Raw genomic sequence first — 57,671 nt, forward strand, 5'->3', positions numbered from 1 at the left:
ACAACACAGATGCTGAAACGAGTTCAGCATGACGGTTGAAACTCAGCCTGGCGGTAGTTTCATGTCACCCCGAACTCGTTTCGGGGTCTATGGTGTGTATAACGCAGATGCTGAAACGAGTTCAGCATGACAGTTGAAGTTCAGCATGACACGTTTTTGGTCATACTGTCATTCTGATTTTTTACATTGTCATTCCAAGCTTTTAACTGTCACCCCGAACTTTTATACTGTCATTCCGAACTTGTTTCGGAATCTATGCTGTGCACAACACAGATGCTGAAACGAGTTCAGCATGACAGTTGAAGTTCAGCATGACACGTTTTTGGTCATACTGTCATTCTGATTTTTTACATTGTCATTCCAAGCTTTTAACTGTCACCCCGAACTTTTATACTGTCATTCCGAACTTGTTTCGGAATCCATACTCTGTCCAACACAGATGCTGAAACGAGTTCAGCATGACAGTGCTTGTTAATCAGCAGCATAACAGTAATTATCAGACATCCCCGATTGAGTTTTTACGTTGTTCCGCAATGCAATGAACTTGCAGCGCAAGCTTCCAGCGGGAACAGCAGTTGATAAAAAAGTTTGCAACGCAAACGTTATGTAAGATAAAACCGCGCTATTTCAGCGGTTTTGTCTTACACTCCTGCATTATTTTAACATTATAGCAGATTTTTTGAAACATAGGAAAAATATCACGGTCTATGAAAAATTTTTTTATAATGAAATCCCTGCTTATCCACACACTGTGGATAGTCCATTCCACACCCTCTTTCCTCGCCGTTCCACAGACTGCGGAAAGGCGATTCCATTGAGGATAATTCCTAAATTAATCAAGGGAACGGGGCTGTCTAAAAAAATATTGTCATTCCGGGCTTCAACTGTCATGCTGAATTTATTTCAGCATCTTCGCTGTATACAGTGCATAGACCACGAAACGAGTTCGGGGTGACGGATGCAGCCGGGATGACACTGGAAGAATAAGTTTTTGGACAGTCTGGGACGGGGATTTTTTATTCGAACATTGTTATCTAAAACTGCAATGTTGTAACTTTTTCTATTTTAAACTATCATAAAGCCATGAAAGTTATTGTTGTAGGAAACGGCGGCAGAGAGCATGCAATCGCATGGAAGTTATCACAGAGCAGCCTTGTGGAAGAAGTAATTTGTGTGCCCGGAAACGGCGGCACGGCATTTGAAGATAAATGCAGAAACATCGACCCTGAAAAATGCGAATATCTTGACGGCATCAAAGGCAACGATATATATGTAAAAATCGCACAGGAAAACAGCTGCGGGCTTGCTGTCATAGGCCCGGAAAATCCGCTCGCAGAAGGGCTTGCGGATTCATTCTGGAATGCAGGAATTCCCACTGTGGGCCCAAAAAAAATGGCGGCACAGCTTGAGGCAAGCAAAGACCTGGCAAAATCCTTTATGCACAAATACAATGTAGCCTGCGCAAAAAGCCGTACCTTTACAGAAAAAGAGGAGGCTCTTTCATACATACATGAACAGGGCGCGCCGATTGTAATAAAGGCGGACGGACTTGCAGCAGGAAAAGGCGTTGTGGTTGCAAAGACTGTGGAAGAGGCAGAAAAGGCAGTCAACCAGCTGATGGACGGCGAATTTGTTGGCGATGCCGGAAAAAAGCTTGTAATCGAAGAATATCTGCGCGGAACTGAAATTTCAATTCTTTCAGCTGTCTGCGTTACAAAGGAATTAAGCGGACAGAAAAAATCATGCATAGTTCCATTCCTGAGCGCAAGAGACCACAAGAGGCTCTGCGACGGCGCAAAAGGCCCGAACACAGGCGGAATGGGAGCAATAGCTCCTGTGGATGATGCATCTCCTGAAATTCTTGCGCAGTTTGAAAAGTCCATTCTTGCCCCCACGCTGAAAGGGCTTGAGGAAGAAGGCTATGACTACAGGGGATTTATTTTCTTTGGGCTTATGCTCACAGAAGACGGCCCAAAATGTCTTGAATACAATGTCCGCCTCGGCGACCCGGAAACCCAGGCTGTTCTTCCGCTGATGGACTTTGACTTTGCAGCCCTATGCGCATCCATAGCGGACGGCTCTTTGGCTGACTTCAATTTAACATGGAAAAGCGGCTATCAGGTTGCTCCTGTTGCGGTGAGCGGCGGATATCCAAGATCCTACAAGAAAGGATTCAACATTGTTATTGACGAAGAGAAAGCAAAGGAATCCAGCGCAAAAATATTTATCGCAGGAGCAATGGAAAACAGGAGGCGCAGAAGCCCTTCAGACACAAAGCTTGTAACCAACGGCGGGCGTGTCCTTGCCTGCTCCGCGTACGGTTCAACTTTTGACGAAGCCTGGAAAAACGCCTACAGTGCAATGTCCTGTATAAAATTCACTGATATGTTCTACAGAAAGGACATAGGACTTCCCGGCGCGGCTGAATCAAACTAGGAAGTAAGAAATATAAAAACGCAGGAAAGGGGCTGTCTAAAAAGTTTTAGGCATAATGTCATTCCGAATTTATGCTGTCATTCCGAACTCGTTTCGGAATCCATGCACACTGTATACAGCACAGATGCTGAATCAAGTTCAGCATGACGGTGCTTTTTAGGCATAATGTCATTCTGAAGTTATACTGTAATTCCGAACTTATGCTGTCATTCCGAACTCGTTTCGGAATCCGTGAGCTGCACACGGCACAGATGCTGAATCAAGTTCAGCATGACGGTGCTTTTTAGGCATAATGTCATTCTGAAGTTATACTGTAATTCCTAACTTATGCTGTCATTCCGAATTTATAGTGTCATTCCGAACTCGTTTCGGAATCCATGCACACTGTATACGGCACAGATGCTGAATCAAGTTCAGCATGACGATAGTTTGCTGAAGTAAATTCAGCATGACAATATTTTTTTTAGGCAGACCCTTTTCTATTGAATGTTCATGCACCAGCCTGAATTTCAAGTTCCAGATAAATCTGCAAAAAGGATGCAATTCCTTGAAATTTTGCCGCCGCTTGCAAAAAAAAGGAGAACAGTCCGCAACCGGATTATTCTCCTTTTTTATATGTCTTTATGCGCGGATTCACGCTTTTAGTGAAGGAATATCATTCCAAGAATTCCTGCCGGAATAAGATAAACGGCAAACCATTCGAGGCGGCCTTTTTTTATAAGCTTCATAAGCCACGAAAGAGCAGCATATCCGCTTACAAAGGCAGCTATGCATCCGGCAACCACGGGGGCGGCTCCGATTGAGGCGGAAACTTCGCCCAAATCCTTCAGCTCAAGAATAAACGCGCCCAGAATCGACGGAATGGAAACTATAAACGAAAATTCCCCTGCAACATTTCTTTTTACGCCGCAGAAAAGAGCGCCTGAAATTGTGGAGCCGCTCCGTGAAATTCCCGGAAGAGTTCCGATTCCCTGGGCAAATCCTATCACAAGCCCCTGTTTCCATGATGGAGCTGAATCCTGCGCCTGCGCTGTTTTGGCAGAAAGTTTTTTTTCCGCCACAGACGAAAGCACAAGAAGCAATGCAGTAACAACAAAACCAAGGCAGATAAATTTCACTGAAATATTCGGAATCATCTTTGAAGAAAAAACACCGATTGCGCCGGTGACAACAGTTGCAAGCAAAACAGCGGCAATATATTTTGCGTCATCTGATTTTCTGGCAAGCTGCTCAGGCGAAGCGTTTTTTGCAGGAACAAATATATTCACAAAGGAGCAGAACAGCTCCCCGATTTTCTTCCTGAAAAACAAAACGACCGCAAGCAGAGTTGCAACGTGGAGAAAAACATCAAACAAAAGCGGAATTTCTTCAAGTCCGAACAGATTCTGCGCTACAATCAGATGGCCGGACGACGAAATAGGCAGAAACTCTGCAATTCCCTGCAAAACACCCAAAATAATTCCATGAAAAACAGACAATTAAAAACTCCAGAAATTTATTTTCAGTCCAAATACAAGACTTGCGGTGTATTTTAAACTATCTTTATTTTCATGTCCATAAAAAACCCGGAATCAGGCTGGATTTATATGCAGAAATCAAAATTTCATATATAATTTCAGCAAATGAATATACTGATTATCGGAGCAGGATTTACAGGGATTCAGCTTGCAAACCGGCTCATAGACGAAGGCAACATAGTAAAAATAATAGAGCGCAACGAGGATATTGTAGAGCGCATAAGCAACCGGCTTGACTGCCAGATTGTAAATGCCGACGGAAACAATCTTCAGGTTCTGGAAGAGCTTGGCATAGGAAAAATGGATGCCATGGTAGCTCTGACCGACAACGATGAAATAAACATGATTACCTGTTCTCTTGCCGATGCTGTCTATCCTGATGTTCTGAAAATTGCAAGGGTCAGAAACTACGCCTATTATGCAAACACAAACATGACGGCGCACCAGCACGCAGAAACATTCAAGGGAAACCACCGTCCGCCATACGGAATTGACTACATGATTCACCCGGATGTCGAGGCGGCCCAGGCGATAGTAAAAGCCGTGGAGCACGGAGCTATAAGCGACATAGTTGATTTTGGCGAAAACGGCGACTTTGAGATTATCGCTCTTGAAATCGAAAAGGGAAGCAAGCTTGACGGAGCCACTCTGAAAAACATCAGGACTTTTACAGACAAGAAATTTCTTATTGTCTATCAGGAAACCAAGGACAAAAATTCCGACAACATGGTTTCAAGCCTTCCGTCCGGCGAAACAGTTTTAAATGCCCATGACAGAATCGGAATTATAATTGAAAAGGAAAATATCCCCGACATTCTAGACCTGTGCGGAATAAAAACCGATACGATAAAAAAAATCGCGCTTGTAGGCATCGGCAGAATCGGAAGTATCGTGGCGGACAAAATAATTGAAAAGGACAAGGCTTCGTTTCTGCGTAAAATTTTCAGCGGCACAAAAAAGATGTCCCAGACATTCACAATAATAGACAGCGACAAAACATTGTGCCAGGAGGCTGAAAAGAAATTTCCGCAGGCTCAGGTTTTCAACGCGGACATAACCGACAATTCTTTTATAGAGGAAGAGGGAATCCACAAGTACAATCTGGTTATCTGCGCCACGCACAACCACGAGCTGAACATGGTGGTTTCCGCATATCTTGAATCGCTGGGCGTGGAAAAAACTATTGCGCTTGTTGCACAGTCTCAGTTTGGAAACATCGCCAGAAAGCTTGGCATTGATGTCGCAATTCCAATGCGGGATACGCTGGTTGACTCAATCATCAGCCATTTGTACGGAAAGTCTGTCACAGGGATACACACAGTTTCAAACGGCGCTTTTGAAATCGTAGAGTGCGACCTGCCGTCTTCAAGCCAGTTTATCGGAAAGCAGATAAAAGATGTGGCAAGCCATGGAGAATATCTGATTCTTCTTGTAAAAAAAGCCGGAAGCGAAAAATTTGAGCTGCCCCAGGGAAACACAACATTTTCCGTGGGAGACCATCTTGTCATAATAGAAAAAACCGGCGACAAAAAAATACTGGAGAAATTCAGCAAATAGGAATTCAGAATGACGCTTACAGTTTTCAGGATTATTCTTTTTATTATTTCCGCAGTGGGAATTTCATTTGTAATTCCAATAACGGCCGCGCTCTTCTACCACGAATATTCTGCGCTTCCGGCATTTTTAATTCCGATGGCGGCGAGCCTTGTGATGGGACTGCTGTCTTTGGTTTTCTTCCGCAAAAAAAAATCCCAGCTGAGCATACGTTCAAGCTTTGCAGCGGTTGCGCTTGCCTGGGTTTCCGCAAGCATTTTCGGAGCACTGCCGCTTTATTTCAGCGGAGCGATTCCAAGCTTTACAGACGCGCTTTTTGAAAGCGTGAGCGGATTCACCACAACAGGGGCAACCATTCTTCCTGAAATTGAATCTCTTCCGCGCAGCATAAATCTGTGGCGGTGTCTTTCGCACTGGATCGGCGGAATGGGAATTGTCGCGCTTACAGTTGCGCTCATGCCGGTTCTTGGCGTGGGCGGATTTCAGCTGATAAAGGCGGAAACAACCGGGCCTGAAAAAGGAAAATTCACGCCGAAAGTAACGACAACTGCAAAAATTCTCTGGTTCATCTATCTTGGAATGACGGCGGTTCAGACACTTCTTTTAAAAATGGCGGGCATGGATTTTATCGATGCGCTCTGCCATGCGTTTTCCACACTCAGCACCGGCGGTTTTTCTCCAAGGAACGCAAGCATCGGCTCGTACAACTCAGCGGCTGTGGACTGGATCTGCTTTCTGTTTATGTTTCTGGCCGGAATAAATTTCACTCTTTATTTTTATCTTTTTACAGGAAACTTCAACGAAATAAAATGCAACTCCGAGCTAAAAGCCTATATAGGAATAAATGCAATCTGCATAGCCGTCATAACATTCACCCAGAGCGGATACTACGGCGGATTTTTCAAGGCGCTCAGATTTTCTGCATTTCAGACTGCGAGCATAATGACATCAACGGGATTTTCAACTGCGGACTATACAACCTGGAGCAGCGCGGGGCAGATAGTAATCCTGATGCTGCTGTTTATCGGCGGAATGTCCGGCTCCACATCGGGCGGAATAAAAGTCATACGCTGGGTAATTCTTTACAAGCAGATGAAGAATGAAATGCTGAAGATGATTCATCCGCACGGAATTTTTTCAGTCAGGCTGAATCAGCGCGCGGGAAGAAAGGATGTTGTTTTTTCTGTGGCGGCGTTTTTTTTCATGTACTTTTCGCTTGTTATTATAACGACATTTTTTGGAGCTTTGTCCGGAATGGATGTTCTGACTTCATTTTCCGGCGCTCTTACAATGGTCGGAAACACAGGACCTGCCTTCGGAAGCCTCGGGCCGAGCAACAATTACAGCTGGCTTGCGGCTCCTATAAAATGGTGGTACAGCATAGCAATGATTGCAGGAAGACTTGAACTTTTTACTATCTTTATTTTCTTTACGCCTGCATATTGGAAAAAATAGAATTGCAGAAAGACTGGAACTCAAGCCAACTCCCGGACTTGAACCGAGTACCTGCTCGTTACGAGGGAGCTGCTCTACCAGGTGAGCTAAGTTGGCAAGTACAAGAATCCTAGCAAAAATGAACAAATCAGTCAAGGGAAGCAGAAATCCCCAAACCGCCAGGCGCAATGCCGAAAGAAAACCCAAGTAAAAAAAGAGAGGCTGGAACGACAGCCCCTGAAGTGTAAATTACTTATAGTCTACAGCCAAACCTGACATTTCATAAGTATTCATTTTAAAAATGAAAAGAAGTGTTGTCTGCTTTCTGTCAACCATGATATTCACAACGTCATCTGCAGCTGGATACTGCTTCTTTGCTTCTGCCAGTAATTTTGAATATCCAGAGTTAGTGATGCCAGTAGAAACAGAAACTCTTCCAAGAATTTCATATTTTCCATCAGAAGGGAATGAAGAATTAGCTGTTACAGGTGTCATGCTTGTACAGGCGCTTATCATAAGCACAGCAAACAATCCGAATAATGTTCCCAAAATTTTTCCTTTCATAGTTATCTCCCTTATTAAAATAAGTTAAAAATCTGAGACAGGACTTCCACTTAAAAATATGAAAGTCCTTGGCAATTTTTTGCATAAAAGCTTATAAACTATACCCCGTTCATGGCGCAATGCCGAGCATGTCAAAAGCATTTCACTCAGTAATTTCTGAGTATATCACAAATACTCAGTTTTTCCACACTTTTTAGCGAAAAACTCAGAAAATTCTTAGATATTTGTTTTATGAGTGAATTTTGGCAACGAGTAGACGAAGAACTGGATTATCTTGGGCTGACAAGAACATATCTGGCAAACAAGTGCAATTTTAGCCTCACAAACATCGGACAGGGCATAAAACAAGGAAGCACTCCGTCTGCAGAAACTGCCGTAAAAATCGCACAAACGCTTAATGTTTCTGTGGAATATCTTGTAACGGGGAATTTTTCCCACGAAAAAAATGCTCTGGATATTTCAGAACAGACAAGGCTTTTTAAAAAGCATCAAAAGCTGATTTCAGGACTTGAATCAACCACAGAGGAAAAACGAAAGCTTATAAAAGATTTTTCGGAAAGAATTATAAATTTAAATTAGAAGCCTGAAATTTTTTTTCTGCAACATAAAAAAAACAGCACCCAAACAGAGTGCTGCTTTCAGCAAAAACATTGCCTGTCAAACTGTCCGCCCAAGCGGACAATCTGCCTTTATATCAAAGAGGAATATTTCCGTGCTTTTTGGCAGGAGCGGAATTCTGCTTTTTCTCACAAAGGAATTCAAGGCTTCTTGCAACACGCTCTCTTGTTTCCTCAGGGGAAATTATCTCGCTGATGTAGTTGCGCTGGGCAGCGATTGCCGGAGTCATGATTGTGTCCTTGTATTCCTGTGACTTCTGGGCAACAAGAGCGGCTTGCGCCGGGTCTTTCATTTCCTTTGCATACAGAATTCCAAGCGCGCCTTCCGCACCCATTACGGCAATTTCAGCCTTTGGCCATGCATACACAAAATCAGCTCCAAGATGCTTGGAACACATGGCAATGTAAGCTCCGCCGTAAGCCTTGCGTGTAATAACTGTAACTTTTGGAACAGTTGCCTCGCTGTAAGCATAAATAACTTTTGCGCCGTGGCGGATAATTCCCTTCTGCTCTTCATCAGGGCCAGGCAAAAATCCCGGAACATCAACAAAAGTAACAAGCGGAACATCATAGGCATCGCAGTAGCGCACAAAGCGTGCAATCTTGTCAGAAGAATCGCAGTTAAGAAGTCCGCCCCACACAGAAGGATTGTTGGCAACAATTCCAACAGATTTTCCTTCAATTTTTGCAAAGCCGACAACTGCCATTTGGGCAAATTCCTTCATCACTTCAAAAAAGCTGCCGTCATCCACAACACATTCAATCACATTGCGGATATCGTAGCCTTTCTTGCTTTCCTCAGGAAGAACTTCCGCAATCTTCCTTGCATTTTTCTTTTCATCGAATTTGAATTTAGGCTCTGAAGACAGCGGCTCGCCATAATAATGCGGAATATAATCCAAAAGCTTTCTTACAGCTTCATAACATTCCTGCTCGGAAGAAGACCTGAAATGCGCAACTCCGCTCTTCTGGGAATGAATGGAAGCTCCACCCAGTTCCTCCGCGGAAATATCAAGAGAAAGCACGCTCTTTACAACCTTAGGGCCGGTAATAAACATCTGGCTGATTGTGTCCACAGAAAAAATAAAGTCTGTAATTCCAGGTGAATAAACAGCTCCGCCGGCGCACGGACCTACTATAATAGAAATCTGCGGAACAGAACCTGATGCCCTGACATTCTGGTAGAACAAATCGCCGTAGCCGCACAGAGCATCAACGCCTTCCTGAATACGCGCTCCGCCTGAATCATTAAGCCCGATAACAGGACATCTTGCCATAATAGCCTTGTCGATAAGCTCAGCGATTTTCTGTCCATGGACTTTTCCAAGTGAACCGCCCTGAACTGTAAAATCCTGTGCATATATAGCAACTTTCTTTCCGTTGATTTTTCCAAATCCTGTGATTACACCGTCATAAGGAATTTCCTTTTTGTCCATTCCAAAGCTGGTGCATGTATGGCGAGCAGCAGAATAGATTTCATAAAAAGAATCTTTGTCGCAAAGGCTGTTGATGCGCTCGATGGCATGCAATTTTCCTTTTTCATGCTGTTTTTCAAGATTATAATTGCAAGCAGACATATTTCCTCCATAAAAAACAATATTTTAAAATTGACTTTTTAAGCACATTCACAATGAAATGCACACTGGGCGCAAAATTCCAGCGGAATATGCAGTTTATACGTTTAGCAAAGGCACGCTTTTTTTTATGCCCTTTAAGATTTCCTCTATAATAGTGCTAAAAGAACATAAAGTCAACATGACAAAAAACGTAAAACTGTCATCTTTGTTTGCGGCAGCTAAAAAAACGCTAGTCTTCCCTTGGAGCAGACCCCTTTAAAAACAGCAGATACTGCCTTTCAATGTAGCCTTCCGCATCTTCAAGCTCCTGTCTGGAGGGAATAAAGGAATATTTTTCCCGGAGCATATCAGCGCACTTAAAAACATCCTGGCCGCACTCTTTCATATAAGCTGAATAATCTTCCTTGAATTCCGAAAAATTCACAGACTGGCTTTCAATTTCCGTCTGAAAATCGCAAATAAGCCAGCGGTCTTTTTTGAATTCAAGCGTGACCAATTCCTTCTGAAGTGAAACTGAAATAAAATCATCGCCGAGAGAATCCAAAATATAAAGCTCAACATAATAAGACTTTTTTTCACCGGGGGAAATTTTCGCACCGTTTTCCTCGGACACGGCAGGCGGATTTTCTCTTCTCTTGTAGCCTTCCGCAAAAGTTTTGCAGGGAATTCCATCGACAGTAAACCGGGAAATTCCGTATATGCTGTGCAGTGTCTGATTTTTCAAAAGCCAGACAGAAAGCGGAACAAGATCATTTTCCGTGTTGTACATTGAACTCGTTTTTCCGGTAACAAAAATATTTGCAAGGCGGTCTACCCTGGAGCCGACATTGTTTTCAGAACAGGCGCGCGCAGAATCCACATCAAGCGTGTTCACCGCGCTGTAATACATTTCCAATGTCTTGAGCGAAGTCAGACCTTTTGTTGTGGGCTTTGCCATATATGTCTTGCGTACCGAAAGCGAAGCAAACACGGCAATCAGGACAGCAACAGCGGCAATTTTTATTATCGTAGAATTCGAGCGGAAAAATCTTTTTACCCGAACAATTCTATGTCTTTGCAAAAGAAATTTTCGGGAAGCAGCATGAAAAATTTCAGCTTCCTCCGCGGACGGTGATTTAAGGTGCAGGGACAAAAATGCCTGCTCAGGAAATTCGCACTTTGCGCCTGAAAATGCTTTTTCCGTAAATTCAGAGATTTCCGGGTCTGCGCCAAAAACAGCATAGCGGAGCGGACAGTAATTCAAGTCGCGTATGTCCGCGCCCCGCAACGAATCATTTTCAGATGCAAACGGAAACAGTCCGCTGACTGCCTTGTACACAATAACCGCCTGTAAAAAGCTCAGTGCGGTTTTACCAAAAAACTCAGGATTCACATAGCAGCCATGCTGTGAAGCAAAAAATTTTTCACCGGCGCAGGACAAGGCCGAAAGAAACAGACCGCGCGGCAAAAAAAGAATTTCAGAAAAATCACGCGAAACAACAATTCCCCCTGCACCAACAAGGCAAAGCGGAATTTGCGATTCATCCAAAAAAGAAAAAGCAGCAAACACTGCGGCACATGCCTTTGTTTTTTCTGGAGTCTGAAAAAGCTCATCCAAAGTAAAGCCGTCAAAGCACGCGCCTTCAAGAAAAATCCGCTCTTCGCCGGAAGCAAATTCATTCAGGTCAGCAGACGAAACAGTGTCATCAAAGTTCCAGGCGGAAAATGTCCACTCGCTTCCCTTCAGTTTTGCAAGAAGACCGCTTTCCCTGATTTTTCCTGCAAGCCCCGTCCTTACAAAATTTTCACCGGACATCCGGCTGTCTAAAAAAATTTTACCGCGCTGAAAAAAAATTATTCTGGAATCCATCAGCGTTTTCCGTCGGAGCTGTAAAGATATTTAAAGTAGTCCATTTTTGTGCTGTATGTAACATCAAAATTTCCCATGGTGCTTTTGTAGGATTCAAGGCTTTTCCAGAATTCGTAGAACTGCGGATCACGGGTGTAGGATTTTGTATAAATGGCGGCTGCCTCGGCGTCTGCCCTGCCCTTTGTTTCCTCGCTTTTTCTGTACGCCTCGGATTCTATTGTGCGCTTTTCGTTTTCAAGCTTTCCAAGCCACTCGGATTTTTTTCCTTCGCCAAGAGAGCGGTAAGCCTGCGCAACTTGATTTCTTTCCTTTATCATTCTGTTGTACACGCTTTCTGTAAGCTCGTCCGAATATTTTATCTGGCGGGGAACAATGTCAATCAGCTCGATTCCATACTCGCCCACCATTTTTCTTGCATCGTCTGCCATTTCCTGGCAAAGAGCGCTTCTTCCCTTGGCGACACTTTCGTTGTTGGAATTCACATTCACAAGGGCTTCAATTTCCGCGCTGTCCTCGCCTTCAATTCCTGCAAGCTGGCTTGAGTCCGCGTTTTTTTCTTCGTTAATCAGGTTGCTGCTTCTTACAATCTCGCTGAGCCTGTTGCGAGTGATAATAGTGCGTGTGGAAGAATCAATTACATCGCTCAGCTTGTTATATGCGGCGTCCAAAGTTTTAAATGACTGATAAAACAACGCAGGATCAGAAATTTTCCAGCGGCTTGTTGTGTCAACAATTATAAACTGATTTTCCTTGGTTGGAATACGAGCCTGGTCGCCTTCAAGCGAAAGAATCAGGGAAGGATAAAACGTAACAACATCAAGAAAAGGAACTTTAAAATAAAGACCTGTGGAAGTGCAGGATTTTACAATCTGACCGAAACGCGTAACAACAGCCTGCTCGCCTTCATTTACAATATAAAACGGGCCGGTAGACAAAAAAAGCAAAATCACCAGCACAATGCCGGCCAGCCTAAGATACAATTTATTCAGTTTTGCCATTTTTTCCTCCAAGATTTTTCAGCGGAAGCACGTTGTCAAGTCCGCTGTCTATTAAAGCAGGATTTTTTTCTGCGCCGGAAGCAAAAACTTCTTCCATTGTTTCAAGGTACAATCTCTGGCGTGTAACAGCAGGAGCCTTTCTGTATTCCTCGTAAACTGAATCAAAGCGGGCGACATCACCCTTTGCCTTATTCACGCGCTCAGCCGCATAGCCTTCCGCAATCTGAATCTGGCGGTCGGCTTCGCCTTTTGCCTTTGGAATTTCTGAGTTGTAGCTTTCCTTGCCTTCATTTATAAAGCGGTTCATATCCTGAATCGCCTTGTTCACATCCTCGAACGCATCCTGAACTCCGGCAGGCGGAACAATATTCTGAAGCTTCACCGCAAAAACATTTATTCCGAGTCCGAGCTGGGCAAACTGCTCATTCATCATCGAAACTGCAAGATTTTCGATATTGCTTCTTTCGCTGCTCATTACATCAAGAATGGCGCGGTCCCCAACAAGCGTATTTATAACAGAGCGGCTTATGTCGCGGATTGTCTGCTTTTTTTCCTGAACCGTAAAAAGCCAGGCGCGCGGATCAACAATCCTATACTGGATTATCCATTCCACATCGACAATATTCAAATCGCCCGTAAGCATTGTGGATTCACGTGTGATATTATTCTGATACTGATTTACAGCGCCGCTTTTTGTGGTCTTGAAGCCAAACTGCTCCGTCTGAACAACCTTGTTTCCGGGAACAATAAATTTCCTGTCGATAAATGGAATTTTATACTGAAGCCCCGGCCCGAGCGTGGCATAGTATTTTCCAAATCTTGTAACCACAGCCTGCTCCGCCTGATCAACCACAAAAAAACTGGAAGCAGCAACAGCAAGCACAACAATGCCGACTACCAGGCCGGCAACTTTCAGCGGATGAAGAAAAAAATCCCGCACATTCTTTTCAAAATTTGACATACGAATAAAGTAATCCAAAAAAAAGCAAATGACAATATTACCCCTGAATTTTTCATAAAAAAACCTTTGCCGGAATTTTCCACAATGATTTTGCCACCGCCGAATACAATTACTTTATCCAATGGAATTCGGATGCATTAAAGCTTCTATAATCAAAATTGTCAAAGCCGCCATTTCTTCTAATTGCAGTATGAAGCCCTTCTGCGTATGAACCATCATTATCTTCCTTAAATCTTGCCAGCTGATAAGTTTCCTCAAAAAACCTTTCCAAATTGTTCATGCATATTCAGCTAATTTTAAGCCGGGCTATGTATGATAAGCAACACTTTTACGGACATAGCTAAAGAAAAAAATTGTGAAATTCAGCAATGTGATTTATAATGAAGAAAATGGTTTAATTTAACAACAGCAATCTCAGTGCTGTTTTTGCTAAATACGAATATCAAAAATTGCATTAAAAAAATGTCAGGAGGTTTTCATGGCAGTTACAGCATATTCACTTGGAGCGGCGCAGGAAGTAACAGGAAGCCGCCATATACTTGAAATCGACGGCCGCAGCTTTATGATTGACTGCGGAGCTTTTCAGGGACGACGCGCAGAATCAGACAAGAAAAACAGGGAATTCAGTTTTCCTGCTGATAAAATCGAAGGCGTAATTCTGACCCATGCGCACTATGACCACTGCGGACTTCTTCCTGTGCTGATGAAAAACGGATACGACGGAACAATCTATGCAACTCCGGCAACCAGGGATTTGGCGAACATTGTCATGATGGACAGCGCACGTATTCAGGCCCGCGATGCCGAATTCCTTGCAAAGCAGGCAAAGAAAAAGGGAGAAGCATTCACATGGAAGCCTCTGTACAGCGAAGCGGACTGCGTAAAAGCCGCCAACCAGATTATAACGCTGGGCTACAACCGCAAAATGTACATTGCCCCGGATGTCCAGCTTGAATTTTTTGATGCCGGGCATATTCTGGGAAGCTCGCTTGCATATCTCACAGTCGCCGGCCAGAAAAGCAGAGCAGGCGCAAAGTCTTCGGAAGAAATTTCAGCAGGAAAAAAACTGTGGCGCAAAATTTTCGGCGCAAAGAATTCAGACAAAAAAAATCAGGCGGAAGAATCAGACGAGCTTCGGATTCTTTATACAGGCGACCTTGGAAGGCGGAACAAACCGATCATAAGAAATCCTGCTGTAAACATGCCGGCTCCAGACTATATTTTTATGGAAAGCACTTACGGAAACAGGCTTCATGCGGAAACTTCCAGCACAATGTACGAGCTTGAAAAAGTTGTGCGCCAGGCAATAGATTCCAAGGGAAAAATAATCATTCCGACTTTTGCAATCGAGCGCGCGCAGGAACTTGTCTATTATCTGCACCTGCTCGTTGACCAGAAAAAAATTCCGCAGATTCCGATTTATCTGGACAGTCCGATGGCGGTGAACGCAACGGGAATTTACCAGCTTCACCAGGAGTGCTACGATGTCGCTACACAGGAAGCATTCCTGGCCCACCATAAAAATCCGTTCGGATTTAACTCGCTTCAGTTTGTAACGAGCGTGGACGAATCCAAGGAGCTGAACAAGAAAAACGGCCCTATGATTATTCTGAGCGCAGACGGAATGTGCGAAGCCGGGCGAATTCTTTATCACCTGGCAAACAACATTTCAAATCCGAATAATATAATTCTGATAGTCGGATATATGTCCGAACACACTCTGGGCCGCAGAATTCTTGAAGGCGAAAAGGAAGTTAAGATTCTAGGCGACTGGTACAAGGTGAATGCGCAGGTCAAGCAGATTGACTCCTTCAGCGCGCATGCCGACTACAAGGAAAGCACAGAATGGCTCAATCTCATAGACACAAGCAGGCTCAAAAAGATTTTCCTTGTGCATGGCGAAAAGGAAGCGCAGACATATTTCAAAGCCCACCTCGAAGAAAACGGATTCAAGAATGTGGAAATTGTAAAGTACGGGGAATCCTATAACTTGGACTAGCGGCAATGGAAAAAGAAACAGAAGAAAAAATAATCACGCTTGAAACAAAGCTGGCTTATATGGAAGACTTCATAAACCAGCTTCAGGCGGTTTCCGTTGAGCACACACAGGAAATCGAGCGGCTCAAAGCGGAAAACAAGCTTATTTCCCAGAAACTGCGCGAAGTGTCGGATCTTTTAGAGGGCGACATTCCCAACAGAAAGCCGCCCCACTATTGATTCTGCGGATTACACAAGGCTGTAGATTCCAAAGAACACAAGAACCGCGGCTCCTATTGCAAACAGATGGAAAATGCTGTGAGTCCATTTGAAATTCCGCATCACAAAGAACCCCAGGCTCATTGCATACAGAATGGCGGCTGAAAAAAAGAAAACCTTTCCTGAAAAACCAACGGAAACAACGCCTGCTCCAATCATGCCCACAAGAACCGCCGCGAGCACAATGTATGTAAACACAGAAAAAGAATGAAGCCGCGCGCCAAATACCGCATAAAGAGCCAGAAGCACGGCAAGAATTCCCCACATCACAACGCATGAAGCCGTGCCGCCGGTGCCTCTTGCAAGCAAAAGCGGTGTGAAAATTCCGCCTATATAAAAATAAATCGCGCAATGGTTGAAAACAGAAAAAAGCTTCTTTACAGCTGAAGGGGAAATAGCATGATAAAGAGTAGCCGTCAGGTGAAGAATAAAAAGGCTCGCGCCGAAAACCGCAAATGTTGAAATAAACAGACCGCGCTGGGCAGCCGGAGCATAAAAATACGCGCGTACAACCAAAAGCACAATCGCAGAAACACTAAGACCAGCGGCAATTCCATTTGCAATGGAACTAAGCAAATCTTCCCCAAGGGTGAACGGACGGGGCTGCCTTGCGCTATAGGACAAGCGCGCATTCGCTTTCTGCGCCCTAAGCTCGCGCTTATGCTCACGCTCCGCCGCCTTCTGCTTTTTCTTTTCAGCGTCCATGGAATAGTCAACCTTTATCTGATGTATTTTTTCCCGTGCCTGCGCCTTTATTGTTTTTATGGCAGACTTTCTTTTTGCTTTAAGTGACTTCCGTGTGATTCTGCGGGTAATATCGCCCATGACAAACCTCATTGTTTTTTTCATTATTCTGTAGAAAAACTACAGGGTACGTTTGAATATCCATGAACTGCAATCCCAGAAAGAAGAAACTTCCTGCGGCTGCAATTTCAAAAAGTGTTTAAAAACTCATCTTAGATGACTCTTTAAAGGCTTCTGGACAAGCAGTTCTATTATACAATATTCACTGTCTTTTTTAAATAGAAAAACACCCGGCACTTTTCATACAAAAAATGCCGGGCAGGAATAAAAAGGAGGAAAACAATAAAGAAAATCTAAAAAAGCTTATTTTGAACTGCTTCTTTTCTTTGAAACAACATCAAATATTACAGCAAGCAGAAGGACAAGACCCTTTACAGCGCGCTGCCAGTTTGCATCAACACCAAGAATGGACATTCCGTTATTCAGAATTCCCATAAACACAGCTCCGATTACAGCGCCGCCGACAGTTCCCGTTCCGCCGTAAGCAGATGCGCCGCCTATAAAGCACGAAGCGATAGCATCCATCTCATAGCTTGTTCCGACTGTAGGAGCCGCTGAATTCAATCTTGCGGCGCACACAAGGCCTGCAACAGCCGCAATAAAGCCCATGTTTGTATATGCAAAGAACATCACATTGTCAGTGTTCACACCTGAAAGACGGGCAGCCTTTTCGTTTCCGCCGATTGCATAAAGATAGCGGCCCGGAACAGTGTTCTGCGTGTAATATGAATAAATTCCCACAATCACAGCAAGTATCACAAGAATAAGGGGAAGTCCCTTGTCCTGCGCCAAAAGCCAGCCTACAAGCATGATGACAATGCACAAAACCACCTGCTTTCCGATAAACGAACCTGCGGAAGAAACAGAATATCCCTTGCGCTTTTTTGCGGCTCGGCTGGAAACTGCTGAAACAACAGTGAACACACAGCACAGCAGCGCAATAATCAATGTTACAATCAGTGTGATTCTGGCATTCTTATCAATGAGCGCGTAATAAGCATCCTCGGAAGCTTCAAAAAGCTCATCTGTGGCCTGCTCAAGAGCAAGATCAGGAAGATAGCTGTTGAAGATATTCATAAATGCCGGAGGAAACGGAGAAATCGTAAGTCCCCCAAGCAGAATCAGGGCAACACCGCGCCACAAAAGCATTCCCGACAAAGTGCAGATAAACGGCGGAATGTGGACATAGGCAATAAAAAATCCATGCCATGCGCCTATCGCAGTTCCAACAATAAGACAGATTATAATTGAAGGAACAACCGGCCACCCAAGATTTACTATTAAAATTCCGGCGACCGCGCCCACAAGACAGATAACAGAGCCTACAGAAAGGTCGATGTTTCCGCCGGTAAGAATACACAGAAGCATTCCTGTTGCAAGAATCACAACCCAGGCATTCTGGTTTATAAGGTTTGTAATGTTCTCAGGGGCAAAAAGAGAGCCTTTTCCAAATCCAACAATCAGCGCCTGAAAGAACAGCATGACTGCCAGAAGAATGAAAATCATCGTATTGCCTTTTACCACTTTTTTCAGACTGTTTATATTTGCCATAATACACTCCAATAAAAATCAAAACTAAAGGCTGCTCCGGAAAATTTTACGTTCCGGGCTTCCTTGAAATACTGCGGAACACAGCTTTTAACCTGCCAGCTCCTTGTTTTCCGAGTTGATAATACATGCCATGATTTTTTCCTGGCTTGCATCCTTAGCGTCCATTTCAGCAATCATGCGCCCCTCGTTCATGACATAGATGCGGTCGCTCATTCCCAGAATTTCAGGCATCTCCGAAGAAATCAGGATTACAGATTTTCCGCTTGCAACCATGCGGTTTATAATGCAGTAAATCTCGTATTTTGCGCCCACATCAATGCCTCTGGTCGGCTCGTCAAGAATCAGAATATCAGGGTCGGCAAAAAGCCATTTTCCAAGCAGAACCTTCTGCATATTTCCGCCCGAAAGATTTCCTACCGCCTCATCCACACTCGCGCATTTTGTCCGCATTTCCATTGCAGAATTCTGCGCAACCCTGCGGCACTCATCAAAGTTATAGATTCCATGCCTGGAAACTTTCTCCGGCTTTGCAGAAACCGTGTTCTGTGTAATCGACTCTGAAAGAATCAGGCCGTTTCCCTTGCGGTCTTCTGTCACATACGCAATCTTGTGGGCGATTGCCGTCTTGACATTCGGAAGCTCCACCTCCTCTCCGTTAAGGAAAATTTGTCCTGAAATTCTTGCTCCATAGGAACGGCCGAAAATGCTCATGGCAAGCTCAGTGCGGCCCGCGCCCATAAGTCCTGAAATTCCCAGAACCTCTCCCCGGCGCAGATTGAAATTCACTTTATCGCACACCTTTATTCCGTCAAAAACCGGATGGTCTACGCACCAGTTCCTGACCTCAAGGCATACATCTCCGATTTTAGAATCACGCTTGGGAAATCTATCTGTAATATCGCGTCCAACCATGGCTGCGATAATTGTGTCCTCTGAAAAATTATCCATGCTCTTGTCAAGCGTCTTTATCACAGAACCGTCCCTGATAACAGTTATCTTGTCTGCGACATAAGAAATTTCATTCAGCTTGTGGGAAATGATAATCGAAGTCATTCCCTGTTTCTTGAATTCAAGAAGAAGATCCAAAAGATGCCGGGACTCATTTTCGTTCAGCGAAGCGGTAGGCTCGTCAAGAATCAAAAGCCTTACTTTTTTACCAAGAGCCTTGGCAATCTCTACAAGCTGCTGCTTGCCCACTCCGATGTCCTTTACAAGTGTATGCGAAGATTCCCTGAGCCCGACCTCATTAAGAAGAGAATCCGCCTTGTTGAATGTTTCCGCCCAGTCAATCTTAACCGCAGAGCCACATTCGTTTCCCAGGAACATATTTTCAGCGATTGTCAGCAGAGGAACAAGCGCAAGCTCCTGATGAATAATAACAATGCCCAGAGCCTCGCTGTCTTTTATTGACTGGAATTTGCACAGCTGGCCGTCATAGACAATATCACCTGAATAAGAACCATATCCGTAAATGCCGCTCAGAACATTCATCAAAGTAGATTTTCCAGCGCCGTTTTCTCCGCACAGGGCATGAATTTCGCCTTCCTCCACAGAAAGCGTAACATTGTCCAAAGCCTTTACGCCAGGAAACTCTTTTGTGATATTCCGCATTTCCAACAATGCCTTTGCCATAGGAATCTCCCATAAAAACTCAAAAAAAAGGCTGCCCAATAAGCCTGATCATAGTTCCGCGCCGAATTTAGTCCAGCACGGCATACTTATTGGACAGCTGTACGTCCTGATGCGATGTTCCAACCGCGTCCTAAGGAAGCTCCGGCCAGCGCATGAACAGCCTGACTTTCGCTTCCCGGTGAAACTGGATAATTCATCCAGCGTCTTTCAACTATCTAAGCTGAGCCTCTGTGTAGTAGCCAGAGTCAATGAGCAGCTGCTTGTAGTTTGAAACATCAGCATATACAGGATCACAAAGATAAGAAGGAACAATTCCCTTTCCGTTGTTATAAGTCTTTGTGTCGTTGATTTCAGGATTTGTTCCCTGGAGCAGGGCGTTTACCATTCCGACTACTTTTTCAGCCAAAGTGCGTGTGTCCTTGAACACAGACATTGCCTGAGTTCCCTTGAGCATGTTCTTTACAGAACCAATGTCGCAGTCCTGTCCAGTAACAACCGGGAAGTTTGCCTTTGTGTAGCCAGCAGCAACAAGAGCGTTTGTGATTCCCATTGCGCATGAGTCATTTGAAGAGTAAACAGCATCAAGCTTTGTTCCGCGCGGACCATATCCGTTTGAAGTGATAAGGTTTTCCATGCGCTTCTGAGCCTCTTCTGTAGACCAGTTCAATGTGGCGCACTGAGCTTTTGAAGTCTGTCCTGAACGGCAGACAAGAACGCCGCTGTCAAGATAAGGCTTGAGTATGTCCATAGCTCCGCCAAAGAAGAAATTGATGTTGTTGTCATCCGGAGAACCAGTGAAGAATTCAATGTAAGCAGGATCATCCTTTGAACGGTTCTTGAGATTGAGCTTGTCAACAAGGTAATTTCCCTGGATTGTTCCAACCTTGTAGTTGTCGAATGTCGCATAGTATGAAACCGAATTTGTGTTCATGATAAGACGGTCATAAGCGATAACAGGGATTCTCTTCTTCTTTGCTCCGTCAAGCGCATTCTTGAGCGCAGAGCCGTCAATAGAAGCCACAACAAGAACATCACATTTTCCAGTGATCATGTTTTCAATCTGCGAAACCTGTGTTGCAATATCATTGTTGGCATACTGCAAGTCAACCACATAGCCGGCCTTTTCGAGCTGGGCCTTCATGTTTGCTCCGTCCTGGTTCCATCTCTGCAAGTCTTTTGTAGGCATAGAAACACCTACTTTTGTTCCTTTTTTAACCGCGAAACACGGGAGCACAAGGGCACAAGCAAAAAGGACAGCGATAATTTTTTTCATAAGATAAACCTCCTTAAAATGTGTATCTTATTCTTAGCTTTGCTAGCCATATAGGGCTTCTAAAAATCATCCGAACCTTAGAAGCTGCCTATACCGTTTCTCTATTAACTGAAATTATACCACAGGAAACGTTTCACGATTTTTTATTTTCTTGATTATTTTGCTTCTTTATGTGTTTTTCTGAATTTTACACGGAAAATTCGCCGCAAAAAGCAGGATTTTTTTGCTGTAAAAAAAGTGAAGAAGCTTTTTTCCGCGCCTTCAAAAATTCCGCCCTATGCAAAATTATTGAAACAAACATTCAAAAAAGATATAATCAAAAATCATGATAAACCCATTAGCACAAGAACTAAACGACGCGCTCAAGGGAACAACGCCCGGAGAGCTGCTTTCTGATGTAGGCATACGGCTTTACTTTCCAAAGGGAATAATTGCACAGAGCGGAGAGGCAAAGAAACTCGGAAAGACTGCAAACGGAACAATCGGAACCACAGTCGTTGAAGGCAAGCCGATAATGCTTCCTTCTGTAAAAAAATATGTGCCGGAGCTGACTGCCGCGGAACTCGTAGGCTACGCGCCCACAGCAGGAGATCCGGCTCTGCGTGCAATGTGGAAAGACTCCATTATCCGCAAAAATCCGCTTTTAAAGGACAAGGCGTTTTCTATGCCTGTTGTTGTCCCTGGCCTTACAGCGGGAATTTCATATCTTGCAGACCTTTTTCTTGACGAAACAAAGCCTCTTATCGCGGCCGACCCTTCATGGGACAACTACATACTCATAGCGGAAGCCCGTCGCAATTCAAGGCTTGTGCAGTTCAAGATGTTCCAGGACGGAAAATTCAACATCGCCGGACTGAAGGAAACAATGCAAAAGCAGGCCGAAAGCGGCTCTGTGCGCATCCTGCTGAATTTTCCGCAGAACCCTTCAGGCTACAGCCCAACAGCGGACGAAGCAAAACAGCTTGTTTCAATCGTACGGGAGCTTGCCGAAAAAGGCACAAAAGTCATGGTCTGGTGCGACGACGCATATTTCGGGCTTAACTATGAAGAAAACATCGAAAAACAATCTCTGTTCGCATACCTGTGCGACCTGCACGAAAATGTCCTGGCGGCAAAAATAGACGGTCCTACAAAGGAAGATTTTGCCTGGGGATTCAGAACCGGCTTTGTTACATTCGGCTGCAAGGGACTTTCAGAAGCGCAGTACGAAGCTCTTGTAAAAAAGCTCATGGCGGCAATACGCTCATCGGTTTCATGCGCCGCAACTCCTTCCCAGTCGCTCATTGTAAAGGCCGCCGCCTCAGGTACGATGGAAGCTGAAAAGGCGGAATTCCGCAAAATTCTTGAACGCCGCTACAAGCTGGTGCGAACCTTTGTTGACACGCACACAAGCAAATTCATAGAGCCTCTTCCATTCAACTCAGGCTATTTTATGTCATTTGACACAAAGACCCTGAACGCAGAAGTGCTCCGGCAGAAGCTTTTGAACGAGCGCGGAATAGGAACAATTTCCATAGACAGCAAAACGCTCAGAGTTGCATTTTCAAGCCTTGACGAGGACAAAATCAACATAGTCTACCAGGCAATCTATGATGCTGCGGATGAACTTGGGAAATAGGCGGATTTTTCCGCTTGCAGCCGCGCTTTTACTTTTTACGCTCACCTCATGCAGGAAACAACAGAGCAAGCCGCTTGTAATATGGAGCGACAATGCAGAAATTGTTTCCTACGTGGAGCTTTTCAACGCCACACACAAGAACATAAGCGCATTTGTTGTCTACAAGGACGGTGTTGCGCGCTCCCTTCCGCCTGCAAAGGATGAGCTTACCCCGGATTTGCTTATAGGCCCCTGGCTAAAGAATTCAGCGACCCGCAAATATTTTCAGCCGGTGGACTATCTTTTCAGGGAAAAATCCTTAGACCGAAGCCTTTTTTACAAGCAGCTCCTTGAATACGGCCAGATTAACGAAAAGCAGTACCTTGTGCCTCTCAGCTTCAATCTGCCGGCGATGATTTTCAACAAGAAAAACGAAGACCTCATTACCACAGAGCATTTTCTGAATCTGGAGCAAATACGGGATTTTTCCGCGGAATTCAACGAAAAAAACAAGAGCGGAGCCTTTACTGCAATGGGGTACGCGCCTTCCTGGGACAGCGAATTCATGTATCTTGCGACCAGGCTCTACGGAACTTCCTACCACGAAAAAGGCTCAAGCTTTATATGGAATGAAGAGGCTATGCAGAATTCCATACAGCAGATGCGCCAGTGGACATTGGAAAACAACTCAAGCACTTCGGCGGAGCAGAATTTTCAGTTCCGCTATCTGTATATGCCGGGCTACAAGCAGGTTGCCTCAGGAAGATGCCTTTTTTCATACACCACGAGCGACAAGCTTTTTACGCTCACCGATTCCCAGATTACAGACCTTTCGTTCAGGTGGCTTGAACAGGACGGAAAAATCCCCGTGGAGGACTGGATTCTGACCATAGGACTTTACAAAAAAGCTGAACATCCGGCGCAGGCGGAAAAATTCATTGCCTGGCTCATGAAGATTGAAACCCAGCAGCTTTTGATTGAGCGCACAGAAAACATGAAGCTTGACACCGTGAATTTTGGAATCGCAGGAGGATTTTCTTCTCTCAAGGAAGTGAACGAAAAGCTCTACCCTGCCTATTACCGCCATCTCCTCGGAAATATGCCGCCCGAGCAGTTTATAACGCTCCCGAACATTCTTCCCTACCGCTGGCACAGCCTAAAGTCGCATGTAATCATTCCATATCTCAAGGAAAGCATAAGAACCGAAAATTCCGACACCGTGCAGCCCCTTGAAGAAAGAATCGCCGAGTGGACAAAGCAGTTCTATTAAAAAACAGGCCATGGCTCCAGCTTCTCCCTCGAAAAGCCAGGGATTCTGCCGCACATCTGGAACACATAAATCAAAGCCCGTTCTGCGCACATACACGTCAAACCGCCCCCCTAAAAGCACTTTGAACTGCCCCCCCTCCTCGCAAATCTGAGGACAGCAGACCTCCGAAGAACTGAAAAATTCTCGGCGTGAATTCACTAAAAACACGCCGTGTTTTAAAAAATTCACGCCGTGTTTTTAAAAAAGTACGCCGTGTTTTTTTTGCCCCGTCTAATAACTTTTAACCATAGTATCATTCTGTATTTTTACCATCAGTCCTATTTTTACTGTCATTTCAATTTCTACTGTCATTCCGAACTTGTTTCGGAATCTATGCACTGTTACAACACAGATGCTGAAACAAGTTCAGCATGACGAGGGGAAAAATGCCGCATGACGGGCACTGTCATACACTGTCATTCCGAACTTGTTTCGGAATCTATGCACTGTTACAACACAGATGCTGAAACAAGTTCAGCATGACGAGGGGGAAAATGCCGCATGACGGGCATTGTCATACACTGTCATTCCGAACTTGTTTCGGAATCTATGTACTGTATACAGCACAGATGCTGAAACGAGTTCAGCATGACAATAGTTTTATGAATAATTCAGTACGACAATGTTTTTATGAATAATTCAGCATGGCAGACTTTTAAAAACAAAAAAGCCTCCCGGAAGGGAGGCTTTGCTGTTGCCAGCATTTGGGGCAGTTCTGCAAAGCAAAACTGCCGTGTCAGGTCAAGTGGGTTTTCAAAGAAAACTCGCCAGCATTCCCGACAGTTTTGCTTTGCAAAACTGTCAGAGCAAAAAAGAAGCGTTGCTTCTTTTTTGCGACTAGAACCAAACGCTGATAGATACAGGGATTGCCCAAACGAATTCGTCGCCGTCGCCTGTAACAGCATTTGCAACTGGGTTATATCCAGCAACAAGACCGCTCTTGTCTCCGCCAGCTACAACAAGACCACAGCCATTTGTTGCGCCCTGGAAACCGATTCCGAGAGAGCCGTTGCTTGATACAGACTTGTTAACTCCAATGAGGAAGCTTACAGCGCCATCATCGCCATCCTTTCCGTATCCGATGCTTGCATAGCGGACATCAGCAACTGCGTTAAGTCCGTCCATAACAGCAAAGTCAACACCAGCGCCTACAAAGAACATATTGTCCTTTTCATCGCCTGCTTTTCCAATGCAGTCATCCTGGAACTGCTTGTATCCGCCGTCAACAGAAATCTTGAACTGCTCTGTAACCTGATAAGAAGCGCCTGCTGTGAAAGCCATCTTGATGTACTTTGCTCCATCTTCATAATCCTTGTCTGCAATTCCGAATCTTGCGCCTACTGTTACATAGAGGTTCTCAACAGCTGTGAGGTCGAATGCAATGCCAACCTGTCCTGTTGTCATGTCCTCGTCAACTTCATCGTATCCGTCGCTGTCAGCTTTTGTTGTATAGTTCCAGTCACCAATCCACTGTGCCTTGAACTTACCAACACCTTCAATAGCATAGCCGAATCCAACCTGTGCGTTGCGGTATGTCCATTCTGCTGTATGATAGTAATTTTTATAATCGTCATCACCATTTTTATCCATTGGAATAACAGCAAAAATATGGAGTCCGTCGATAGGATCAGCCTCAACCATCAAGCCTTTTCTCCAGATTCCGTCGAATGTAAGACCTTCGCCGTCATATCCCCAGTTGAAAGGGCGGATCCAGTTCCATGAACCGTAGCAGAAGTCACCGCGGAGTCCGTTTTCTGCGCCGTCTAATTTACCAAAGGAAACTTTAACCTGGTCAACTGGTTTTACCCAGAGGTATGCATTATCACCCTGGTCAAGGCCGTTTTCAAAGTCATTGTAGACACCCATTACAAAACCGGCTTTTCCGTCCTCAGAAACGCCGTTCACATTGATACGGGCTGTGCGTGCGCCCCATCCCCATGAGTTCTCCATTCCAGCTACAGTTTCCTCACCTGTAGAAGCGATTGGTGAACCAAGAACACGAAGCCATGCACCAAATGTGATTTCTGCGAATGCAGATGTTGCTGTAAGAGCGGCAGCAGCTGCAACCGCAATAAGAGTTTTTTTCATCTCTTAGCCTCCTTATATAAAAATGCTAGGCATTGGGGCAAAGAGAGATTGGAGTTATTTTGATTTTCATGTATTATAGAAGTGTTTGAACTGGATTATTCTAAAAGATATCCTAATCGCCTCCTTGGGACTTTGAGCCCGCACCTAAGAATAGGACTTTTTTTTCCGGCTTGTCCGGGTAGAATAGTCCCGTTTCAAACTCTAAAAAAAGTTTTCCCTAATTACAGGAGGCTATGAATGTACATAGTTGGAATTGATATTGCAAAAAAATCCCACCAGGCAGTAATAATGAATCCCGATGGAACTTTGACAGGAAGAACATTCAGGTTCACAAACACACAGGCGGGCTTTGATTTTCTGATGAAAAAAATTTCTGAAGTGGATTCCAGTCTGGAGAATTTTGAATTCGGCATGGAAGCGACAGGGCATTACTGGCTCAACCTCTACACCTGGCTCACTGAAAAAAAAGCCGTTGTGCACGTGATAAATCCCCTTCAGTCTGACGCGCTCAGAAACCTCTATCTGCGCAAAACAAAGACAGACGCCGTGGACTCCAAGATAATCGCCCAGGTTATAAGAATCGGGCAGTATTCGGAAACAAAGCTCTCGGACGAAAAAATGCTTATCATGCGCGACCTTTGCCGCCAGAGATTTTTTCTTGTGGACATTGTGGCTGACCTTAAGCGCAAGATAATTGTGATGATGGACAGAATTTTCCCCGAGTACCAGGGATTTTTTTCTGACACATTCGGAAAGTCTTCGCTCGCGGTTTTAAAGAACTGTCCTTCGCCAAGTGAAATTGTTTCGCTCGGAACTGAACGGCTCGCCTGTCTTCTGCGCACTGCCTCCAACGGAAAATTCAGCATAAAAAAAGCGGAAGCCTTGATGGAGATTGCAAGGAATTCATTTGCCGCGCGGATTTCCTCCCAGACATTTTCGCTCATGATAAAGCAGATGATAGAGCAGATTGAGCTTGTGGAAAGACAGATTCAGGAGCTTGAGCAGCTGATTGCCGAATATTTCAATTCATTCAACACAAAGATTACGCAGATTCCTGGAATAGGGCCGGTTTTGGGCGCGTCAATTCTAAGCGAAATAGGCGACATAAACAGATTTTCCTCATCAAAGAAACTTGCAGCCTACGCTGGAATAGACCCCTCTGTAAAACAGTCAGGACAGTTTGTCGGCACGGAAAACCACATGTCCAAGCGCGGCTCAATGTACCTCAGAAGAAGCCTTTGGGTTGCGGCGTTTGTTTCCGTTCACCACTGCCGGGAAATTGTGCGCCTGTACAGCATCCAGACTTCGCGCGGCAAAACGCATTTTCAGGCGATGGGCTTTATTTGCCACAAGCTCTTGAACATGGTCTATGCCGTGCTAAAAAACAACGTGGACTACTGTCCGCATATCTGCACAGAAATCCGACCGCCTTCATGGACGAATGAGCTTGCCCAGGCCGCTCTTGAAGAAAGCGACCCCGAGGTTCCAATATGCTGAAAGGTCTTTAAAAAATCACTGAAAAATAAGTTTTTAGAGGTTCACTTAAACTTCAACTCATGGTAAAATCGTGAAAAGTGCGGCGAATTGTTTTTGGTGTAATCAGCACTTTTTTAGGAACTGGAGCTATCCAAAAATAAACTGCGGTGCTGTGCGCACTGAACTTTTGGACAGCCCCTAAAAAAAACACAGGGTAGGTTTTTGTATACAAGAGATTTGCAAGATATGCCCAATGCTTTTGTGCAGGACGGAAAGCCGGTTTTCGGCACTTTCAAAGGGCATCCAAAGCGTTTTGATATCCGCGGAATTTTCAGACCGTACGGTGTTGTTCCGCTTCCCACATTTATAACCAATCTGCGCATAAAAAGCCGTCTGGTATTTTCTTTTGACATCGGCGAATTCATAGGCCGCATAAGCTTTATAGATGCAAAGATTGCAGGATTCTGCGAGGTTCTTTTCTGGAATAAAAACACTTCACAGAAATTTGCCTACCGCTCTCTGCTCGGGCCAAGAAAACGGCTCATACCGCACAGCCTGGAGGCGGCTTCCACTTCAAACTACAGCAGGCGGCGGTACACCAGAATCAGCTGGAACAGAAGCCAGAACAGGCTTTCGGTTGTTTTCAGCCTGAAGGGGGATTCCGTGCGTCCGTTGGCGCGCGCTGCGCTTTCCGCGGTTTTCAGCGACAGCCAGTTTTCCGAGCTGACTTCGGTGCGGCCAAATCCCACAATGCGCCGGAGCCATGCAAGCTACAGTTCAGTGCTTCCGCTTTACGGCACGCTCACACTTTCGTACAAAAACGGAGAAACAAAAACAGTGTCTTCCCAGCAGGGAATCTGCTCGTTCGGCATGACACGCACCTACATGAAATTCCGCTCGCACGGAAAATCTGTCCTTGGAATCGGGGAAGTAAAAGGCAAGAAAATCGTTGTCAAAATTTCCTGCGATTCCACTGAATCCGTGGATATGGACCGCTACAACTGCAATGTTCTTTTTTATGACGGAAAAGCAACACCGCTTCCGCCTGTGCTGATTTCGCATTATTCCGGCATGGACAAAAAATGGATTATCCAGGACACAGAAAACATGGTGGATCTTTCATTTTCGCCGGTTTCCATAAGCGTGAACAACATAAATGCTTTTCTTGTGCGGAGCCTTCATCATACAATTTACGGCACGCTGGAAGGAACGCTCCTCACTGCCGACGGTGAAAAAGTTTCATTTAAATCTCTGCCCGGAATTGCCGAAAATTATTTGATACGTCTTTAGAAACTTTCTGCAAAACTTGGAGTATTTTATGGAAAAAGAAAACCTTCCCCGAAGAACTCTTGAACCAGGCACGATTGACAAAACCAGAAAAAATATCGGCCCCATAGATGCCGGCGAGGCAATGATTATGCAGAAAAAGCTCGGCGGCGAAGTGCTGCGCGAAAAATCTGCTCCGTCCGCTTCCGCTATGCCTTCTGGAAGACGAAGGATTGAGCCTACAATCCGCGCCTCAGGAAGGTCTTCAGCTGACATTTCATCACAGAGCGCATCGTTCGGCTCTTCATTTTCGTCCGCGGCGGTGGGAGGAATCCGGACACCGGTAAAAAAAATCCGCACTGACGCAGACCTGCCGGAAATTTCCGCCCACGACCTCAAGCTCATGGACCGCATGATGATGTCGCCCGGCTGCGAGATAAAACCGGACTTCGGGCTTTTCAACTTCTTTTACAGAATGTCCGCGAAAAACCGGGAGCGTGTTCAGAAAAAATTCGGGGAATATCTTATTCCTCGCCACGTGGAGCATATCCAGGCGTTCATCGGGACTATAAAAACTTTCATTCAGATTTCGCCCGATATCTACAAGGCAAAAATCGCAACGGAAACAGACCTTAAATTTAAGTTCCTGCGCACAGTCGGAAAATGGACAATGCGCGACATAAAAGTTCTTTCCATGGATATTGAAAACGCCTCCGACTATCTCACAATTCCAATGCTGATTCCGTTTGTGCGCGCCGTCTACAGAATGCTTTTGACGGTCTACTACATAGGCGACCAGCAGGTTTCTCTGCTCATAAAGGATATTTACTCCGACCTTCTGGAATTTCCGAATTCAGACAAGGCGAAGCTTCAGACTCTTGTAAAGCAGGCGGTTACAGACTGGCTTTATATCCACGACCAGATTATCCAGGGAATGTATCCGCTGCTGATGAGAATGTCCTCCGACGAATTTGTTGAGTTCCCGGATTTCTTTAAAGTAAAAATCGGGGAAATTCTCAAGTTTCTTGGCATTTCAAAATTCGATCTTCTTCTGCCTGAAAAAAAGAAAAAGGAAAGCAAGCCGGAGCAGACGGCGGAAAAGAAAAAGCCTGAGCGCAGACACATTGCCGGAGAAAAAAACGAAATTGTAAACATGGGTCTGAAAATTCTTGACCAGCTTTTTCCACAGGCCGGATTTCTTCACCTGGAAAAGCACCCTGACCTGTTTCCGTATTTCAATCCAATCTATAATTTTGAAGACGGCTTTAATGTCATTGCGCCTGAAAATCCGCTCCATGTAACAATCGTTCTTATCTTGATTATAGAAGATTTTTTCAAGGGCTGCCGGAATATAAAATTCAACATTGAGGCGGACGAAAAGCTCGCTTCGTACCCGGACAAGCTTGATTCCGCGATGGAAGACTGGGCTTCTTACTACGAGGATTTGTTTTCAAAGAAGCTCGGGGACTATCTCCGCAGCTATGTGAATTCAATTTATTCGCAGAAGGACTACGCGCAGACAAAATTCGGCAAGGAAAATCTGAACAATATTCTGTGGCGCATTAAATTTTATTTTCTTCCAAGCTACAAATTCAATGCGCCTGTCTTGCAGAAGCCGATAAACGATGCGCGCTACCGTCCGCTTGCCGCACGCACAGACTACATCAGGACAGTTCTTACTTCCCTTGTGCGCAGAATTGACGAAAACATGGCGGAAAAAAAGACTGTGCTGGGTGTTTTGAATCCGTGGGACCGCTACACCTTTGACCTGCCCAATGCGGTTTCAAAAAGAATCGATGTTCTTCTGGGAGCAAAAAGAGAAGACGATGTTACAGCCGCCACAAATGCGAACCTCATAAGATATACACTTTGCACTATATCTGTTCTGGACTGGTGGATAAACAACTCCGCAAGCCCCGCCTATGACGCAAATTCCACAAAGCTCTACCGCATTTCCGAAAAAGACGGCGCGCCTCTGTTTTCTGTTCCGGAGCGCAACGACCAGAACCAGCTTTTTGCAGAGGGTGTAAAAAAGGCAATAGAAGCAAAGCGCAAAAAATAGCCGCCTGCCGGGCTTGCATTGTCATGACGGGCTTACTCTGTCACCCCGAACTTCCGCTGTCATGCCAACTTTACACTGTCATTCCAGACTTCCACTGTCATTCCAGACTTCCACTGTCATTCCGAACTTGTTTCGGAATCTGTGCACTGCACACAGCGTAGATGCTGAAACGAGTTCAGCATGACATTTTTTTTATACCGCATGACGGGCTTTCATTGTCATGACGGGCTTCCACTGTCATGCCAAAGTTCCACTGTCATTCCGAACTTGTTTCGGAATCTGTGCACTGCACACAGCATAGATGCTGAAACGAGTTCAGCATGACAAAGGGGACAAATACCGCATGACAAGGTTAATGTCATTCCGAACTTGTTTCGGAATCTGTGTACTGCACCCAACACAGATGCTGAAACGAGTTCAGCATGACAAGGTTAACGTCATTCCGAACTTGTTTCGGAATCTGTGCACTGTGCACAGCATGACGTTTTTTTTATACCGCTTTTACAGAAAGCTAAAGCTGAATGCCCGTCTTGATTTTTTCATTGAATCTTTTAAGCTTCTTTTCGTCCTGAATGGGATTTTTCTGTCCGTTTAAAATACAGCGCAGGGCTTCCATTTCCTCTCCGTTGAATGTAACAGATTTTGCCATGGTGTTTTCAAACGAGCTTACCGCCATAGGGCAGACTGTCCGTATAATCTCAAGAATCTGCTCCGCATAGACACGGATTTCGTACTGCGCATGGCTGTCCAGCCTGAGCTTTAAAAAGTGAAACAGGTTGTGCAAATCCATCTGCCAGTAAAATTCTGTGTACAGGGCAAGCGGAAGATTTATGCGCGCAATTTCCCGGGCGGCTCCCTTGTCCACCATGTCCTTGTAGACTTCGTATGATTTTTTCTGCCCTGCGCAAAAAGCGGCCTGGAATTCCTCTGCCTGGGATTTGTCAAAAAGTTCGCCGCGCCCCTGCTTGTTGTCTGAGGACTGCTTTGAGATGCATGAAAGCTCCGGAACGTAGAATTCGTCCTTCATTATGCTGTATCTGGCGGAAACTTCATTCATTCTGCCGGTTCTATGGCGCACCCACTGCCGGGCCACAAAAATCGGCATCTTTAAATGAAATGTAAACACCACCTGCTCAAAGGGGGAAGTGTGCTGATGGCGCAGAAGATAGTCTATCAGCGCGCCGTCCTGGCTCACCGTTTTTGTTCCCTCTCCATAGGAAACACGAGCCGCCTGCACAATTCTGGAATCGCTTCCATAATAGTCAACCATCCGCACAAAACCTTTGTCTAATACCTTGAATTCCTTGTCCAGAATTTCTTCCGCCGCAGGAACAATACAGTGTGCCATAAATACCCCTTTTTTTTCTATTCAATTATTTCAGCTTCAACTTCAATCGGTCTTGATTTCCATTCCCTTACGGCAAAAGCTGTTCCCGCTATAAAAATCAGAATTCCTGCGAGCCTTACAAGCTTTACGCCGAAATCAGCAGGAAGCATAAAAAGAAGAACCGCAATAAGAACCGAGCAAAGAGCTTCAGTTACAAGCGGCGCGGAATTTTCAGTTCTGGAAACAGCTGCAAATTCAGCGACTGCCGACAGAAGAAGAAAAAATGCCTGTATGTAAATAAAAATTCTCACAACAGTTTGAATCATGCTGAAAAGCGCAAACGGAAGAATCACGGCGAACATTCCGATTAAAATTCCAGCAAGGCTTTTTGCAATCATGATGTGCTCAAAATACGGATTCAGGGAAAAGCTCTTTACTTTTGCAATGGAATAAATTCCGTTTATAACTGCGCTTATTCCTATGATGATGACAATCGCCTGAATGCTTGCCTGCGGATTTATAACAGCCAGAAGCCCTATAACCGCGCTCAGAATACCCATGAAAATTCTTGGATTCATATTTCCTCCCGTAAGTTATGCTGTGGAAACGCACTGCTGCGAATTTTTTTTGAATACGGTCAGTATAACATTTATTTATAGTTTGCAAAATACCAAAACAACTCTTATAATTAAAGAATGAAGTTTATCCAGAATTTTACAGAATATTATGATGAGCTTTTCAATTTTTCCGAGGCCCAGAAGAATTTGTATCTGGAATTCTGTCGTTCTTTTGATGCGCCGGTGCATTTTTTGAGGGTTTCCTGCGGCTCCGGGCTTTTTGAAACTTTCCTGGCAAAACAGGGAAATGATGTTACGGGCATTGAAAGCTGCGAGGAGCTTATGCATGCCGCGAATCTGCGCAGAAGAACCCAGCTTATGTCCATCCGCTTTTTCAGAATGGATAATGAAGACATGACCAGATTCCTTGGGAAAAATTTCTATAATGTAATTTCAATTCTGGACAGCCGCCTGCTTTTTTTTGGAAGCAAGGAAAAAATACAGCGATTTTTCTCTGACTGCCGCAAGCTCATGGCTCCGGGCGGACTTCTTGTTATCCAGTGCATAAATTTTGAGTACAGAAGGCACGAGCATTTTATTCAGCTGCCGGAAAAAAGAAGCCTGCGCGCAAAAATCTTTTCTGAAATCATCACCGGAAAAAACAGCGAAAAATTATTTTCAATGAACCTTGAAACCGGGAACGGAAAAATTGTTCCCGTAGCCAAGGACATTCCTCTTTATCCTCTGCTGCCGGCTGAGATAGAGCAGTTTGCAGAAGCAGCGGGATTCACCAGCGCAGATTTTTTTGCTGACTATGACAAATCTGAATTCACAGGGAATGAAGAGGAATTTGTTGTGATTTTAAAATAGCAGGTGTCTTATTTTTCTGTGACACCTTCATTAGCTCCGTCAATGCGAATAATAACACCGCTGTTTACGCCTGTTGTATCTGAGAAATTCACCTCAGCAAATTTTAAGTCGGTGCCATATTCCTTTGAGGAGCTTATGGCAAAGTCACGCAGGTTTACGGTAAGCACCCTGTTGTGATTAAAAAGCTTTCCATTCAATGATTTATCAGCATCGGGCATGACTATATTAAAGCCGCAGTCGGCAATGGCAATCTCCTTGGGCTTTATTGCGACAAACCTGCGCGGACCGTAGAACTTAGAGCCGCTCTCTGTATACTGCGGAATATAGGCTGTCTTTGACTTCAATGTATATGTTTCACCATTAGTAGTAAACACAGCATTTCCAACGGGGCTTATTGTGCGCGAGTTTTCCGTCCAGCCGAGGGAATCCACCACCTCAAAGCCGGATGAAGTGCTTTCTATCTTTAAAAGCGCGCCGCGGCTGTAATAGGTGTCGTTTTCCTCGATATAATAGTATATACTGCCGTTAGTGATATTCTCGCTCTCTCCACCGCCCACGTTTGAAATCAGAACATACACAGTGCCATCGTACAGAATCGCTATGTCCGTGATTTCCCCGTAAAATCCCAGCTGCTCCACTGACTTTGCAGAGCCAGCCAGAGTTACGGTTGCGCTTTCTGTGTCAGTATCATTAATAATTGCGCGCTGAAGGTAACAACCGCCGCTGTCCTCATACGCAAGATACAGGACATTGCCTTGCACAGCAAAAGCCAGCCCCCTCTTGCCGGCAAAGTCAAGAACGTTTAGGCCTTGGTCGGTTTGCACAGGTTCGGATTGCGGCTCTGAAACTTTCCCATAAGAAAGCTCTTCGCTCTGTTGTTTAAAAAAAGTCCACAATGTATTGGTTGAAGCATCGTAGTATAGGGGATCTTTAAACTGATATGATTCATCACCAGAAAAAGGCTCAACTAAGCGATCATTAGAAATATTTGAGCTAGTATGATAAACAGCAAATTCAGAAGACATATAATAGTAGTTTCCATCTAAGTCCTCCGCCTGTGCAACAAGAGGGCAAGTGACAGAAGACACAGCGTTAGTAAACTCATCATAATCATTCAAGTCTTCTATCGCCTTAAGTGCATACTCGTTATTTGTCAGATTCCACAGAAGATAATATTTTGACTCCATTGCAGTGTTGGCAAGCAGAATGAGCGCAATGGAGCACTCGGCTGTCTCGCCGGACTTTACCTTTACGGAAGCGCTTTTGCGCGCAAGGAGCGCGCCTTTTGTGTCCCATGCTTCAACTTTCACAGTGTATTCGCCCGGAGCAACTTCCTCAAAAACAATGTCCGCCCCCCCCGGCACGGCAGTTTTTGTGTCAAGCACATCTCCGCCTGAAATCAAAAATACACGGTAGCTTCCAGCGTTGTCCTTGCTGAGTGTGTACGTTCCGCGCGCACCGCTACCCGGAACCGCAATACGCACAGCGCCGTCAGAGCCTCCCGAGCCTCCTGTGTTCATGCAGGAAACAAGCATAACAAGCGGCGCAAAAAATAATGCCAATAAAATTCTTCTCATAATAAACTCCAAAAAAAATTCGCTATACAACTCAAGTGTTCAAGACAGTTTTACCACCGCGCTTTCAGACCGAAACCGCAGCAATCTTTATTTAAATTATATGAAAAAACCGCACAAATTCAAGTTTAACTGAAAAAAAATCATAATCCCCCTCGTCATGCGGCATTTGAGAACCTGTCATGCGGCATAAAAAAAATGTCATGCTGTCCAAAAAGCATTGTCATGCTGAACTCGTTTCAGCATCTGCATTGGGGCACTACACAGATTCCGAAACAAGTTCGGAATGACAGTGGAACTTTGGAATGACTTGTCATGCTGAACTCGTTTCAGCATCTGTGCTGGGCACACTACACGGATTCCGAAACAAGTTCGGAATGACAGTGAAACTTTGACATGACAGTGCAGTGCAAGCCCGTCATGCTGAACTCGTTTCAGCATCTGTACTGGGCACATTACACAGATTCCGAAACAAGTTCGGAATGACAGTGCAACTGTGACATGACAGTGCCAATTCATTCGGAATGCCAGCGGAACGGACAGTTTTTAAAAAATTTCAGCAATATATAAGTAAACCCCAAAAAAAACTTACATGGAGAACAGATTGAACTACTACCTACAAAAATCGCTGGAAGCGCAGTGGAAAGACGCATCGCTTTCGAACAACTTTATCTTCTGCCGCGTGATGAGCGAAAACCTCGACCTGTGCAAGGACTTCCTTGAAATGCTCCTGAACATCCAGATTGAGCGGCTGGAACTTTCGCAGGCGGAAAAGACTATCGACGTAGACTTCCTTTCAAAAGGCGTGCGCTTTGACGTCTACGTAAAGGACGGAACAGGACGCTGCTTCGACATCGAAATGCAGACCACAGACCGCAAGAACCTTCCCAAGCGCGCACGCTATTATCAGGGAATTCTTGACATCTCGAACCTGAGCCAGGGCTTTGACTACGAGGAGCTTCACGAAAGCTACATAATCTTTCTCTGCCTTGACGACGTTTTCAAAAAGGGACTCCCTATTTACACGTTCAGGAACGTATGTGAAGAAGACGGAAAGACACCTCTGAACGACGGAACTGTAAAAGTCTTTTGCAACGCCCGAAAGTATGATAAAATGCCCACAGAAAGGCTCAGGACTTTTTTCAGGTATCTTCTTGAAAACAAAGCCGACAGCTCCGGCTTTGCAAAATCGCTCGAGGAAAAAGTCATGCGCGCCAAAATCCCCGCTGAACAATGGAGGACACAGATGACTTTAGAGCAGGAAATATATTTTATCAAAAAGCACGCCCGTGCAGACGGCTATGAAGAAGGCTACAGAGCCGCCGCCGCAGAAAAGGAAGAAGCTGTAAACGAAGCGATAAACGAAGCCTTACAGGAAAAAGAACAGGCAGTAAACGAAGCGTGCGAAAGAAATAAACTGGAAAACGCCAGAAAGCTTAAAGAATCCGGGGTTTCTGCGGAAATTATTTCAAAATGCACAGGTCTTTCCCTGGAGCAGGTTCTGGAATTGTAAGGTGATTTTTACCGAGTGGCACGTCAAATAAAACCCGGAAAATTCTCACTGAGAATTTTTTAAAACTCAGTGAGAATTTTTAAAAACTCACTGAGTTTTTCCATAAAGTCCACTGAGATTTTTTCACAAATCACTTAAAGTCATCAGAGAGAACGGTGGCTTTTGTTTTCTACACTGTCATGACAGTGCAAGCCTGTCATGCAGCATAAAAAAAACGTCATGGTGTGTGCAGTGACCCCTTGTCATGCTGAACTCGTTTCAGCATCTATGTTGGGCACACTACACAGATTCCGAAACAAGTTCGGAATGACAGTGAAAGTCTGGAATGACACTACACCCTCGCCATTCCACTGTCTGTAACCTCGCCATTCCACTGTTTAAAAACTCGTCATGCGGCATTTGCCCCTTTGTCATGCTGAACCCGTTTCAGCATCTGTACTGGGCACACCGCACGGATTCCGAAACAAGTTCGGAATGACGTTAACCTTGTCATTCCACAGTTGCATTGTTATACGGATTTTTTCAAAAGGCTTCCGAAATTTTTTAGATAGTCTATAAATGAAGTGTATGCCAGAACCGTGCATGCCACAAAGAACATTTTTCCTATGTGAAGCAGAACATTCATTTGTATTCCGTAAATTTCACTTAGACCTGTGAGCAAAAGAAAATTCTGTAGCAGCACAAGGAAGCATGAGGCAACATAGAATACAGTTTTTACTTTTCCGCCTTTTCTTGCTGCGATTGCAGTTCCCTGTTTTGCCGCAACCATACGCAGAAAATTCTGGCTGAATTCGCGGTACAAAATAAGTATATAGCACACAACCGGCATATATCCGGAAAAAACAAAACAGGTAAACATGGAAAGGTGCAGAAAAACATCCGCAAACGGGTCGAACATTTTTCCAAAATCGCTGACTTCCCCGAGCTTGCGCGCATAATGTCCGTCAAAGTAATCTGTAAGCTCTACAACAGCCAGCAGAGGAATCAGCGCAGAAGCACAGGCTGCGGCGGGGAATGTTCCGTTTTCAAATTTAAGCCAGGAAGGAAGATTATATATAATAAACAGTATCGGCGCAAAAATAATCCGTGAAAGTGTAAATTTATTTGAAATTTTCATAATATAAGTAGTATAGAGAATTTCAGCTGTTTTATCAATCAACATGCTTCGCTGAAATTTTGGAGCTGTTTCGGCACTGAGCGGCTGTAATGACTTTTACCCTGAATTATATTATAGTGGAAAAAACATGGCGAAAAAATCAGTTGTTTATAAATGTTCAAAGTGCGGCTACACACAGCCTGCCTGGCTTGGAAGATGCCCTGAATGTGGAGAGTGGAATTCCCTTGAGGAATGTGTTCTGGACACAAATGCTCCAAAGCTTCTGCGGAAAGCGGACGGCACAGTTTCAAAGGCAAAGCCTGTCTGCATGACACAAGTTGCGGAGCAGACAAACGGGCGCATTTCCACCGGCATAGAGGAATTTGACAGGGTTCTCGGCGGAGGCGCAGCAAAGCGGAGCGCAATTCTTGTCGGGGGCGAGCCGGGAATCGGAAAATCAACGCTTCTTTTGCAGGCCGCTTCTTCGCTTCTTTCAAAAGGGAAAATTCTTTATGTCAGCGGAGAAGAATCTGCCGGACAGATAAAAAGCCGAGCCAGCCGCCTGAACCTTGACGCCGGCTCACTTGAAATTTTATGCACGGTGCGCCTTGAGGATATTCTTGATGCCCTGGATTCGCTGAACCCTCTTGTTGTGATTGTCGATTCAATTCAGACTGTGTATGCAGTTGATGCGGGGCTTGTTCCCGGCACAGTGACACAGCTTAAATACTGTAGCAACGAGCTGATCGGCTGGGTCAAGGAAAGGGACAGCGTTCTGTTTATGACTGCCCATGTTACAAAGGACGGAACCATCGCAGGCCCCAAGAGCCTTGAGCACATGGTGGACACGGTGCTTTCCTTTGAGCGGACGAATGACGAGGTTCGCTTTTTGAGGGCGCAGAAAAACCGCTTTGGCTCTGTTGACGAGCTTGGGCTTTTTGAAATGGACGAGCACGGGCTGAAGTGTGTTGCAGATCCCAGCTCGCTTTTTATAACGCGCAGAAAAAAGGAAACTCCGGCGGGAATTGCCTGTGCGAGTGTGTTTGAAGGAAGCCGCGTTTTTATAGTTGAAATTCAGGCTCTGACAGTTCCTGCAAAAGCCGCTGTGAACAGGGTCTATTCAGAAAAAATCGACTCCGCCAGAGTAAGCAGAGTTTCCGCCGTCCTTGAAAAAAAACTCGGAATAAAATTCAGTGACCAGGACATATACATAAATGTTGCCGGTGGAATAAGGCTTTCAGAAAGCGCCATTGACTCAGCGCTTGCAGCGGCCCTGTATTCAGCGCGGACTGACATACCGCTCCCTGAAAACACTGTTGTAATCGGAGAAATAAGCCTTGCCGGAGAAGTCCGCCCTGTTACAAAGCAGCGGCAGCGCATAAAGGCGGCAAAGGATCTTGGGTTTGAAAAATGCATTGCCCCCGAATCTGAGCCGGGAGCAGCCGCTGTTGAATCTATAAAAGAGCTTGTGCGCTGCCTGTTTTCACCGCAGGCTTAAAGAGTTCCGCGCTTCCCTGCTGTTTTTCAGCAATTCAAATGAATACAAAAAAACAGCTGCGCGGATTATTTTGTGTTCCTTAAACCTTGAACAGATCAATCTCCCGGCTTATCTTGTCCAGGGAAGAATCCACATTGTCAGACAGGCTGCCCAGAATTTCAGATTCGCGTGTTATCAAATGCGCGCACCCTGACATATTGTCCATGCTTTGCTTTATGCTTTCAGCGCTGCTCTGAAGATTCTTTGTTTCCGCCAGAATAGACTCGTTCTTTTTTTCTGTCTGGGAAGATGCGTTCTTGACTTCCTCGGAATTCCGCTGAAGCTCCACAAGCGCATTGTTTATCTGCGCCGAGCCGTGTTTCTGCTCTTCCATGGCGACTTTTATTGATTTTACAAGGCTGTTTGTGTTGTGTATGTTTTCAACCACAGAATGAAGAACTTTCTGGGATTCCTCTGATGTGCCTACAATTTCAGAGATGGAATTCTGGATTGCCGTCAGCTGAAGCCCGATTGTCTTTGACTGTTCCGATGATGTTTCTGAAAGCTTGCGGATTTCGTCTGCAACAACGCTGAATCCTTTTCCTGCCTCTCCTGCATGGGCTGCCTCAATAGCCGCATTCATGGCAAGAAGATTTGTCTGGCTTGCGATTGAAGAGATGATGAGGTTTGCATCCTGAAGCATTTCAGACTGGCTCTTTATGTCAGAAATTCTGGCATTGACTTCCTGCTGCTTTGAAACTCCCTCGTTCGCATTGGATTCAAGCGACAGGAAAGATTCAGACAGCTGGGACACGGAATTATTCACGGAATCTATATTGCTGATCATCTGCTTGACGGATGCGCCCGCCTCAGACACATTTTCGTTCTGCGAAAGAATCATCTTGTTCAGCGATGTAATTTCCGTGGAAATCTGGCCGACTACCTGGGAAGCTGAATTGATGCTGCCCGTCTGGTTGGCAATGGCGTTTTCCATGCCGCCGATGTGTGTGTTGATTTCGCCTATTGAATTTACAATTCCATGTATTGAATTGCGCAGCTTCACAAGAGAATCAAAAAGATCATTCTTTGAAGTCTTTATTACTGTCATAATCTGATGCAGCTTTTCAATAAAGCTGTTGAAGCCAAGCTCTATTTTGTAGAACAGGCTGTTTTTGTCAGATGAATTTGAAGAAAGCCTTTTTGTGAGGTCGGCATTTCCAGACGACAATTCGGTAACCGCCTGGTTCAAAAGGTACAGAGGCTGAATGAACCGCTTGAGTATTATAACTGCGTTTATGGCAAGCACGATAACCACTATACCCAGCAATGGAGCCACGGCACTTGTGAGCGCATTCTTCAGTGAAAATGGAATAAACAGCAGCATTGTCCAGTTCACGGACGGAATTGAAGAAACAAGATAGCAGCCCTTTGTTCCTGCATAAAATCCCTTTTCCTTGGACAGACCTTGGAATTTCTGAAACTCCGGAATCTGCGATTCAATCTTTGCCTTTGCCTCCAGAAGCGAAGTATCGGATGCGCCGGTTATTTCATGGCTGTGGTTGTAGAAGAACATTGAAATTCCGTCTTGCAGATTCTTGTACATCATGTCAACAAAATCCGACAAGTCCACGCCTGTTCCAATTAGCCCTATTCCCTTTCCTGAAGAATTCCTTACAACGGCATTAACCCAGAGCATTGATTTTTTTATGGCGGCTTCATAGCTTACATTGAATGTGTAATCTTGCGGAACAGAAATGCTTGCCTCGAACCATTCGTTTCCCGGGGCTTTTTTGTCAAGCGTGTAAAGATATTTTCCATTTGAATAATAGAGCAGATCCGCATCCGCGATTGAAAAAGTGTTCTTTCCCTTGAAGGCATCCTGGTACGAAAGGATTTCCTCCATTGCCGCTTCTGAAAGAAATTCGTCCTTGGGATTTTCCATGTAGGCCGAAATAAGCGGTGACTTCGCCATTTTTGTAGCCAGCATGAGCTGACCGTCCAAATTTGAAGAAAACTCAAGCTCTTTGATTGTAGCAACCTGGCGAAGTATCTTCTTTGCCTTTGAATTGAAAATGGCGCGTGTGGCGAAAAATGCTATGCAAAAAAGCACAGCAAGAAAAATAAAATACAAAAACAGACTGGATAATTTTCTGGTTTTCATAAAACAAGCCTCCTATAAAATTAAAGAAGTGCCGGCAAACCCTTTTAAATGGATTTAACCAGCACTTCCTTAAAAAAAAACATACACTTATGATTAAAATTTTGCCTTCCTGAGCCTGACTCTTTCAATATCTTCACAGAACAGTTCGCGAAGGTCATTCAGTCCAAGAGCCATCAGAGCCATTCTGTCAATGCCGATTCCCCATGCAAGAACAGGAACATCAACACCCATTGCCTTTGTAACTTCCGGCCTGAAGATTCCAGAGCCGCCAAGTTCAAACCAGCCGAGTTTTGGATGCTTTATATGAACTTCTATGGAAGGTTCTGTGAACGGGAAATATCCGGGAACGTACTTTACATCTGTGGCTCCGGCAATCTCGACAGCAAACATTTCAAGAAAGCCCAGAAGTGTCTTGAGGTTGACTTCTTCGCCCAGAACAATTCCTTCTGTCTGGTAGAAGTCACTTAAATGTGTCGCGTCAACCTTGTCGTATCTGAAGCATCTTGCAATTCCAAAATATTTTCCTGGAATTTCAGCCTTGTGAAGCTGGTGCGCAGAAAGAACTGTTCCCTGGCTTCTCATGATAAGTCGCCGGGTGAATTCGTTGTCAAAATTGTAGTTCCATCCGCGGCTGCCGGTGTTTCCGCCGTTTCTATGGACTGCGGCTACATTGGAAAGATACGGCTCTTCTATTGACTTTGCATGAGTCGGATATTTCAGCCTGTAGACATCATGAATATCGCGGGCTGCATGGAACTGAGGCATAAAAAGAGCATCTCCGTTCCAGAATTCTGTTTCCACAAGCGGACCGTCAAATTCCTGGAATCCAAGGGAGCAGAGCTTGTCCTTTACAGACTCCAAGAACTGCACGTATGGATTTGTTCTTCCTGGAATAATGCGCGCAGGAGGAACAGAAATATTATATCCGCGGAAAGTGCCTTTTTTCCATTCGCCGGAAGAAAGCATTGACGGTGTGATTTCTCCGATTTCATTGCCGGTTATTCCCGATGTGCGCAATGCATCGGCCACAGCCTTGAATGCCTCGGTGAGCTTGTAGATAACAGTTTCGCGCTCAATAGTTCTGAACGGCGTTTCTGAAACTCCGCGCTTTTTTGTAAGTCCGCCCATTATCTCGATTTCGGACTTTGTAAGATTTGCCGCATCAAGCTGGCTGTTTTCTGATTCCGCAGCCCTCTGTATAAGTTTTTTTGCGGTTAAAAAACGCTCCGGAATAGGCTTGCCTGTGTATTCAGCTTTTTTCTCTGAATTCATGACAAGAACATCATCCTTGCTCAGTGAGCCGAACGCAGATCCGACATCCTTGTTTTCAATTCCAAGCGCAGAAGAAATTTCAGGCAGACGCTTTGGGCCGTTTTCCTTCAGATAGGAAATAATCCGCTCTTCCGCAAAGCCGTCTTTTAAAATCTTGCGTCCAAAGTCTGTCACCTCAAAATATGTATGCGGAGTTCTGGCTGTTTCTGCCAAAAGCTTTTTACCGGCAAGCCAGCTGAATGCCTGATTTGCGTGTCCTTCCTTATATCCAAGCTCTGTTTCAAGCCTTGTGGAAGTAAGCTCATCTTTCAGGCTGTAGTGAAGAAGAACTTTTGTTTCCAGCGGATGAAGATTTTTAATTAACGTCTTTAAGTCTGCCAATTTTTATGCACCAAAAAATTTCGGTCTGCATAACCTGTAATGCAAACCGAAGCTGAAATGAAAATCACTTAACAGGCAAGTGAAGATAACTGTATTACGGGCAAAACCCTTGCTTATAAAAAAGAATTATTTTGTAAAAATGACCTTTGAAGTGTAGGTTGCCATTCTTACGCCTTTTTCATCCTTGAAAAATTTCTTTTTGTCTTTTTCAACATATTTGTAATGCTTGAACTGATTTTCTGCGGCAAAGTCTTCATATACTGCCATTCCGACATTCATTGCCTCGCCAACTTCAAAGCTGGACTGCATGCAGGTATATGTAAAGATTACTTCGCCTGTAAGCGGTGTGAATTCCAACTGGAGAGTTACATTTTTAGCCTTTGGATGCAGATATGCATATTTGTCTTCAATCTGGATAGTTCTTGTTTTTGTGTCTGCGTAGCTGTCTGCGGCATCAAGCTTATTCAAGGTCATCTGCAATTCCAGAGACTCTTCCTGCTGCTGTGCAAAAGCTGCTCCAGCTGCAATTATAACTGCTGCCGCCAGTGTAAATATTTTTTTCATGCGATACCTCCTTATAGTAGCATCAATAGTAAGTATACGGAACTATTCTATCAGTTTCCAAGAAAAAATCAAGTTCAACTTCATAGCGGCCGTTTTTTATAAAAATTCTAGGGTCGCGGATTAAAAGCAGAGTTCCTGAAATTTCCTTGGGCTTGTTTTTTTCAAGCGTGCGCCAGTATTCCCTCACTGCATTTTTTGCCGCGCTGCTGCAAGCCTGCCTTATTCCTTCAAATCCGTCTTCAACGGGCGCGTTTCCGTAGCCTTTCACTTTCGGGTGTATCACTGAAATCCAGCGGTTGTAGTCTGCCTGCTGCGCCAAAGTTCTGTTGCAGTAAACCCAGCTTAAAAGCTTTCCGTCTTTTAAAACAGGATTATGAAATTCAAGCTGGTTCACGGAAGAGTCAAATGTCCGCACCGGCTGAAAATCCCAGTATTCCTGGACACCGCGTTTTTTGTCATAGGGGGTGTATTCAAAATTCCAGCCGTACAAAAGTCCTTCCATAAGAAAAGGCGCAATCTGCTTTGTCCGGCTTAGTGCAAAGCCATAGAGCCTTTCAAATTCAGTGTCCGGCTTTTTCTTATCCGGTTCAGCATCTGAATTTTCCTCTTCCTCGAATTTTCCGGGAAAGGAATCAAGCTCCGCCCACACCTGAATTCTAATCTGAGTGCTTTGCTGCGGAACCTGGCAAAAAACAGCCGCAGACAGCAATAACAGGGCGCACAAAAAAATCCGGCGCTTTATCTCCATGCATCCTTCCATACACGCAGAGGATGAATTCCCATTCTTACAATGAAATAAATCCAGGCAACCGCAAGTCCGCTCAGATGTGCAAGGTGCGCAACGCCTGAGCCGCCTGAAATCTGGCTCATAATTTCAATTACGGCATAGATTAAAACAAGCAGCGGCGCCGCCACCGGAATTATTCCCCAGATATATATAACATTCCGCGGAAAAATAACGGCGTAGGCAAACAGAAGAGCATAGACAGCTCCGCTCGCCCCCACAAGAAAAAGCCGGTAATAGCCGATAAGCCTGTAAAGCGCAATGGAAAGCAGCCCGACAAGAATTCCGCTCAAAAAATAAAAGAGCAGAAATTCCCTGGAGCCAAGAGTCCGCTCAACGGGAATTCCGAAAAAAAACAAAGCCAGCATATTGAATAGAATGTGGCTCAGTCCGTCATGCACAAAAAAATAAGTGAGCGGCTGCCAGTAAAAGCGGCACAAAAGCCCGGGATAGGACAGCCCCAGATAAATAAAAAGCTGCGGGAAAATCATCGTAAGAAAAAAGATTCCCAGATTCAATCCGATAATGATAAATGTGGCGTTAAAAAAAGTGTAGCGGAAAGGTTTTTTAATTATATTCATACATCCGATTTTGAAGCACATTCGCTTGAAGGCTCATATACAGTAACCATGTTTCTTCCGTTTCTCTTTGAGATATACAGCGCCTTGTCTGCCTGATCAACAAGAATTTTTGCAGAGCGCACCGGATTGTTCTCTGTGCTGAACACAGAAATTCCGCCGGAAATTGCAACGTGCATTGTATGCCCTTCGTAGAAAAACTCGGTCTGCTCGATTTTTTTTCTTATTCTTTCCGCCACAAGCATTGCTTCTTCCCGGCCGGCATTGCACAGCATGACTGTAAATTCCTCGCCGCCGTACCTTGAAGCCAGATCTCCTTCCCTTATGCTTTCGCTGATTATTTCCGCTGTCTTCTTTAGAACATAGTCGCCGCAGGCATGGCCATAAGTGTCGTTGAATTTCTTGAAAAAGTCGATGTCGAACATTATGACGCTCAAAGTCTGATCCTGCGAAAAAGCGGAATCAAGCCTGTCCTCAAGAATATTATAGAAATAAAATTTAAGGCGCAGCTTTGTCATCATGTCAGTTGTGGACTGGTCAATCAGGGATGCATTGTGCATTGCGACAGAGGCAAGCGAAGCGATTGTCTGGATTTCGTTGCGCTCATAGGATGTATAGGCGGATGAAATATTTTCCACAAAAATGCGCTCGCCCATAACAAGAATTCCGTTCAGATGATTTTTGAGCATGAGCGGAACTATAAGCGAAGGGTTCAGCGACTCTATGACTTTGATTTCCGGAGTGCCTGCGAACCTTTCAGAAAGGTCTTTCAGCTCAAAAACACCCGGCGTTGTGGAAAGAAATTCAATAAGAGGAGAATCTATCTTGATTTTGTATTCAACAGTGGGGTCTATTGCAATTCCAGAATAATTTTCAGAAAGCCTGAAACATTCTCCTCCGAATTTCTCTGAAATAAAAAGACCTGCGCCTGTAACTCTCATCTGCGCCATTGCCACGTAAAGAATTGATTCAATCAGCGGCGAAAATTCTATTGTTGAGCAAAATGACTTAGAGATTTCAAGCATCTGCTGTAAATCATAAATATGTTTTTCAAACTCAGCGATAACCTGCTTTTCTTTTTCCTGATCCTGAGTTTTTGCAGAATTTGCACTCTTTTTAGCCATTTCTCACTTCTTCTCTAAGTTGCCAATTATAACATAATTTTTCATTATTTCAAGAAAAACTTTCCACTGTCCGTTCTGGCTTTCCATGCAGTCAGAATTGTCCCGGTTTCTTGAGGAAATCATCAGGACTTTCAGGTTCGTTATAACTTCGGAACTCGGTTTTTTTGATTCGATAATAATATCGTTTATTTTTTTGTAGAGCTGGAAAATATTTGTTGTTTCAATCTGGATAAGATCCTTTGCCTGCCTGTTTATCTTGTCAACAAGCCCTTTCAGCAGCGACTCGAACGACGTGTCCTTGTGGCTGTCCCTTATAAGCGAAGTGATGTTCGTTTCGTCGAATTCGTTTCCCCGCGTGAATTTGGACTCAAAGGCGGCTATGCGCTCAAGCGACTCATTGCAGGTAAATACACAGGATGAAAATTCAGTCTTATATGCAGGATTGTTGAAAAAGCCTTCTATTACAATGTCATTTAAAAGCGGCTTTACATGGTCTTCGTAGAATATCGATATAAAGTTTTTCAGAAGCTGAAGCGGTGTAATCCATATAAACGAAAACGGCGTGCTCTGCCTAAGCTGAAGGTCAAGATCCTTGCTGTAGCCCTGCACCGGTGCGAGCAGCGAGCTTCCGAAAATCTGCTTTATCTCACTGTTTATAGCGGCATCCTGAAGCTCGCCCTTTAAGCGCGCCTCATCAGTGCGGAATCTGCTTTCAAGATATTCAGCATATTTCTGCCGGGAATTTCCATTGTAAACCGCATGCTCCGGCACAAATTCATAGTTCTTCTTTGCAATTCTTATCATGCATGAAAGAATTTCCTTGGTGAAAATATGCTTTACGATATATTGAATTTTCTTGAAATTTTCCTTGATTTCCTTTTCAGTCTTCTCAGGAACACTGCCGCCGCTTTTCAGCCTTAGAAGGGCAAGCACAGCGTTATACAGCGAATTTGTTATATCCATCCCTGAAATTACAAAATACAGGTCAAGCATTGAATTTTCAAGAATTTCAACAGGAACCGGCTGGAACTCCGGAACGTAGGGTTCTTTTGTGTTGAATCCCTGGTCAAAGAGCCTCAGCGCAGTTATGTAGCTGAATCTGCATATATCATTTAGCTGCCTTGTTTTATTCAGCGTTTCTTCGATTTTTACAAAGGACGGGGAATTAAGCTCCTTTATGACTTTTTCAAGCTGCCTGTGCTCGCTTTCAAAATAGCGTATAGCGGACTGCGCTTCCATTGCTCCCTTTTTGCGGTTTTCATAATCAAGGCTCTCGAGAATCTCGCGGGCTTCGGTGTCAAAGCCTGTAAAAATCAGCTGTTCTTCAAAGTGCCGGCTTGTTTCAAGGTCTGTGGAGCAGAGTGTTTCCGCCAGGATGTCTGTAATCGGGGAGGTGTTTTTAAATAGAACACGAAGAGCTTCCGCAAATTCAGGCTGGACAAGACCGCTTTTGTACAGTCCCGGCGCAAGAGTTCTTAATTCGGATTCAATTTTTCTTACGGCCTGTCTTTGGATGCTTTCCGGAGAAGATGGAGAGAATATAGTTTTAAAAAAATCCGCTAGTATCTGGAAAAGCCCCATATTGCCTTATTTTATGGAGAAACGGGGTTTTGTTCAAGCGATTTGCAAAAACGGAAGCTCTAAAAGCTTATTTTCAATGATTTTTTAGAAGTCTGTTTTTTTTCTGCTTTCTTAAATGAACTGGCTGAAAAGATTTTTGTAGTCCTCAACGGAAACTGCGTTTACAATCTGTTCCCTCAGACGTGAGCCGCCCTTTATGCCTGAGCTGTATGCGCAGAATTTTTTTCTCATGAGCATACATGCAGCTCTTTCGCCGTGTTCAGCAACATTCATTTCAAGCTCGCACATTCCTGCAGAAAGCCGCTCCGCCGGGGTTTCCGCCTGATATTTTCCTTCTGTCAAAAACTGCTTTGTGCGCCTGAATAAAAAAGGATCTCCCATTGCGCCGCGGGCAAACATCACGGCGTCAACTCTGGTCTGTTCCAGCATGAGCTTTGCATCTTCCGGGGTGAATGCATCTCCGCTGCCAAACACTGGAATTCTTCCGGCGACAAATTCAGCAAGCTGCCTCTGGATTTCCCAGTCTGCCTTCCCTGAATAGCCCTGTGCCTTTGTGCGCGCATGGATTGTAATCGCATCTGCCCCGGCCTGCAATGCGGCGTCCGCACATTCTTTCCATGTTATATTGGAAGAATCCCAGCCGCTCCGGATTTTTACAGTTACCGGAACAGCTCCCCTCTGCGGATTACAGGAAGTGTATTCTATAGAAGAATCCTTTACGGCTTTTACTACGGAAAAAAGCCTTTCCGGCTCTTTTGTGAGCATGCTTCCGGCTCCGGTCTTTACTATCTTGGGAACAGGGCATCCTCCATTTATATCTATGCAGTTGCAGTCGGTTTTTTCAAGGACAATTCTGGCTGCCTGCGCCATTGTCTGTGGGTTTCCGCCAAAAATCTGCACGCAGTAAACTTTTTCATTGGGGGCGCGCCTCATAAGAAGCTCTGTTTTTTTGTTGTGCCTTACAAGGGCTTCCGAGGAAACCATTTCCGTGGTGCACAGGGAAGCTCCGTATTCAGTGCAGAGCGAGCGGAATGCCATATCGCTGTAGCCGGCGATGGGCGCAAGAAAAAGATTTCCGTCCAGATGAAGCGAACCGATGTCTACAGGATGATATAGGCTCATTCTTTCGGCAGTCCAAAAACCTTACAGCTGTTGCTCCAGAGCTGCGCAGAAAGGGTTTCTATGTCTGTTTCGAGCATTTCCGCCAAAAAGCGCGCTGTTGAAGGAAGATATGCCGGCATGGTTCTTTTTCGCTCGCGGAATTCAGCGGGAATCATAAACGGACTTTCTGTTTCCAAAAGAATTCTGTCCAGCGGAAGATTCAGGACTGTTTCGTGAAGATTGCGGGCATTTCGGTATGTCAGATTTCCTGCAAAGGAAAAATATACATTCATTCCAGCATCAAGGCAGCGGCGCGCATAAGAGGCATCTTCGCTGTAGCAGTGGAATATAGCTCCTTTTTCAGGCAGTCTGTCCTGGAGAATTTCAAAAATGTCCTTGCCTGCATCGCGGTTGTGGATTATCACAGGAAGGCTGTGCTTCTGCGCAAGCTCCAGCTGTGTTATAAAAAGCTCAATCTGCCGCCGCTTGTCGCCATACTGCTTGAAATAGTCAAGGCCGGTTTCGCCGATTGCCACAACATTCGGCAGGGAAACACTTTCTTCTATTGTTTTTATCCAGTCAGCTCCGGGATTGTTCACTTCAGAAGGGCCGACTCCGACTGCGTGGTAAATGCCTTTCTGGGACTTTAAAAATGCGTATTCCTTTTTAAAATCAAAAATACTGTTGTTTATGCTTATAATCCTTGAAACACCGGCTTGTTTTGCCTGCTGAATAACACTTATTTGACGTATAGGATCGTCATAAATCAACCCTATATGGGCATGAGTATCAAAAAATTGCATGGCTGTTCCTTTAAAAAAAGAAATAATCAACACTGAGTAAATTACCCAGTGTTTCCTTTAGAAAGACTTTTCCAGAAAAACTGGAAAATTTCAGGAGAACTCCAAAAACTCACCCGCAATGATTTTTTTCGAGGTTCCCTTAATATTTTTTAACTAATCATCCGATATATTTATAATAGAATATCATAGGAATGTCTTGAAGTCAAATGTATTTTGGGAAAGCCTGCCTGCGCTTTTCCGCGGTACCTGTTTGACAGTATTACAGCCCTTTGGTATACTGTTTCGTCAGTAGTTATAAAGAGTTACCTTGAAAAACAGAAGTTTTCGGGGTTTGTTAATTGATGGAAAAAGACTGTCAAAAAAGAGAAATGCCGGCTTGATTTTATCAGCGGACAGTCTTTGCGCAGCGCAGATATCTGATTTGTTTTATCTGCACGGGCAGGAAGCTATTTTCAGGAACCGGCGGATGGCTGTAGTTCCCTTGATTTTACGGAGATTTTTGTGGCGCACTCTCGCAAGTATAAGAGATTGGAAAAAAATATAGTTTCCCGTATTATGCACGGCTTCAGGCTTTTTTTTGCTTCTGCGGGAAGATTCTGCGCTGATGTCGTAAAATTCTTTGACGGAAAACTTACACTTATGATTGTTCCCCATTCACAGGGAAGAGTTTTCAGCGTGCAGACAAATGTCTTTGCGCTTACAATGGGGCTGGTCATTGCAATTGGAATAACAGGCTCGTTTGTTTATTTCAACCAGAAAAATGCGGCATCCGGCCTTGAAATTTCCAGGCTCCGTGATGAAAACAGGGAAACCCTTGCAAGCCTTGATGAGCTCAGGGACGAAAACAACAATCTGCTTCAGACTGCAAAGAAATTTCAGTCCACGCTCAGCCAGTCGCTTTCGCTCCTTGGAATAAACCAGAACACAGGCATTTCAAAGTCAGCCGGCAGAAATTCAGACCTTTCATCGCTTTTTGACACGCAGGACATAACTTCCGGCTCTTTAAAGGAAACTTCTGATATAAAGCAGCTCACGGCTTATCTTGAAAGCGCAGTTCGTCCTGTTGAGCAGATTGGAAAAATGCTTGAAAACCAGGGCGCGCTTTTTTCTGACATTCCGAATGTATGGCCTGTGAAAAACGGAATCGGACATATTTCAATGGAATTCGGTCAGAATATTCATCCTATAACACAGCAGTGGTACATACACAAAGGACTTGATTTCAGCACATGGCGGCAGGGCGACCCGGTAATAGCGACAGCGAACGGCCAGGTTGTTACAGTCGCATACGATGACAGTTTTGGTCTGAACGTCATAATAAAGCACAAGCATGGAATTTATACACGCTATGCCCACCTTGGAACAACACGCGTAAAGAAAGGCGACATGGTTGCACAGCGGCAGATGATTGGAACAATCGGAAATACTGGAATCACCACAGGTCCGCACCTTCACTATGAAGTTCACATAGGCTCTGACGTAGTGGATCCTGCAAAATACATCAATGTAAAATAATATGGCAGTTTTCAACGACAATATTTCCATTAATACTATTCTTGGGGCTGGCTCATCGGTAAAGGGAGATGTCAGCATAAACGGCTTTGCAAGAATTGACGGCGATATAGATGGAAACATAGAAGCTTCCGGCAATGTCATTGTGGGCGAGCAGGCGCGCATACGCGGAAATATAAAGGCAAAGTCGGTGACGGTTATCGGCGGAATTGTGCTGGGCGACATTGTTTCCCCTGACTTTGTAAAGCTGCTTTCTTCAAGTGTAATAATCGGGGACATTCAGACACACAGGCTCATTGCGGAGGAAGATGTAATAGTGCACGGACACTGCGTTTCACTTTCTGAATCCGAGGAATTCAACGCCGCTGTTTCGCGCCAGGAAAATCTGAAGGCTATATCCTCAATGTCCATAAGGATTTAAAATGGAAGTTGACGGCACATCCGCAGGGCTTTATTTTTCGGCCGTGAATTCCGCAGCTGTTCAGGCGCAAAAGACCTTTGGCGAAACCAGGACACAGAAAACAGACAAGACACGGCGGAAGATTTTTTCCAGCGCAATGGAAAAGGCAAAGGAAGAATTCGAACTGCAGAAAGACGGTTTTCCAAGGGAAATTGCGGGGCTTGACACCGAGGAGGCCGCCATTTACCTGAAAGACCAGGCTGACATGGCCGCTGACAGGCTCAAGGAAACGCAGACCCCGGAAGAATTCGCAAATTACAGAAAAAAAATCCAGCAGTTTCTAAAATACATTGAAAAAAACAACTTTGAGGTAAAAAAGCGCGAGCGCAGGGGTTTTTCAAAAAAAGGAAAGCCGCTTGAGCCGCAGTTCAAGATTGTCGCCATAAACGAAAAGCTTGACGAGATGGCAAGGTGGCTTTTAAACTCGCACCGGGAAACCCTTGGAATGCTTTCGCGCATAAATGAAATAAGCGGTCTGCTTGTTGACCTTATGGCTTCCTAGGCGGACGCTGGCTGGCATTTGAAGTTCAGTTTTTTAATGTTGGCCCATGTTTCCCTAGACTTTTTGCCGTCATAACTGATAAACTAAGGAACACTCTAAAAATCACCAAAAGCGGGCTTGAAAGTTCCCTGGTGGAATTGCCCCATTTAGAAAACTCGGAAGACTGAAGTTTTTTTGAGATAGCTAAAAACAGACCGGAGATTTTATGTCTGATATTTTTGAAAATGATATATATGAAGAAAACGAGGATCTTTCTTCGCTTGAGGATGCGCAGGATTCTGAAAGCGCGGAGCCGGGTAATTTTGTTTTTCCAAAGGAGCTGTACAAGCTCAAGCTGGCTTATTCATTTGAAGGAATTTACGCGACCGCTCCCGAGGGAATAAAGTTTTCCAGCGGCGACAAGGTTATTGTGCCTACACGATACGGACTTGACCTTGCTGAAAACATGGGGCTTTCCCAGACTCCAATAGGAATAAAGCCGTCTGACATTGTGCAGATTGAGCGGAAGGCCGGCAAAGAGGAGCTTGAAAAAGCAAAGTCGCTTGAAGAAACAGAAAAATCCGCCTTCAATATTTTCCGCGAAAAAGTCGCCCATCATCATCTTGACATGAAGCTTATCTCCGTGCATTTCCTTGTGGGCGAGCAGAAGGCCCTGTTCTTTTTTTCAAGTGAAAACCGCGTTGACTTTAGGGAGCTTGTAAAGGACTTGGTTTCCATATTCAAAATGCGCATTGAGCTAAGGCAGATCGGTGTGCGCGATGAATGTCGGATTACAGGAGGACTTGGTGTCTGCGGCCGTCCGTACTGCTGCAACTGTGTAAGCGACAAGCTGCGCCCTGTGAGCATAAAGATGGCAAAGGAGCAGAACCTGAGCCTGAATTCCATGAAAATCAGCGGTCAATGCGGCCGTCTTCTGTGCTGTCTGAGCTACGAATATGACTGGTATTCCGAGGCGCGCAAAAGGCTTCCCAACGAGGGCATAAGGCTCTTCTATGACGACACGAATTTCAGGGTGATTGAAGTGAACCCCATAACTTCCATGGTCAAGATGCTGGGAGAAGACGGACGCGTTATAGAAGTGAACGCAAAGCGCTTTGTCCGTGACGGCGGAAGATGGAAAATAGACGGCTAGCATACGGCTGTCACCTGAACAAACCAACATTCTGTTATTTACTCTTAGCATGATTTTCTGCATGTAAAATTCAAGCCTGAAGTATATTTTTTCCGCAGAACCCTGCATTTTTTTTATTTTTCCGCAAATAAATTCAGAGAAGTCATTCTATTGCGGAGGAACTATGAAAGAGGAACACGGGCTTTCTCCTGCTGAAAAGTGGGAGAGGGCTACACTGGCGGACAACTTTATATTCTGCTGGGTCATGTCGAGCAACCCGGATCTGTGCAGGGAGGTGCTGGAGCTGCTGCTTGGAATCAGCATAGAAAGGATTGAGACGCCGGAGCCGGAGAGGGCGTTCAAGGCAGACCACTGGTCCAAGGGAGTGCGCTTTGATGTATATGTGCGCGATGGAACAGGGCGGTGCTTTGACATCGAAATCCAGACCACAAACAGGACGAACCTTGCCAAGAGGGCGCGGTACTATCAGGGGCTGATGGATGTGGATAGTCTGTCATCCGGGACGGACTATAGCAGCCTGAATGAGAGCTATGTTATTTTCCTGTGCATGGAGGACGCATTCGGGGCGGGACTTCCGGTCTACGAGTTTCAGCAGACGTGCAGGCAGAATCCCGGAATTAAGTTCAGCGACGGAACGCACAAAGTCTTTTTCAATGCGTCGGAATATGATAAAATGCCCACAGACAGCCTTAGGGAGTTCTTCAAATTCCTGAACGGGAAGAAGGCTGACTCGGAACTGGCCGGACTTCTCGAGAAGAAGGTGAGCCTGGCAAAGGCGAATGCGCAGTGGAGGCATACGTATATGACATGGGAAATGGAGATGAAGGTTCGCTCAAGGGAGCTTGCCGAGGACATGGCGCAAGATATAGCACAAGACATAGCTAAAGATATGGCACAGGGCATGGCTAAAGATATGGCTCAGGAGCTTGCCAAGGATATGGCACAAGGCATTGCAAAAAATATGGCGGAAGATATGGCCAGGGACATGGCAAAGGAAGAGTTCGGAGGAATGCTTGCCAATATGCTTAGAGAGAATGTTCCTGCCGGGGACATTGCAAGGTGGTCAGGGCTTTCTTTGGATGAGGTGGAGGCTCTCCGGGCAAAATATTGCAACAGCTGAGCCTGTTACGGGGAATTTCTTTTGCGGAAGATTCGGCTTTTTCTATTACCGGGAAACGTTTCATGTTTCGGGAAAAGTGGTTCGCATTAAAGATTTTTGGGGTTTGTTCCGATAATTATCAGTGTATAACTACAAACTGGCAAACGCTCAAAAGGTTACAAAAAAAATATTGACTTATGAGTGTGTCTGTTGTAGAATATATTTGGATACCGTATGGTATCTTAAAAAATAAGGAGGCTAAGAGATGAAAAAAACTCTTATTGCGGTTGCAGCTGCTGCCGCTCTTACAGCAACATCTGCATTCGCAGAAATCACATTTGGAATGTGGAATAGAGCAATTCTTGTTCCAGTAGCAAATGATGGAGAAGATTTCAAGGCAGGTCTTACACAGTCTTGGGGTGATGCGCCACGTACAGCAGGACTCGGTGTAACTGGTGTTTCTGAGGATCAAACAGCTGGCTTTACTTTTGAAATTCGTGATCAGCCGGGCGAAGGCAAATTTGCTCTTGGCGATAGAAGCGTTCTCTGGGTTAAGCCAATCGAACAGGTGAAGCTCAGCCTTGGACGTTTTGATGACGGCGACAACGGATTCCGCGAAGGTTCCGCAGGTTTCGGCTCATGGAATATGCTGAGAAGCTCAGCAACAACCGACCTTTTCTTCAACGGCGATAATGGAATTATGAATGGAAAAGCAGGTGACGGTTTCATGGTAGAAGCTACTCCTGTTGAAGGCTTCAAGGCTATGGTCAATGTTCCATTCATTGTTTATGGACCGGACAAGGATGATGACGGAAATAATAAAACTCATTATGTTTCAGATGCATACGATGTATACCGCAAAACACAGTTTGGTGTAGCTTATACAGCAGCTGACGTTGGAACATTAAAAGTTTTGTGGCAGAATGATCCAAAAGAAGATTCTGCGGACAAAAAGAGAAACGGTTCTCTTGGCGTTGCGTTCAACCTCAGCGCAGTAGAAAACCTGAACTTGAGCGTCGGTACAAAATTTGATTTTGTTGATAAGGAATTTGATCTTGGAGAAAATGAAGGTGCAAAGGCAAATCTCTTCTACATTGCCCTGAACGCAGCCTACAAGGTTTCTGATGCACTTACAGTTTCTCTTGCCGGCGGATTCAAGATGTACAAGGAATCTGACTTTGACCCAAGATGGGGAATCGGAGCTGGTGTTGATTACCTTATCACAGACGGACTTACAGCTATTGCTGATGTGCGCTACATGAGCGAAGAAAAGCTTGACGGCACTAAGTTGACAGATGATGCGCTTTCATTTGCAGTCGGAGCAAAAAAATCCATTGGCAACAATGCATCTATCACAGCTGCATTTGAAGGAATTACAAACGGACATGGATTTAAGGGGATTGCTGCCGGTGTAGATGACAAGGGCAAAACACATGACGGATTTATGTGGTGTGTTCCTGTAGTATTTGATCTTTCACTGTAATTCTGCACATAAAACTTCTTTTCTAGTAATGCATGGCGTCCTCCAAAACGGAGGACGTTTTCTTTTTTATGAGCGAACCCAGCACAAAATGAACACTTGCCTGCATCCGGGAAATCCCCTCCTCCTCGCAAATCAGAGAACAGCAGACCTCCGAAGAACTGAAAAATTCTCGGCGTGAATTCACTAAAAACACGGCGTGTTTTAAAAAATTCACGCCGTGTTTTTAAAAAAGTACGCCGTGTTTTTTTTATTTTTACCGTCATTTCAATTTCTACCATCAGTCCTATTTTCTACTGTCATTCTGTATTTTTACCGTCATTTTAATTTCTACTGTCATTCTGTATTTTTACCATCAGTCCAATTTTTTACTGTCATTCCGAACTTGTTTCGGAATCTATGTACTGTTACAGCACAGATGCTGAAACGAGTTCAGCATGACGAGGGGAAAAATGCCGCATGACGGGCACTGTCATACACTGTCATTCCGAACTTGTTTCGGAATCTATGCACTGTTACAGCACAGATGCTGAAACGAGTTCAGCATGACAATACTTTCTGAACAAGTTCAGCATGACAATAGTTTTATGAATAATTCAGTACGACAATACTTTCTGAACAATTCAACATGGCAGACTTTTAAAACAAAAAAGCCTCCCGGAGGGGAGGCTTTGCTGTTGCCATCATTTGGGGCAGTTCTGCAAAGCAAAACTGCCGTATCAGGTCAAGCGGGTTTTCAAAGAAAACCCACAGCATTCGCACTACGCGCGATTGCTTAGAACCAAACGCTGATAGATACAGGGATTGCCCAAACGAATTCGTCGCCGTCGCCAGTAACATCTTTTTCAGATGGGTCATATCCAGCAACAAGACCAGTCTTATCGCCTGCTGCAAGACCACAGCCATTTGTTGCACCCTGGAATCCGATTCCGAGAGAGCCGTTGCTTGATACAGACTTGTTAAGTCCAACGAGGAAGCTTACAGCGCCATCATCGCCATCCTTTCCGTATCCGATGCTCATGTAGCGAACATCAGCAACTGCGTTGAGTCCGTCCATAAGAGCATAGTCAACACCAGCACCTACGAAGAACTTGTTGTCCTTGAGGTCGTCTTCTTTTCCAACGCAGTCATCCTGATACTGGATATATCCGCCGTCAACAGAAACCTTGAACTGCTCTGTAACCTGGTAAGAAGCGCCTGCTGTGAAAGCCATCTTGATGTACTTTGCTCCATCTTCATAATCCTTGTCTGCAATTCCGAATCTTGCGCCTACTGTTACATAGAGGTTCTCAACAGCTGTGAGGTCGAATGCAATTCCGATCTGTCCTGTTGTCACTGTATCATCGTTGTCTACAGCATCTGTTGAATCAACTGCATCCCATGATGGCAGTGTGGCTTTTTCAGTGTTCAGCTCCCTGTCGCCATCATCGTTGGTATAGTTAGCCCAACCATAAGTTGTCTTTTCATCAGCTTTCTTGTTTTTCTTGAAGTCGCCGATGTACTGTGCCTTGAACTTACCAACACCTTCAATAGCATAGCCGAAACCAACCTGGATGTTCTTGTATACATCCTCAGCCTTCTGGTAGCTTGCAGACATAGGAATAACAGCAAATGCATGAAGTCCCTCAATCGGATCAGCCTCGATCATCAAGCCTTTTCTCCAGATTCCGTCGAATGTAAGACCTTCGCCGTCATATCCCCAGTTGAAAGGGCGGATCCAGTTCCATGAACCGTAGCAGAAGTCACCGCGGAGTCCGTTTTCTGCGCCGTCTAATTTACCAAAGGAAACTTTAACCTGGTCAACTGGTTTTACCCAGAGGTATGCATTATCACCCTGGTCAAGGCCGTTTTCAAAGTCATTGTAGACACCCATTACAAAACCGGCTTTTCCGTCCTCAGAAA

Annotated in this window: 47 protein-coding genes and 1 tRNA gene (1 of these 48 cut by a window edge); 21 read left to right on the forward strand and 27 right to left on the reverse strand. The window is 44.8% G+C overall.

Annotated elements, in window-relative coordinates:
* The first annotated feature begins 1,083 nt into the window (after window positions 1–1,083).
* Window positions 1,084–2,436 (forward strand): phosphoribosylamine--glycine ligase, encoded by a 1,353-nt coding sequence (gene purD, locus ACI4L0_RS09255; protein WP_439799885.1) that lies wholly within the window; start codon window positions 1,084–1,086, stop codon window positions 2,434–2,436.
* 641 nt (window positions 2,437–3,077) lie between these two features.
* Here the strand turns inward: purD and ACI4L0_RS09260 are convergent.
* On the reverse strand, window positions 3,078–3,914 hold the full coding sequence (locus ACI4L0_RS09260; protein WP_439799886.1) for an undecaprenyl-diphosphate phosphatase: 837 nt from the start codon (window positions 3,912–3,914) through the stop codon (window positions 3,078–3,080).
* A 144-nt stretch (window positions 3,915–4,058) separates the two neighbouring features.
* On the opposite strand from ACI4L0_RS09260, the gene ACI4L0_RS09265 reads away from it, so the two are divergent.
* Both ACI4L0_RS09265 and ACI4L0_RS09270 read left to right on the forward strand, forming a co-directional pair.
* Window positions 4,059–5,510 (forward strand): NAD-binding protein, encoded by a 1,452-nt coding sequence (locus ACI4L0_RS09265; protein ID WP_439799887.1) that lies wholly within the window; start codon window positions 4,059–4,061, stop codon window positions 5,508–5,510.
* A gap of 9 nt (window positions 5,511–5,519) precedes the next feature.
* Complete coding sequence (locus tag ACI4L0_RS09270; protein WP_439799888.1) at window positions 5,520–6,962, forward strand: TrkH family potassium uptake protein; 1,443 nt, start codon at window positions 5,520–5,522, stop codon at window positions 6,960–6,962.
* Window positions 6,963–6,985: 23 nt separating this feature from the next.
* Here the strand turns inward: ACI4L0_RS09270 and ACI4L0_RS09275 are convergent.
* Both ACI4L0_RS09275 and ACI4L0_RS09280 read right to left on the reverse strand, forming a co-directional pair.
* A tRNA-Thr gene (locus ACI4L0_RS09275) sits at window positions 6,986–7,058 on the reverse strand.
* 132 nt (window positions 7,059–7,190) lie between these two features.
* Window positions 7,191–7,505, reverse strand: coding sequence for a hypothetical protein (locus tag ACI4L0_RS09280; RefSeq protein ID WP_439799889.1), 315 nt, complete (start codon window positions 7,503–7,505; stop codon window positions 7,191–7,193).
* A gap of 231 nt (window positions 7,506–7,736) precedes the next feature.
* Here ACI4L0_RS09280 and ACI4L0_RS09285 point away from each other — a divergent pair, with 231 nt between their 5' ends.
* Complete coding sequence (locus ACI4L0_RS09285) at window positions 7,737–8,084, forward strand: helix-turn-helix domain-containing protein (protein WP_439799890.1); 348 nt, start codon at window positions 7,737–7,739, stop codon at window positions 8,082–8,084.
* Window positions 8,085–8,199: 115 nt separating this feature from the next.
* Here the strand turns inward: ACI4L0_RS09285 and ACI4L0_RS09290 are convergent, their stop codons facing one another.
* From ACI4L0_RS09290 to ACI4L0_RS09310, 5 genes are all read right to left on the reverse strand, one after another.
* Window positions 8,200–9,699 carry an acyl-CoA carboxylase subunit beta gene (locus tag ACI4L0_RS09290; protein ID WP_439799891.1) on the reverse strand — a complete coding sequence of 500 codons (1,500 nt, stop codon included), beginning with the start codon at window positions 9,697–9,699 and terminating at the stop codon, window positions 8,200–8,202.
* A gap of 229 nt (window positions 9,700–9,928) precedes the next feature.
* Window positions 9,929–11,548 carry a hypothetical protein gene (locus ACI4L0_RS09295; protein ID WP_439799892.1) on the reverse strand — a complete coding sequence of 540 codons (1,620 nt, stop codon included), beginning with the start codon at window positions 11,546–11,548 and terminating at the stop codon, window positions 9,929–9,931.
* A complete protein-coding gene (gene hflC, locus ACI4L0_RS09300) occupies window positions 11,548–12,546 on the reverse strand; it encodes a protease modulator HflC (protein ID WP_439799893.1) in 999 nt (332 codons plus the stop codon). The genes ACI4L0_RS09295 and hflC overlap by 1 nt, the downstream gene beginning before the upstream one ends.
* Entirely contained in the window at window positions 12,530–13,507 is a 978-nt protein-coding gene (gene hflK / locus ACI4L0_RS09305) for an FtsH protease activity modulator HflK (protein ID WP_439799894.1), read from the reverse strand. Before hflK ends, hflC begins: the two co-directional genes overlap by 17 nt.
* 109 nt (window positions 13,508–13,616) lie before the next feature.
* Window positions 13,617–13,787 carry a hypothetical protein gene (locus ACI4L0_RS09310; RefSeq protein WP_439799895.1) on the reverse strand — a complete coding sequence of 57 codons (171 nt, stop codon included), beginning with the start codon at window positions 13,785–13,787 and terminating at the stop codon, window positions 13,617–13,619.
* 198 nt (window positions 13,788–13,985) lie between these two features.
* Between ACI4L0_RS09310 and ACI4L0_RS09315 the strand changes: the two genes are divergently transcribed.
* Both ACI4L0_RS09315 and ACI4L0_RS09320 read left to right on the forward strand, forming a co-directional pair.
* Window positions 13,986–15,506: an MBL fold metallo-hydrolase RNA specificity domain-containing protein gene (locus ACI4L0_RS09315; RefSeq protein WP_439799896.1), complete on the forward strand. Its 1,521-nt coding sequence runs from the start codon at window positions 13,986–13,988 to the stop codon at window positions 15,504–15,506.
* A gap of 5 nt (window positions 15,507–15,511) precedes the next feature.
* Window positions 15,512–15,724, forward strand: a complete 213-nt coding sequence (locus tag ACI4L0_RS09320) for a SlyX family protein (RefSeq protein WP_439799897.1) — start codon at window positions 15,512–15,514, stop codon at window positions 15,722–15,724.
* 9 nt (window positions 15,725–15,733) lie between these two features.
* Here the strand turns inward: ACI4L0_RS09320 and trhA are convergent, their stop codons facing one another.
* The 4 genes from trhA to chvE all read right to left on the reverse strand — a co-directional run bounded on the left by trhA (window position 15,734) and on the right by chvE (window position 21,023).
* Window positions 15,734–16,588 carry a PAQR family membrane homeostasis protein TrhA gene (trhA, locus tag ACI4L0_RS09325; RefSeq protein ID WP_439799898.1) on the reverse strand — a complete coding sequence of 285 codons (855 nt, stop codon included), beginning with the start codon at window positions 16,586–16,588 and terminating at the stop codon, window positions 15,734–15,736.
* 282 nt (window positions 16,589–16,870) lie between these two features.
* Window positions 16,871–18,118 carry a multiple monosaccharide ABC transporter permease gene (gene mmsB, locus ACI4L0_RS09330; protein ID WP_439799899.1) on the reverse strand — a complete coding sequence of 416 codons (1,248 nt, stop codon included), beginning with the start codon at window positions 18,116–18,118 and terminating at the stop codon, window positions 16,871–16,873.
* An 87-nt stretch (window positions 18,119–18,205) separates the two neighbouring features.
* Window positions 18,206–19,750 (reverse strand): ATP-binding cassette domain-containing protein, encoded by a 1,545-nt coding sequence (locus ACI4L0_RS09335; RefSeq protein ID WP_439799900.1) that lies wholly within the window; start codon window positions 19,748–19,750, stop codon window positions 18,206–18,208.
* Window positions 19,751–19,961: 211 nt separating this feature from the next.
* Window positions 19,962–21,023 (reverse strand): multiple monosaccharide ABC transporter substrate-binding protein, encoded by a 1,062-nt coding sequence (chvE, locus tag ACI4L0_RS09340; protein WP_439799901.1) that lies wholly within the window; start codon window positions 21,021–21,023, stop codon window positions 19,962–19,964.
* Between the two features lie 325 nt (window positions 21,024–21,348).
* Between chvE and ACI4L0_RS09345 the strand changes: the two genes are divergently transcribed.
* Window positions 21,349–22,641: an aminotransferase class I/II-fold pyridoxal phosphate-dependent enzyme gene (locus ACI4L0_RS09345; RefSeq protein WP_439799902.1), complete on the forward strand. Its 1,293-nt coding sequence runs from the start codon at window positions 21,349–21,351 to the stop codon at window positions 22,639–22,641.
* Window positions 22,625–23,890, forward strand: a complete 1,266-nt coding sequence (locus tag ACI4L0_RS09350; protein WP_439799903.1) for an extracellular solute-binding protein — start codon at window positions 22,625–22,627, stop codon at window positions 23,888–23,890. The genes ACI4L0_RS09345 and ACI4L0_RS09350 overlap by 17 nt, the downstream gene beginning before the upstream one ends.
* Before the next feature lie 876 nt (window positions 23,891–24,766).
* Here the strand turns inward: ACI4L0_RS09350 and ACI4L0_RS09355 are convergent.
* On the reverse strand, window positions 24,767–26,017 hold the full coding sequence (locus ACI4L0_RS09355; protein WP_439799904.1) for a hypothetical protein: 1,251 nt from the start codon (window positions 26,015–26,017) through the stop codon (window positions 24,767–24,769).
* 237 nt (window positions 26,018–26,254) lie between these two features.
* Between ACI4L0_RS09355 and ACI4L0_RS09360 the strand changes: the two genes are divergently transcribed.
* From ACI4L0_RS09360 to ACI4L0_RS09370, 3 genes are all read left to right on the forward strand, one after another.
* The gene (locus ACI4L0_RS09360) at window positions 26,255–27,514 is read left to right on the forward strand and encodes an IS110 family transposase (protein WP_439799905.1); all 1,260 of its coding nucleotides are present in this window, start codon (window positions 26,255–26,257) and stop codon (window positions 27,512–27,514) included.
* 225 nt (window positions 27,515–27,739) lie between these two features.
* Window positions 27,740–28,783 carry a DUF2804 domain-containing protein gene (locus ACI4L0_RS09365; protein ID WP_439799906.1) on the forward strand — a complete coding sequence of 348 codons (1,044 nt, stop codon included), beginning with the start codon at window positions 27,740–27,742 and terminating at the stop codon, window positions 28,781–28,783.
* 28 nt (window positions 28,784–28,811) lie between these two features.
* Window positions 28,812–30,821, forward strand: coding sequence for a hypothetical protein (locus ACI4L0_RS09370; RefSeq protein ID WP_439799907.1), 2,010 nt, complete (start codon window positions 28,812–28,814; stop codon window positions 30,819–30,821).
* 511 nt (window positions 30,822–31,332) lie between these two features.
* Here the strand turns inward: ACI4L0_RS09370 and thyX are convergent.
* Both thyX and ACI4L0_RS09380 read right to left on the reverse strand, forming a co-directional pair.
* The gene (gene thyX / locus ACI4L0_RS09375) at window positions 31,333–32,169 is read right to left on the reverse strand and encodes an FAD-dependent thymidylate synthase (RefSeq protein WP_439799908.1); all 837 of its coding nucleotides are present in this window, start codon (window positions 32,167–32,169) and stop codon (window positions 31,333–31,335) included.
* A 17-nt stretch (window positions 32,170–32,186) separates the two neighbouring features.
* Window positions 32,187–32,726 (reverse strand): DUF308 domain-containing protein, encoded by a 540-nt coding sequence (locus ACI4L0_RS09380; protein ID WP_439799909.1) that lies wholly within the window; start codon window positions 32,724–32,726, stop codon window positions 32,187–32,189.
* Window positions 32,727–32,843: 117 nt separating this feature from the next.
* On the opposite strand from ACI4L0_RS09380, the gene ACI4L0_RS09385 reads away from it, so the two are divergent.
* A complete protein-coding gene (locus ACI4L0_RS09385) occupies window positions 32,844–33,575 on the forward strand; it encodes a class I SAM-dependent methyltransferase (protein WP_439799910.1) in 732 nt (243 codons plus the stop codon).
* A gap of 8 nt (window positions 33,576–33,583) precedes the next feature.
* On the opposite strand, the gene ACI4L0_RS09390 is transcribed toward ACI4L0_RS09385, so the two are convergent.
* Complete coding sequence (locus ACI4L0_RS09390; protein WP_439799911.1) at window positions 33,584–35,152, reverse strand: hypothetical protein; 1,569 nt, start codon at window positions 35,150–35,152, stop codon at window positions 33,584–33,586.
* A gap of 601 nt (window positions 35,153–35,753) precedes the next feature.
* On the opposite strand from ACI4L0_RS09390, the gene ACI4L0_RS09395 reads away from it, so the two are divergent.
* Window positions 35,754–36,662 (forward strand): Rpn family recombination-promoting nuclease/putative transposase, encoded by a 909-nt coding sequence (locus ACI4L0_RS09395; RefSeq protein WP_439799912.1) that lies wholly within the window; start codon window positions 35,754–35,756, stop codon window positions 36,660–36,662.
* A gap of 508 nt (window positions 36,663–37,170) precedes the next feature.
* Here ACI4L0_RS09395 and pgsA read toward each other — a convergent pair.
* Window positions 37,171–37,779: a CDP-diacylglycerol--glycerol-3-phosphate 3-phosphatidyltransferase gene (pgsA, locus tag ACI4L0_RS09400; protein WP_439799913.1), complete on the reverse strand. Its 609-nt coding sequence runs from the start codon at window positions 37,777–37,779 to the stop codon at window positions 37,171–37,173.
* A gap of 127 nt (window positions 37,780–37,906) precedes the next feature.
* On the opposite strand from pgsA, the gene radA reads away from it, so the two are divergent.
* A complete protein-coding gene (gene radA / locus ACI4L0_RS09405) occupies window positions 37,907–39,256 on the forward strand; it encodes a DNA repair protein RadA (protein WP_439799914.1) in 1,350 nt (449 codons plus the stop codon).
* Between the two features lie 79 nt (window positions 39,257–39,335).
* Here radA and ACI4L0_RS09410 read toward each other — a convergent pair whose 3' ends face one another.
* The 9 genes from ACI4L0_RS09410 to ACI4L0_RS09450 all read right to left on the reverse strand — a co-directional run bounded on the left by ACI4L0_RS09410 (window position 39,336) and on the right by ACI4L0_RS09450 (window position 49,584).
* Window positions 39,336–41,396, reverse strand: a complete 2,061-nt coding sequence (locus ACI4L0_RS09410; RefSeq protein WP_439799915.1) for a methyl-accepting chemotaxis protein — start codon at window positions 41,394–41,396, stop codon at window positions 39,336–39,338.
* Between the two features lie 93 nt (window positions 41,397–41,489).
* Entirely contained in the window at window positions 41,490–43,049 is a 1,560-nt protein-coding gene (pheS, locus tag ACI4L0_RS09415; RefSeq protein WP_439799916.1) for a phenylalanine--tRNA ligase subunit alpha, read from the reverse strand.
* 126 nt (window positions 43,050–43,175) lie between these two features.
* Window positions 43,176–43,613, reverse strand: coding sequence for a hypothetical protein (locus ACI4L0_RS09420; RefSeq protein ID WP_439799917.1), 438 nt, complete (start codon window positions 43,611–43,613; stop codon window positions 43,176–43,178).
* Between the two features lie 22 nt (window positions 43,614–43,635).
* Window positions 43,636–44,361: a hypothetical protein gene (locus ACI4L0_RS09425; RefSeq protein ID WP_439799918.1), complete on the reverse strand. Its 726-nt coding sequence runs from the start codon at window positions 44,359–44,361 to the stop codon at window positions 43,636–43,638.
* Window positions 44,352–44,978 carry a rhomboid family intramembrane serine protease gene (locus ACI4L0_RS09430; RefSeq protein ID WP_439799919.1) on the reverse strand — a complete coding sequence of 209 codons (627 nt, stop codon included), beginning with the start codon at window positions 44,976–44,978 and terminating at the stop codon, window positions 44,352–44,354. Before ACI4L0_RS09430 ends, ACI4L0_RS09425 begins: the two co-directional genes overlap by 10 nt.
* Complete coding sequence (gene dgcA, locus ACI4L0_RS09435; RefSeq protein WP_439799920.1) at window positions 44,975–46,099, reverse strand: diguanylate cyclase DgcA; 1,125 nt, start codon at window positions 46,097–46,099, stop codon at window positions 44,975–44,977. The genes ACI4L0_RS09430 and dgcA overlap by 4 nt, the downstream gene beginning before the upstream one ends.
* 3 nt (window positions 46,100–46,102) lie before the next feature.
* Window positions 46,103–47,680, reverse strand: coding sequence for a DUF5312 family protein (locus ACI4L0_RS09440; protein WP_439799921.1), 1,578 nt, complete (start codon window positions 47,678–47,680; stop codon window positions 46,103–46,105).
* Between the two features lie 111 nt (window positions 47,681–47,791).
* A complete protein-coding gene (dusB, locus tag ACI4L0_RS09445; RefSeq protein WP_439799922.1) occupies window positions 47,792–48,802 on the reverse strand; it encodes a tRNA dihydrouridine synthase DusB in 1,011 nt (336 codons plus the stop codon).
* Window positions 48,799–49,584 (reverse strand): TatD family hydrolase, encoded by a 786-nt coding sequence (locus tag ACI4L0_RS09450; protein WP_439799923.1) that lies wholly within the window; start codon window positions 49,582–49,584, stop codon window positions 48,799–48,801. The genes dusB and ACI4L0_RS09450 overlap by 4 nt, the downstream gene beginning before the upstream one ends.
* Before the next feature lie 501 nt (window positions 49,585–50,085).
* Between ACI4L0_RS09450 and ACI4L0_RS09455 the strand changes: the two genes are divergently transcribed.
* The 7 genes from ACI4L0_RS09455 to ACI4L0_RS09485 all read left to right on the forward strand — a co-directional run bounded on the left by ACI4L0_RS09455 (window position 50,086) and on the right by ACI4L0_RS09485 (window position 56,548).
* The gene (locus ACI4L0_RS09455; RefSeq protein ID WP_439799924.1) at window positions 50,086–51,099 is read left to right on the forward strand and encodes a M23 family metallopeptidase; all 1,014 of its coding nucleotides are present in this window, start codon (window positions 50,086–50,088) and stop codon (window positions 51,097–51,099) included.
* A 1-nt stretch (window position 51,100) separates the two neighbouring features.
* Entirely contained in the window at window positions 51,101–51,517 is a 417-nt protein-coding gene (locus ACI4L0_RS09460) for a bactofilin family protein (RefSeq protein ID WP_439799925.1), read from the forward strand.
* Between the two features lies 1 nt (window position 51,518).
* Window positions 51,519–52,058 carry a YaaR family protein gene (locus tag ACI4L0_RS09465; RefSeq protein WP_439799926.1) on the forward strand — a complete coding sequence of 180 codons (540 nt, stop codon included), beginning with the start codon at window positions 51,519–51,521 and terminating at the stop codon, window positions 52,056–52,058.
* Between the two features lie 205 nt (window positions 52,059–52,263).
* Entirely contained in the window at window positions 52,264–53,190 is a 927-nt protein-coding gene (locus ACI4L0_RS09470) for a PSP1 domain-containing protein (RefSeq protein WP_439799927.1), read from the forward strand.
* Window positions 53,191–53,353: 163 nt separating this feature from the next.
* Entirely contained in the window at window positions 53,354–54,310 is a 957-nt protein-coding gene (locus ACI4L0_RS09475) for an Rpn family recombination-promoting nuclease/putative transposase (RefSeq protein ID WP_439799928.1), read from the forward strand.
* 244 nt (window positions 54,311–54,554) lie between these two features.
* Window positions 54,555–55,772 (forward strand): hypothetical protein, encoded by a 1,218-nt coding sequence (locus ACI4L0_RS09480; RefSeq protein ID WP_439799929.1) that lies wholly within the window; start codon window positions 54,555–54,557, stop codon window positions 55,770–55,772.
* A gap of 542 nt (window positions 55,773–56,314) precedes the next feature.
* Window positions 56,315–56,548 carry a hypothetical protein gene (locus tag ACI4L0_RS09485; protein ID WP_439799930.1) on the forward strand — a complete coding sequence of 78 codons (234 nt, stop codon included), beginning with the start codon at window positions 56,315–56,317 and terminating at the stop codon, window positions 56,546–56,548.
* Here ACI4L0_RS09485 and ACI4L0_RS09490 read toward each other — a convergent pair.
* Window positions 56,545–57,671: the 3' portion of an outer membrane beta-barrel protein gene (locus ACI4L0_RS09490; RefSeq protein WP_439799931.1), read on the reverse strand. Its footprint extends 193 nt past the window's final position; only the last 1,127 of its 1,320 coding nucleotides appear in the window; the start codon falls outside the window, past its right edge; it ends in the stop codon at window positions 56,545–56,547. The two genes, ACI4L0_RS09485 and ACI4L0_RS09490, sit on opposite strands and share 4 nt — an antisense overlap.

This window comes from Treponema sp. (genome assembly GCF_051883275.1).
Classification (GTDB): domain Bacteria; phylum Spirochaetota; class Spirochaetia; order Treponematales; family Treponemataceae; genus Treponema_D.

Bases quoted from the DNA above. Each gene is read 5' to 3' on its own strand.
- ACI4L0_RS09350 (WP_439799903.1), top strand. From the start codon at position 22,625: ATGAACTTGGGAAATAGGCGGATTTTTCCGCTTGCAGCCGCGCTTTTA.
- ACI4L0_RS09425 (WP_439799918.1), bottom strand. From the start codon at position 44,361: ATGGAGATAAAGCGCCGGATTTTTTTGTGCGCCCTGTTATTGCTGTCT.
- ACI4L0_RS09310 (WP_439799895.1), bottom strand. From the start codon at position 13,787: ATGAACAATTTGGAAAGGTTTTTTGAGGAAACTTATCAGCTGGCAAGA.
- dusB (WP_439799922.1), bottom strand. From the start codon at position 48,802: ATGAGCCTATATCATCCTGTAGACATCGGTTCGCTTCATCTGGACGGA.
- ACI4L0_RS09360 (WP_439799905.1), top strand. From the start codon at position 26,255: ATGTACATAGTTGGAATTGATATTGCAAAAAAATCCCACCAGGCAGTA.
- ACI4L0_RS09420 (WP_439799917.1), bottom strand. From the start codon at position 43,613: ATGAAAAAAATATTTACACTGGCGGCAGCAGTTATAATTGCAGCTGGA.
- ACI4L0_RS09385 (WP_439799910.1), top strand. From the start codon at position 32,844: ATGAAGTTTATCCAGAATTTTACAGAATATTATGATGAGCTTTTCAAT.
- ACI4L0_RS09345 (WP_439799902.1), top strand. From the start codon at position 21,349: ATGATAAACCCATTAGCACAAGAACTAAACGACGCGCTCAAGGGAACA.
- ACI4L0_RS09315 (WP_439799896.1), top strand. From the start codon at position 13,986: ATGGCAGTTACAGCATATTCACTTGGAGCGGCGCAGGAAGTAACAGGA.
- ACI4L0_RS09265 (WP_439799887.1), top strand. From the start codon at position 4,059: ATGAATATACTGATTATCGGAGCAGGATTTACAGGGATTCAGCTTGCA.
- ACI4L0_RS09485 (WP_439799930.1), top strand. From the start codon at position 56,315: ATGACAATACTTTCTGAACAAGTTCAGCATGACAATAGTTTTATGAAT.
- trhA (WP_439799898.1), bottom strand. From the start codon at position 16,588: ATGGGCGATATTACCCGCAGAATCACACGGAAGTCACTTAAAGCAAAA.
- ACI4L0_RS09410 (WP_439799915.1), bottom strand. From the start codon at position 41,396: ATGAAAACCAGAAAATTATCCAGTCTGTTTTTGTATTTTATTTTTCTT.
- dgcA (WP_439799920.1), bottom strand. From the start codon at position 46,099: ATGGCTAAAAAGAGTGCAAATTCTGCAAAAACTCAGGATCAGGAAAAA.
- ACI4L0_RS09270 (WP_439799888.1), top strand. From the start codon at position 5,520: ATGACGCTTACAGTTTTCAGGATTATTCTTTTTATTATTTCCGCAGTG.
- ACI4L0_RS09355 (WP_439799904.1), bottom strand. From the start codon at position 26,017: ATGAAAAAAACTCTTATTGCGGTTGCAGCTGCTGCCGCTCTTACAGCA.
- chvE (WP_439799901.1), bottom strand. From the start codon at position 21,023: ATGAAAAAAATTATCGCTGTCCTTTTTGCTTGTGCCCTTGTGCTCCCG.
- thyX (WP_439799908.1), bottom strand. From the start codon at position 32,169: ATGGCACACTGTATTGTTCCTGCGGCGGAAGAAATTCTGGACAAGGAA.
- pgsA (WP_439799913.1), bottom strand. From the start codon at position 37,779: ATGAAAATTTCAAATAAATTTACACTTTCACGGATTATTTTTGCGCCG.
- hflK (WP_439799894.1), bottom strand. From the start codon at position 13,507: ATGTCAAATTTTGAAAAGAATGTGCGGGATTTTTTTCTTCATCCGCTG.
- purD (WP_439799885.1), top strand. From the start codon at position 1,084: ATGAAAGTTATTGTTGTAGGAAACGGCGGCAGAGAGCATGCAATCGCA.
- ACI4L0_RS09475 (WP_439799928.1), top strand. From the start codon at position 53,354: ATGAAAGAGGAACACGGGCTTTCTCCTGCTGAAAAGTGGGAGAGGGCT.
- hflC (WP_439799893.1), bottom strand. From the start codon at position 12,546: ATGGCAAAACTGAATAAATTGTATCTTAGGCTGGCCGGCATTGTGCTG.
- ACI4L0_RS09335 (WP_439799900.1), bottom strand. From the start codon at position 19,750: ATGGCAAAGGCATTGTTGGAAATGCGGAATATCACAAAAGAGTTTCCT.
- ACI4L0_RS09390 (WP_439799911.1), bottom strand. From the start codon at position 35,152: ATGAGAAGAATTTTATTGGCATTATTTTTTGCGCCGCTTGTTATGCTT.
- ACI4L0_RS09470 (WP_439799927.1), top strand. From the start codon at position 52,264: ATGTCTGATATTTTTGAAAATGATATATATGAAGAAAACGAGGATCTT.
- ACI4L0_RS09280 (WP_439799889.1), bottom strand. From the start codon at position 7,505: ATGAAAGGAAAAATTTTGGGAACATTATTCGGATTGTTTGCTGTGCTT.
- ACI4L0_RS09460 (WP_439799925.1), top strand. From the start codon at position 51,101: ATGGCAGTTTTCAACGACAATATTTCCATTAATACTATTCTTGGGGCT.
- ACI4L0_RS09365 (WP_439799906.1), top strand. From the start codon at position 27,740: ATGCCCAATGCTTTTGTGCAGGACGGAAAGCCGGTTTTCGGCACTTTC.
- ACI4L0_RS09380 (WP_439799909.1), bottom strand. From the start codon at position 32,726: ATGAATCCAAGAATTTTCATGGGTATTCTGAGCGCGGTTATAGGGCTT.
- ACI4L0_RS09480 (WP_439799929.1), top strand. From the start codon at position 54,555: ATGAAAAAAACTCTTATTGCGGTTGCAGCTGCTGCCGCTCTTACAGCA.
- ACI4L0_RS09320 (WP_439799897.1), top strand. From the start codon at position 15,512: ATGGAAAAAGAAACAGAAGAAAAAATAATCACGCTTGAAACAAAGCTG.
- ACI4L0_RS09450 (WP_439799923.1), bottom strand. From the start codon at position 49,584: ATGCAATTTTTTGATACTCATGCCCATATAGGGTTGATTTATGACGAT.
- radA (WP_439799914.1), top strand. From the start codon at position 37,907: ATGGCGAAAAAATCAGTTGTTTATAAATGTTCAAAGTGCGGCTACACA.
- ACI4L0_RS09430 (WP_439799919.1), bottom strand. From the start codon at position 44,978: ATGAATATAATTAAAAAACCTTTCCGCTACACTTTTTTTAACGCCACA.
- ACI4L0_RS09295 (WP_439799892.1), bottom strand. From the start codon at position 11,548: ATGGATTCCAGAATAATTTTTTTTCAGCGCGGTAAAATTTTTTTAGAC.
- ACI4L0_RS09290 (WP_439799891.1), bottom strand. From the start codon at position 9,699: ATGTCTGCTTGCAATTATAATCTTGAAAAACAGCATGAAAAAGGAAAA.
- ACI4L0_RS09285 (WP_439799890.1), top strand. From the start codon at position 7,737: ATGAGTGAATTTTGGCAACGAGTAGACGAAGAACTGGATTATCTTGGG.
- ACI4L0_RS09465 (WP_439799926.1), top strand. From the start codon at position 51,519: ATGGAAGTTGACGGCACATCCGCAGGGCTTTATTTTTCGGCCGTGAAT.
- ACI4L0_RS09370 (WP_439799907.1), top strand. From the start codon at position 28,812: ATGGAAAAAGAAAACCTTCCCCGAAGAACTCTTGAACCAGGCACGATT.
- ACI4L0_RS09440 (WP_439799921.1), bottom strand. From the start codon at position 47,680: ATGGGGCTTTTCCAGATACTAGCGGATTTTTTTAAAACTATATTCTCT.
- mmsB (WP_439799899.1), bottom strand. From the start codon at position 18,118: ATGGCAAATATAAACAGTCTGAAAAAAGTGGTAAAAGGCAATACGATG.